This is a genomic window from Paenibacillus sp. 2RAB27, assembly GCF_052115445.1.
GTDB lineage: Bacteria > Bacillota > Bacilli > Paenibacillales > NBRC-103111 > Paenibacillus_E.
This window is the reverse complement of record NZ_JBFRGR010000011.1, coordinates 115,343-173,013: the sequence shown is the minus strand read 5'-3', so window position 1 is coordinate 173,013 and position 57,671 is coordinate 115,343. Positions and strand designations below refer to the sequence as shown.

Below are 57,671 nucleotides of genomic sequence, written 5' to 3'. Positions count from 1 at the left end.
TTCTTGAATCATATCTACTTTAGTCGGATTTTCAAGCTAGCCGTGGGCATCAATTATATCGACTATTTAACGCAATTACGTATTCAAAAAGCGATTGAATTGTTGGAAACTCGCCAATATAAGATTCATGAAATTACCGAGAAAGTTGGGTATCTTAACAGCAAATACTTTGCTCGCCTGTTCAAACAAACAACGGGCGTCAGTCCTAAGGATTACATTCGACAACAAAGCTTGCGTTCAGAAGGTGCTGCACATGAAAACAAACCGTAATCTACTTCAAGCTGTCCGAATGTATAAGTTTCAAAGCCTATTTATCAAGAGTTTAATCTTGATATTTCTGCTAGTGATCGTTCCTTTCACAGGATTAAGCATCGTGATGTATGTACAGATGAATAAAGCCATCGAGACAGAAATAAGCGGCGTTAATATGAATGCCCTTTACCGTGTAAAGGACAGCATTGACACGATTTTCAAACAGATGGACCATGTTTCTCTAGAAATGATTTATCAAGATGACGTTGGGTCCTTTATGTTATCTCCTTCTGACACCAACGATCTTTCTGCCAAAATGCAATCCATTCATGACAAGATTTCGATGTACACGCGATCCTTTAAATATATGGATTCCATATACGTGTTTTCGGAAAAAAATACCTATATGCTCTCCAATCGTTTTGACTCTCCCTTAACTGAATTTGATGACAAAACTTGGTATAAAAACGTCTATCAGAAAATGGACAGCAATCGCACATTTATGGATCTGCGTAAACGAAATGATACGTATCCATTCTACATTTCCTTTACGCGACCTGCTTATCTCTATGAGAATAAAATTGGCGCTGTTACTGCGAATATTGACATTGAAGAACTTCGTAAATTTCTAAATCAAGCCGATAAGCAGTTAGAAAATACGTACATCGTTGGTGGAGATGTCGTCGTTTACAGTCATAATCGGAATGAATTCATGTCCAAAATCAGTGACATTGATCTTCTGAATCGTGCGGAAATCCTTACTGAAATTACATCTCCTACATCATCGATTAAAACGATTCATAAACAGAAATATATTGTTTCTGTCCTTCCTTCTGAGGATAAAAATTTAACTTATATTTCATTGCTGCCGCTCAATAATTATGAGCAAAAGATGAAKGATCTCCGTACTTTTTTATATGTGTTTTCTGCCATCGGCGTTATCATCGTCTTGGTCGTTTCTATTTTGATCTCCATTAAAACGTTTTCTCCTGTTAACCAGATCATGTCGATGATTGAAGACCAGGAGAAGTTAGAGCCTCTCATGGACTCCAATGAGAAAAGTAAATGGAACGAAGTACGAACCATCACCAGTTCGATCTTTCGAACACTCGACGCCAAGAAAGGGCTCGAACAGGAGCTTCAGCTCCGTATGCATTCGTTACGAAAAGCCCAAACGATCGCTCTGCAAAATCAGACGACGCCGCATTTCTTATATAACACCTTGGAAACGATTAAATACCTAGCCATCGAATTAACCAAAGGTCACAATCAAGTATCCAAAATGGTTACAGCCCTTTCAGATCTGCTGCGACGTAGTCTGGATACCGATCAGCCATTGACTGATATTGGTGATGAAATCCAGCATGCAAAGCAATATGTGGACATTATGCAAGCCCGATATCCGAATAAATTCGATGTCGTCTGGCAAGTCCAGGAAAGTCTACTTTCTTGCCAAATCTTAAAGATTTCCATTCAACCGCTATTGGAAAATGCGTTTCAGCACGGGATTATTCCTACTCGGAATCCAGGACAGATTATCATTACAGGACTGCGTACATCGGACGGGATTGTCATTACCGTTTCTGATAATGGGAAAGGAATGCCAGAAGATAAACTCGTTAGTCTTCAACAAAAGCTAGCCAGCGGGGTTAATTTGGAGGAAAAGCATATTGGTTTAAAAAACTTAAATCAGCGTATTAAATTACTGTTCGGTGACGCTTACGGGGTGTTCATTACACCAAATCTGCACAGAGGTTTAGCCGTGTTTATCGTGATTCCTGAAAAAAATGTCAGCCAAGACATCGAATAAATCAATGAAAACAGCCGGTTTAAGAGTCGCTTGACTCCTAACCGGCTGTTTTTATAGCAATCGCTCCATTTTACGCCAAATCTGCTGGCCCTCTATCGCTTCTTCCCATAGGTCAAAATGAGGGTACATCACCTCGTGCCAATTCGTCGGTGATTGCTTCGTGGTCAGCAAGCCTTGACGAGTGATCGAGCTAATCCTGCTTGGTAACTCATGATAGGAGAATATCAGCCGGTTATACATACCAATCATGTACGTCTGATTAAAGCTGTTGGGTGACTCTTCTTGCTTCTGGTAATGATAATAGATATAGCTCGGCACCATCTCTGGCTTTAATCTCGCTATCGAACCTACACGCTCATCCATCGAATGATTGCCGCGCCAATCTTCGTCCGGTATGCCATCATGAAACACGTCGATCATGGGAATTGTCAATCGATGCAATGTCTCATTGGTGCTGACACTTGTGTCGGGCTCTTTGGGCCACTTCTCCAGATAGCGTTCGAAAGAAACGGGCCAATCCCACAGTGAAACGCTGTGACTATCTACTGCCTCGGCGTAGACGCAAACATATAAATCGCAAGCAAACACAGCTACTTGCTCTAGACCTGCAGCAACCCACTTATCACGAAGTACAGCTTCGCTTTCCTTCACGATTTGCTTGAACTGGTTAGCCGTTCCTCTACGCGTTTGTGAATAGAACAATACTCGTTGCATGCCCTTCACTCCCCTACATGCCCAAATAGAAAGCCTTCGCATTGTGCATTCGCACATTCGCACGCTCTTGGTCGCTCCAATGATCCGGCAGCAGCTGTTCGAATAATTGAACAACCTCTTCATACGTACCTGCCATTAAAGCAACCGGCCAGTCACTGCCAAACAGGATACGATTTGGACCGAATTGCTCTGCCGTGTGATGTATATACGGCGCTAAGCGCTCTGGATTCATGCCCTCTGCGGGAGTGATCATGCCGGACCATTTACAATATACATGAGGGAACTCGGATAACTTATTGATATAGTCTGACCAGATTTTTATTTCACCACTACCAATAGGGGGACCACCTAAATGATTAATAACGGCTTTTAAGTTTGGTACTTGATTAAGAATTTTCAATACTGCTGGGCATTGTTCAGTACTAATAAGCAGGTCGACTTTAAAGTCATCTACCTCCAACAACTGGAGATTCACTATCATTTGATCTGACACTTGATCTTTGTATGTCTCGAAGATAGCTCGGTCCAACCTGATCCCAACAAATAGCGGGTTGTTACGTAAGCGTTTATAATCGTCAGCAAAAGAATCCGCACATGGATCAAGATAGCCCACTACACCGAGGATCCGCTCATCTTGGCTTGCCAGTTCAAGCAGAAATTCCGTCTCTGCAACTGTCGGCGCTGCCTGAACCGCTATGAATCCATGTAATTCGTCCGCATGCTTAGCCCCAACAGCGTCAGCTAGATCGGATGGCATGTAATTCTGGTACAGAATTGGATTACTAGGCTTCAGCCAGTGATAATCGCCACGCTCCAACTGCCAGAAATGGACATGCGTATCGAGGTAAATTATCATACAATTCGACCTCTGATCATCTTCCCTGTCATATCGTCCAATTCTGAACTCCATGGCGTCTCATAGGTAGGCTGATTCACGTATCGTTTCATGTGCAGCTTGAGTTGAATGCCMGCACCTGGAGCTAAGCTTACAGGCAACCACTTGCCATCTACGGCACCTTCGCCAACTTTATCGCCGCTCTGATTATAGCTTTCCATGTACGTAAATTGATGTTCACCAAAACTGCCCGCTTGTACAACTACTTCATGTTCTTTAAATGAAGATAAGTTCACCAGTGTTAGTGTGACAAACTCGTCGCCTAACGCTTCAACCAATGCACCGATATCCTCTGGAAGACCGCAACGCTTACGTTTGGCATCGAAGTAACGTACACGAGCATGCTGCAAACCACCGTGGGAGATGTGCATGGGAGCGCCAAGCATCATTTGAAGCAACCCTTCAAAGTAAACCGGCGAATATTCCTGCCATTGATGAATGCTGTACGGATGATCCCAGTCCCAGCTAGTTGGATCGCCCTCGGGTGAGCGCAGCTTTTCTAACTGTATGGTGATCAACTCTAGATTTTGCTTCAATATTTGCTCCGGATAATCTGGGAATTGCCCTCTCATATATAAATACCAAGGCRCTGTGTTCGCAATATAATGTTTCGTTTCCTTACGCGTTACTGGATTTCTTCCCGAGATGGTAGGCATGTCAATGTTGCGGAAATGATCCTCGTATGGAATTCGGTCTACACGTGCTGCATCTTCCTCCGCCATCGAAATCGTCCATAAGTAAATAGGATACGTCGGAACTTGAATTCGATAGTCCGTCCAACCAGCATCAAAATGTTTATTCGGCACATGCCATTTCCCATTGATTTCTTTCCCTAATTCCCAATTTAGATCCAATTGCGAACGTGCCAAATCTAACTTACTACGATCACCTGAAAGAAGTACGGCATTCATGCCCGCATTTGTCAGTGGCTCGATAATAGACATAAATCCGTGCGGCCAGCGGTATCCATAGTATCCGCCCCACCATTTGCCATCATTGTACTCACCGATCGTATCGCTTAATCCAACGTTATCCGGAATCAGCCCACCGTTACGCTTCGTGCGTTCTTCCCAAGCTGCCAAATAATCCAACACCCACTGGCGATAAGATTCATCACCTGTATACATAAAGGCATTGGTCATGAGTCCAGTCGAGTTCAAATTAAGCGGGACATCGCCTTTCGCTTTACGCTCATTCATTCGGCTTATAATCTCGCGATAGATGTCATCGTCGGACCACTTGCACTTTCCGCTTGCGAAGTCCACTCCGGGAATATCCTCGAATGGAGCTAAGTAATCGTCGAGTACACCGCGGTGCGTGACCCAGTCTTCTTCCGTCATTTCAAACCGTGGTCCCTTGCTACCTGTAATTGGCGAACGCATCAGCTTCCGCTCCGCATCAAAGTTAGGGACTTCAGGGTCTCTACCCATATAGAGCTCAGCAAACTTCACCGCTCTCTGACGATTCTTCAGTAGAAGTGGATCGGATAACCCAAGGAAATAAAAATATAAATAGCCTTCGCCATGATGCATCCAATCATAATAAGCGTCGAATTCATTATGAATTTGACCATATTCCGTCCATTGCCACGTAATGGCATCCCACATAAGACGGGATAATCGCAGAATTTCTTCATTGCCGCCGAGCGTGTACAACAAAGATAAATTCATAAACGCTTCATAGGGGTCATCGGATCCATCCATCCCTGGCCAGTCTTCTCGCCAAACAATGGTGCCATCCTCCCGCGTATAGCGTCGGACATATTCAACTGCTGCCTCATTTAAGGTATCGATTAATTTCCGTTCCATTAGTGCCCAAGTTGGCGGACTCCACGCATCGGCTGCATGGATTGTACTCGTCGTGGCATTGGAGCTATTCTTCTGTGACATGGATCTTTCCTCCTACCAAAATGTATCGTGTACGCCGCGCAGCTTGCAGACCGCTTCTGCAAAGAAGTAATCGCCGTAGATCATCGGAACGTTAACGTGTGTTTTCTTAGGGCGATTGGCTGTGCCCATGCGAAGAATAGCTTCCTCGCTCGGGTCATCCCAAGTTGTGTATCTCTCGTTTAATTTGAAAATCAATTTCTCAGCCGAGCAGCGATAGAACTCCGACTCACGCTCAGGAACCAACAGACTCAACTCCAACATCCCACTGGCTGCACAAGCTGTGGCACTAGAGTCCATCGCCATATCTTCTTCCCAAGGCGCTCGGAAATCCCATGGCGGCAACCCATCCTCGGGTACATTCGCCAGGAAGAAATGTGCGGCACGTTTAGCTGCATCGATATATCGCTGATCCCCTGTGTAGCGAGCACTCAGCGCCATGCCGTATAGAGACCACGCGGTGCCGCGTGACCATGCCGAATCCGGTGAATAACCCTGCCCACCAAGCGCTTCTTGTCTTTCCMCCGTTTCGGGATCGAAACACACAATATGGTGAGTAGACCCGTCTGGACGAAGAAATTCACGCAAAGTCGTGTCCGCATGAAGAACAGCGACATGCCGAAACCGCGGATCCCCCGTCACTTCACTTGCCCAATAGAGCAGCGGCAGGTTCATCATGCAGTCAATTATCGCCCAACCCGTACGCTCCGGTTGATTCCAAGCGCGAATGAACTGTCCCTTCGCGTTGTAACGTCCGACCAGATGACTGGCTGCCGTTAATGCGCGTCGCTTCGACGTTTCACTGCCAAGCAACTTGTACTTTGCCACGGAGGATAAGCTCCACATAAATCCTACATCATGGTGCAGCGGATAAAAGTCAGCAAGCACAGGGTCCATTAAGGTTTCAATCTGGTCTGCTGTATCTTTGAGTTGATCTTCCTTCGACTCACGATAAACTAACCAGAGTAAACCTGGCCAGAACCCGTTCGTCCACCAATCCGCATCTTCACTGTTATACTTGCCATCGTAGGATATATATGGGAAATCAGCGCCGATTGAAACGTTCATATGCTCTACTTTACCTATAATTCTATGCCATAACTCGTCTATCCATGGTGCATTCGTCATCTGAAATTAACCCCTTTTACCAAGATAATGGCTGACCTGGAAATAAAGCGAGCAGCCGATCCAATTCATGTTGCGGCAAACCAACCCCATCACAATAGCTGGCATTGAGTACAAGCGAGCGTATTGAAGTCGTTCCCGTCAAGGTAACCGTAATATCTGGACTAGAAAGGCTGAATCGCATAGCAGGCTCAATAAGCCCTTTGGGTTCCGACTTCCTCAGGAAGTCTAACTGTCTTATGCGGCGCTCCGCTTCTAAAAACATCGGTGCATCTTGCTTGATAAATGGCGCTGGCGACTCAGCAAGAAGCCCCATTCCTAGAACACTTCCGTTAATAACGGATACACCATATTCCTTCGCTGTCGGAAGAAGCTCATCCATAGCCGTATAGTCGATTAGCATATAGCGACTGAACGTTTGAATCGAATCGATATGCCCAGACCGAATAAAAGGAAGTAACAACGACGGATTGAAAGCATTAACCCCAATCGCTCGCACCTTCCCCTGTTCTTTCAGTTTGAGAAAAGCAGGAACGGTTTCATTCATTCCAATCTCTGAGTTCAGTTCCGAAAGCTCATGCATTTGAATGAGATCTACATAATCCGTGCCAAGACGTTTCAGACTTTCTTCCACGGAAAGAATCGTATTCTCATAGGTATAGGGCACTCCGCGCATAACAGCTTTGGTAGCAAGGACGACTTGATCCCTTTTCCCTTTGAGTGCCAACCCAATGCGTCGTTCACTTTCTCCTCTGCCATATAGCGGTGCTGTATCGATGAAGTTGATCCCGAGTTCCAAGGCTCGATCGATCACCTCTGTCACTTGCTCGTCAGTAACAGGTCCGTAATCCCCGCCAAGCGGAGCACCTCCAAGCCCGAGCTTAGAAACTCGAATTCCGGTTTTTCCAAAATTTGTATACTCCATAGATTCACTTCCTTTGTCTCTTTTTTTATATTGCGTTAGAGATTTTTCTACTTTATTTTCTGATATTTTAATACTACGGAACTGTGTAAAGCATGCATAGGGAGTCAATTTAAAGATTAGTATGATAAATTGTTGTACACGGGTACTTTGGGTCACCAAAAACAATTAAAGTAACTTATTTAAACTTTACCAACACGTTGCATGACCTCATTATATAAAATCCGACTCGTTCAAAGTTGTTCTTACTTGCTTGAAATTGTTGTTTTCTTGTCATATTTGAAAGCGGTGTGATACACTAGTTTTATTCGGATCAACCACGTCATCTGGAGGACAAGAACATGCTAAACCTGTTTGAAGATGTGGCATTACAAGAAATCCCCTATCGCTTCAGCTATCGTAAAATGACGTCAGATGTATATCAAGGTTTCTACCATTGTCATCAGGGGATGGAATTACTATATGTACATCAAGGCAGAGGCCAAATTGTTGTAAATCGCAAAGTACACCCGTTAAATTCAGGAACCTTCCTCTATCTTCAGCCATTTCAGCTACATACCATTCAAGTTGACGTACTCCCCGATGCTCCTTTTGAACGTACCATTGTTACAATAGAACCCTCCATATTTGAATATTATTTTACGGCTATTCCTCACTTACATATGTACTTTCAGCATCTCTGGAAAAATGAAATCCAGGAGCAGGTGCTTCAGCATCTTGATCAGTCAAGCTTTCTGAGTCAACTATTTCAGCATTATCAAACCGTTTTCACCAACGATCCGGAGCAAAATCAACATAATTTCGCCTTACTTTTCCTGCAGACTTTTCAATTTCTCTATACAAAAGGATTGGGCAAGTCTTTGGAAAATGACTTACTTCCCCAAAGACAGCTTCGCTATTCTGAAAAGATCATGAATTGGCTGGAGTCGCATTATTCGGAAGAAATTTCACTTGATAGGCTAGCTGAGCATTTGCATATCTCCAAATATTATGTGTCGCGCGTCTTTAAACAAGAAACTGCTTCAAGTTTATCGGACTATGTTCTCGCGAGACGAATTAGACAAGCCTGCTTGTTGTTGCATAGTAGTAACAAAGGAATTGAGCAGATCAGCATAGAGGTGGGCATGCACAATTTCCCTTATTTCTGCCAAGCTTTCAAAAAACTCATTGGCACGACACCCCTGCAATATAGGAAAAAGCGCTGAATCTTTGTCCCCTTAATTATGAATACTTTCTCTCAACTCTTCCAAATAATCGTTCATCCCAATAACCCGACTTTCCAATCGCGACTTCTCGGCGGCAAACGCCGTCAGATGACTTTGAACAGAGGTCCGTGCGCCAGTAAGTCCGGCTTCCTCTCCATCTCGGCTCACGAGTCGAATGAAATCTCGCATGATGCCGTGATCGCCACCACCATGCCCTTCCAACGGAGCGTTTATCTCAATTGCTTCAGTCACACCTGTAATAAAATTGCTTACTTCGATGACGTTTTTCTCCATATCGGCTCTGATCTGACCTCGTGTTCCCATCAGTTTCATCGATCTGCCTCCTTCTTTGGTGAAGGCACACATCGTAAAAGCGACGGTAACCTCGTTCGCGAACTCCAAATTAACGACCTGATGATCGACCACATTGTTATCACAATGATAGACGCATCTGCCATATGGCCCATTTTTCAAAGCTTGAAGGACACCTTCTTTACTGTCATCGTTACTGACAACTTTTCGCAGCACAGAACCAACCCAGTCCTCTCTTTCCAAGTACATTTTAGGCGCATAATAAGGACATTCGTTCTGAACGGGGCAACCATCCAAACAGTACAAGGGTGCTCCTTCCGGGGCACTTTCTGAGCGAAAATGCGTTAACGCGCCAAAAGACGACACCTTCGTACACGCGGCATCCGCTAACCACAGTAAAATATCCATGTCATGACAGCTCTTCGCTAAAATCATGGGACTGGAAGTTTCGGAGTTTCGCCAGTTTCCTCTTACAAAACTGTGTGCTTGATGTCGGTGCTCCACATTTTCCGTATGCTGGATAGAAATGAGTCTGCCGATCGCTCCCTCTACGAGCAATTGCTTAAGCTTTTTATAGAACTCGGTATACCTAAGCACATGGCAAATGGAGAACACTCGTTTATACTTTATGGCGTATTCCCCCATTTGAACACATTCCGTCGGGCTTGGTGACATCGGCTTTTCGAGTAGAACATGATACCCTTTCTCCAATGCCCGTATAGCCGGCTCAAAATGCATTTGGTCTTGCGTGCAAATTAATACTGCATCAGCGAGTTTCGGCGCTTCAAGCAGCAGCTCCCAGCTTTCGAATACATAGGCATCATCAATATTGTGAGCCTGCTGGAACCGCGTTCTTCTTACGAGGTCATTCTCTGCGACTGCTACAAAATTCACTTCCTCTGGGTAGTCGAGAGCATAGGAAGCGTAGGCATCGGCGCCTCTTTGTCCCGCTCCAATTAATACCGCTGTCATCGTTGCCATGTTAATATTCTCTCCTTTGAATGAAAAGTCGACTTTAATGTCCTGATCATAGTTCTTGTTTAAAAGAGCGGCCATAAAAAGCATGTATGCTCTTCATGGCCGCTCACCTCATTAACTTATGATTTGGACCAAGCTTTAACTACCTCTTAATTTTTGCCTGATTGATCATGCGGCACTGTGACGGTTACGGAAGTAACCGTTTTGTTGCCCGCTTTGTCAGTTGCCGTGTACGTGATGGTATAGATGCGCGACTTCTCCGCCCGCAAACTAAAGGAAGTAGCGGCAGTACCGAAATTGGCCTGAATGTCGCTAGAGTCACTATTCGGTTGATTGCTCGTGATGGACGTTAACACCACGGATTCAACACCCGAGGTAGCATCGCTAGCATTCAGTGTGGCATTGATCGTAACCATTTTATGATTTGCCGGCCAAATGGACGTTTTATCTAGGTGGACGTTAATCACTGGAGTTGTACGATCAGTCTTAACGCTAATGGATTTGACACCTTCTACATTCCCCGCTTTATCCATCGAGCGATATTGCACTTCATAAATTCCATTACCAAGTACAATCGGCGAAGCATATGGAACGAAGCCGTTTGTCGATTGCGTGCCGTAAGTACTTTGCACAACAGTCAGCGCATATTCAGTTAAAGCAACGCCAGAATTTTCATCCGATGCCTGAAGTGAAACGGCTACATCCGACGTATACCAACCATCTGATCCTGCAATCCCTGTTACTGTTGCAGCGGTAACGGGTGGAGAGGTATCAGCCCTGTTAAATTGTGCCGTTATTGTAACGTCCTGCGACGGCATTTGGAAAGTGTAAGTACCGTCACCGTTTGCCGTCACTGGATATACGGCATTATCCGCGCCTGTAACTTTCAAAGTGTTTTCGTCAAACTGATAACCTGAATATGCCTGTGTGTAAATAGTCACAGTATCGCTGCTGTGCGCCCTTGAGTAGTTAAGACTTGTATTGGTGGCGATATCACCATTTGAAGATTGCACAACATTAATATTGTTTGTTACATACAGTGTTATAGGATTTCCAATAGGAGTGAAGCTAGTGTTTTTGGAAACCTGTTGCAAAGTCCATTGCTGATTCGGAACAACCTCAGTCAGTTTCCAAATCATGCCATTAGACCAAGATTTCCTCATATTATCCTGCACCGCAGACGTAAAATTGCCGCCAACAACAAACGCACCATGGTTGATCGCATTGTTCCACAGCTTGATTTCTTTTGCCATGTAAGTCAACGATTTAAATGTGTTTGCATTAACATACCAACCAGTTCCAGCATTCCAACCGGCCTTCATAGCAAGGTTCATCAGTAGGTTAGGCTCGTTGCCAGCTCCATGACCACCGCTAGTGTATGTCCAGCCAAGCATTTCTGGGAAAAAGTTTTGACCATAAAATTCCAAATAATTGGCAATTTGATTGACATTTGTATTGGATTCTCCCCAACTGATTCTGGACGCCACATCMCATAAATTTGAGCCCATATCACTATGCTCTGTAATAAATCCGTCTTTGTTGCCGGCTGCATGTATACGATTATAAACTGCGATAGGAAATTCGCCGAATTGAAGTGGACCGTAAGTTGTCATTTTGGTTGCCTCTAAGGCATCATAAGACATGGCATGGACACCTACATTATTAAATATGTTTGCCATACGACTCGTCATCTGCGTATTCAATTCCATATCTGCAATATATCTGTCGTAATAGAAATAAAGCAGCTTAGCATCATCTCCAATATCATGGCTACTTACCGTAGTAGCTTGATAACCGCGCACAACGCCTGTTAATTGCCATTCGTTGTTGCTTACTTGTGTGCAACTGCCAAACGCAATCATTTCATTGTCGATAAGAACGCTGTTTGAACCTGCTGCGCTGACAGCAGCCGGTGAGAATTCCTTGCCGTTATTGATATATACGATAGTGTCAGTACTCGACATTGGTCTTGTCAGTTGTGCAATACCCGCGCTTGCGAGACCAGCCTTAGCAAGGGGTCTGATATATGTCGCGTCACTCGGGGAAATCTCGTTCGACAAAGTATGAACGCCCACCTTAATGCCGTAGCTTGCAGCGGTGTCTACCATCTGTTTTGCCGCTGCATCGGAACCGCCGAAGTTGCCGTTAAACTGGAACCCGCCGTCTGTAACCCATGGACCTGAAGCGCCGTATTGCCCATAGATGTAATTAATACCTGCGTCGAGGGCCATTTGGGAGTCATTGACAATGTTATTAGACATATTGTCGGTAAATACTAGGAAATCCTGCGCTGTTTCCAGAGATGTCTTTTGCCACTTACCGTTAATCGTCGGGTGTGGCAAACCTTCATTGACCTCTATATTGGATAAAACGTTTAAAATATTAGGAGTTCTTGTTCCGAACAAGGCAATAGAGGAGCCTATCATGCTCGCATCGCCTGCGTAATCACCCGTCAGTGCGGGAATAGTGCGTGAAGGTGAATCAGCATTCCATGCCTGAACCTTACGCTCGGTTGGCTTCGTATAATCCCATGTGTAGGACTGCAAAGCACTGCCCCATGTGCTGAAAGATGCCGAAACATTGTTGAAACCTCTGGTATTGAGGGGATGTGCGAATCCGTTAACGTTCGGAAGATTCGATGGGTAGCTTAAATTGTTATATTCAACCGGCCAACCACCGATGGTCTTGCTATTCAAGTCATGAATACCGATGCCGAAGTTGTTGTTGTATGCAACACCTGCAACCTGACCGCCTGACGTTATACCGGTCTTAATAGGACCCCATAATACGGCCTGAGCCGACCATCCCAGCGGTAATGTTAAATCTGTCAGCGTAAATTTGGTATAGCCGCCATTTGTATCCATATGTACGGTTGCCTTTCCCTTTACAGAGGCAAAATCCAAGGTTAAGATCCCGTTTTCTTTAGCATAATGTACCGCTGTTGGATATTGAGGAGCATAGTTAACAATCAGGGACATAAGATACGACGCCTTGCTGTCCGAACCGGTTGTAACATAGTCGGTACCGTCAAGCGTGTTGATTAGTTTAGTAACCTGACCTGCGCTGTTAAGCACGATATTCAACAATCCTGCTGGAATTACATAAGCATCCGCTGTAGGCACAGGTACCCATATCGCTTCCATCGTTGCATTATTTGTAATCGGAGTAGCAAAATCATAGGGCACGCCGTTAAGTTCCCATCCTGCCAAAATCATACCCTCTTTTGTCAGACCTCCGGGAGGGGTCACCGTACTTCCTTTCGTGACATTTACAGTAATGGGTCCCGCACTCTCGCTGTAAGAAAATGTAACGGTGTATACCGGAACGGTTTTCCAATTCGCCACAAGCTTCATTTCACCTATTACAGGCTGAGAAAAATCCCACACCGTTCCACCCGCAGTATCCACTGTCCATCGATCAAAAACCTGACCCCCTAATGGGGAAACAGGGTCGTTGGGCTTTGTTAATACGGTGCCGTTGCTTACTTTTACAGTAGTTGAAGGATTAACACCGTCATTATAGTCATAGGTGACAGTATTCATATAGTAAGCCTGCAGCTGAACCATCTGCGGAAGATTATTGTTGGAGATTGTGCCGGTTTCACCGCCAGCCCACCATCTGATGTAACGTGCAGTTGTCGGCGCAAAGTTAATCTGATGACCGCCAGCATTCGTATCCTCCTGATATTCTGCGTCATTTCCTGCTGGAACACCTGTGATGGTACCATTTACAAGAGTGCCGTTTGCAAATGTCTGGTTTGAGTCACTTGGATCCTGATGAGCGACATCGTTGACATCCTGATTGAATACGTTGACCCAGTTGATGCCGTCTTCCGAAAGCTGAACAATTTGGTTATGATATGTTCGTAATCCTACTGCCGGGTGATTAGCGTAATAATTCCAAATTTTAATGACATTCATTGTTTTGGCTGTTCCTAAATCGATACGAAGATATACATCGGAAGTATTGCCGGGAGCGAGAGAGTTATTAGCGCCTGGCGCAACCCATAAATTGGTATTTAAGGTGCCACTTGTTATGTTTTGGAGTGAAAATGGAGCGCCCCCCCACCAAACACCGGCGCTTTGACCAGTTGAATCATGAGTGGATCCTGTTACTGTTGCCTGATAGGCAAGATTTCCCGGAGGGGTACTTGGTGCCGACGCTGCCGCAACATAGGTTGGAAGCGAAACTGTTATGAAATAACATAAGGTTAGAATCATTGATATAAGTTTTAACTTGGTTTGCATAGTCCATAAACACTCCCTATCCTTTAACTTTCGAAGTTTTATTGCTTTTTCCGAAGTTCTTGGGTGATGGTGATGGATTGATAAACCATATAAAAAGCGATGAAACATCGCATGTAAGAGGAACTTTTCATGTATTCACTACAAGTAGGATTTCATGAAAAGTTCCCCAAATACAAACGTTCCGAACTACCTTGCTTCAATTACTTGTTTGTCGCTTTCCAAGCATCCAATTGTTTTTGCTTCTCAGCAATAATTTTGTCGCCGCCTGCACTTTTGAGTTTTTCAAGAAATGTTGGCAAATACTTGCTAGGATCTACCGAGCCGGAAGCAAGCGCGTTGTACAACTCCGCGATGACTGCATCGGTGTTGGCCTTCTCAGCCTTCACTGGCGTAAAGTCAAAGACAAAGCCCAGTGCATTGGAAGGAGTTGCATTTTTATTTAGATCTACCCACATTTGTGTAAACTTCTGATCGTTACCTTTTGGGTCGCCTTCCGATAAATAAGAGAGCGCCATGTTGCCAAATTCCCAAGGAGCAAACATTTGGTAACCGCCTTCTTTGATCGTTTCTATGCGGGTATCAGAAATTTTCTTGTAATGCTTACCCTCAACGCCCCAGACAAGAGTGTTGTAAATTTCTTTGTCCGTGTTTAACAGATTGAGGAACATCATCGCTCTTTCTTTGTTAGGTGAATTGGCGGATATAGCCGTCATTGTCGCTGCAGCTTTGTCGGTCGTAAGCAGCGGTTTCACGAACTGGAAGTCGTAAGATTGTGTATCCGGATTAAAGCCAGACATTCTACCTGTTGCCTCCATGCCTGCTGCTGCAAAGGCTACGGAGTCAATATCGATCTGGCCCAACTGTAAGGCGTTCTTTCCAGCTTTACGGTCTGCTGTGGTATCCTTGAGAGTCGCTGCGTCTTTTCGCAAATATCCTTTGGAGTACCAGTCTCTCATCATCGTGAGATAGTCTTTGAATTCTGGCGTTTCATACTGATTGACTACCTTGCTACCGTCTTTTAAATAAAGATCACCTGGAGTTTTCGAATCTCCTAAACTTTCAAGACCAAACATCGGAGGAGCAGTCGTGAACGCATCGGTAAACTCCCAAGGAATAAGGTTAGGCTCGCTCTTCTTAACTGTTTCCAGGAATGGTGTTAAGTCAGATAACTTGGTTACAGACTTCCAATCCAGTTTGTACTTATCCGCTACTGTTTTCTGTATGGTGTAACCGTACCCAGCGGTTGACTGTTGGAAGACAGGAACACCATAAATTTTCCCTTTCACTTTAACGGCATTCCAGAACATATCTGGAATACCTTTCTTCATGTCAGGGTATTTGGCAATCAAATCATCTAACGGTGCATAAGCCCCATTCGCTACATTTTGAAAGTAATTGTTAAAGCCTGCCGCTGTCCATACGAGATCGTAGGGTTCACCAGAAGCCATGGTAACTTTCATTTTTTCTTCATATGCTCCCCAATCAATAAGTTTCAGTTTAACTGTGGCATTGATTTTGGGCTTGATGAGTTTATTCACGGCATCTTCGACAGTCTGTAAATCCTTCTGAGGTCCATTCGGGAAATAATACGTAAGTTCAACTGGCGCTAATGGAGTTGCTGTTGGTTGGGCTGTTTGAGCCGCAGCCGTACTTGGGGCGGGAGTCGCAGAAGGCGATGGCTCAGCCTTTGGCGTACTACACCCAGCTAGTGCAACAGAGAAACCGATACTCAGCATAACAAGCGAACGTTTCATTTTCATTGATTTGTTCATTGTTTGACCTCCATATTTTGTTTTTATATGCTTAACGGACTGATGCCCAGTGAAGCCGGTGAATCAAGATTTCACAGCGCCTAATGTAAGGCCTTTGACGAAATATTTCTGCAAATAAGGGTAAGCGAGAATAATGGGCCCCACGGATAAAACGCAGGTTGCCATCCTAGCCGTCTCGTCCGGTTGTACAGCTGCGGCTTTCTGAGTCAAAGCATTTCCTTGAAGAAATGCGATGTTGTTCATGATAGACTGTAGAAGAAACTGCAGCGTATACAGTTTGCCGTTCTCAATGAATAAAGCTGCAGTAAACCAATCGTTCCAAAAGAAGACGGCTGTGAATAAACCAATCGTTGCGAGAACTGGTGTTGATAAGGGGATAACTAGCTTCATAAAGGTATGAAACTCGCCTGATCCATCAATTCTTGCAGATTCTATAATGGATTCCGGAATGGTGTATGTAAAAAAATTCCTCATGATCAGCACATTGACCGATGAAACCAAATAGGGAACGAAAAGTACAAATATCGTGTCCTTCAGATGAAGGTATTTCGAGAGTAGAATGTACCAAGGTACTAATCCTCCGCTGAACAATAGGCAGAATACGACCATGAAGGATACAATGCTTCTGTACTTCACTTCTTTTCTTGAAAGACTATACGCAAACAAGGACGAAATGATTAGGTGCAGCAGAGTACCGACGAGAGTTACGATGATGGTCACGAGGTAGGCTCTCAAAATAGGAGAATTCCCATTTAAAATGTAGGCATATGCGTTTAAACTAAATTTCAAGGGAATCACATGATAGCCAGACTGAAATATGGACTGCTCGTCGGACAGAGACACGGAAAGTACAATGAGCAAAGGTATCACGCATATCGCGCAATACACCATAAAAATAGCGTTTAGCATAATGTTTGGAAACGTAAGTCGTTTAATCATCTTGTCATCCTCCTAGAACAATGCACTATCACGATCATAAAGTCTTATCAAAAAGTTCGACACAAGGACTAAGACAAACCCAACACAGGCTTGGTACAGTCCAACGGCGGAAGACATTCCGAAATCGCTCATGCTTTTCAGAGATCTGTAAACGTAAGTATCGATGACGTTCGTGGCACTGAACAAAACCCCTGACTCCTTCGGCAGGTTATAAAACAATCCCCAATCGCCAAAAGCGGCGTAAAAAATTTTCCCCGCCTGCAGCAGCAGTAAAGTAATCGTGATCGGGGCCAACATCGGAATCGTTATTTTAATGGCTTGCTGAAATTTGTTGGCGCCATCCATTTTCGCAGCTTCATAGTACTCGGAAGATATCCCAGCAATTCCTGCTGCGAAAATAACCGAGAAGTAGCCAACATTCTTCCAGACATAGCTCGCTGGTAAGATAAACCACCAGTAGAACGGTTCGGAATACCACTGGATAGGTTCGACATTAAATTGTGCCAGTACAGTATTGATAATCCCTTTGTCCATACTTAGGAAAGTGAAAAGCAAATATTCAGCTACAACCCAAGATAAGAGAAATGGAAGCAGTAAAATGCTTTTGTAAGCACTTGCAAGATAACGATTACCTATTTCATTGATGAGAATCGCAATCACAAGCGATAAACCAATACCGAGTATAATGAAGATTAGGTTGTAGGCAATCGTATTGAAGGTGATTTGAAAAATTGCATCGGATTGAAAGAGAAACTTAAAATTCTCAAAACCTACCCAGTTACTCTTAAAGATCCMTTTAATGGGGTTATATTGTTCAAACGCAATGACAACCCCTAACATCGGTAGATAAAACATGACAATGATGTAAATCAGTCCGGGTAGCATCATGAGATAAAAAATTTTGTTTTTAATTAGTTCGCTAATGACGGGTATGACGGGCGCTCGCTTATTCATGGTTGGTTTCGATTCCACAAGCATTCTCCTTTGCGTGACGGCTATGAATTTGATGTCCCCATCATAAATCGAAAATAAACGACCTGAATACGAGAAAAAAATAGTTTAACACCGATTTTTAAATGAATTAGGACTACAAAAAAAGTCAAATCTCTGAAAAATGAATCAAAATGGCAAAAGTTTATGCAAAAAAGAGCATTCACCGAAATACATGGTGAATGCTCTTAGTAAACTTAACCAGTTTATTTTATCCATCATATTTAATCATCGCTTTCCAAGCATCCAATTGATTTTGCTTCTCAGCAATAATTTTATCGGAACCTGCCTTTTTCATCTTATCCAGGAATTGTGGCAAGTACTTCTCAGGATCTACGGAACCGCTCGCGATCGCAAAATAAAGTTCATCGATGACAGCGTCAACATTAGCCTTCTCTGCTTTAACCGGTGTAAAGTCAAATACGAATCCCAGTACATTTGAAGGTGTTGCGTTTTTGTTGAGAGCTACCCACATTTGCGTAAACTTCTGATCGTTTCCTTTGGGATCACCCTCTGTCAAATAGGATAACGACATATTACCGAACTCATAAGGAGCAAACATTTGGTAGCCGCCTTCTTTGATTGTTTCGATGCGGTTTTCAGAAACTTTCTTGTAATGCTTACCTTCAACGCCCCAGACCAGTGTATTGTAAATTTCTTTGTCCGTATTTAACAGATTGAGGAACATCATCGCTCTTTCTTTGTTTGGTGAATTCGCAGAGATAGCCGTCATTGTTGCTGCAGCTTTATCGGTTGTAAGAAGTGGCTTCACAAACTGAAAGTCGTAAGACTGTGTAGCCGTGTTGTAAACAGACATTCTACCTGTAGCATCCATGCCAGCTGAAGCTAAGGCCACGGAGTCAATATCGATCTGACCCAATTGAAGGGCGTTCTTTCCAGCCTTACGATCTGCTGAGGTTTCTTTTAAGATCGCTGCGTCTTTCCGCAAATATCCTTTGGTGTACCAGTCTCTCATCATTCTAATATAGTCTTTAAATTCTTGAGTTTCATACTGATTAACTACCTTGCTACCATCTTTTATGTACAAATCACCTGGCGTCTTTGAATCGCCTAAACTCTCTAGACCAAACATAGGAGGAGCAACCGTGAAAGCATCGCTAAACTCCCAAGGTATAAGATTGGGCTCGTTCTTTTTGACCGTTTCAAGAAAAGGCGTCAGGTCTGATAACTTGGTGACAGACTTCCAATCCAGGTTGTACTTATCCGCTAGAGCTTTCTGTATGACATAGCCGTACCCAGCAGTTGCCTGTTGGAAGACAGGCACTGCATAGATATGCCCTTTTACTTTTACTGCATTCCAGAACATATCTGGAATACCTTTCTTCATATCAGGATAGTTGGCAATCATATCATCCAACGGTGCATAAGCGCCATTTGCCACATTTTTAAAGTAATTGTTAAAGCCCGCCCCTGTCCATACGAGATCATAAGGTTCGCCAGAGGCCATAGTGACTTTCATTTTTTCTTCGTAAACGCCCCAATCAATTAGTTTCAAGCGAACGGTGGCGTTAATTTTTGGCTTGATGAGCTTATTCACGGCATCTTCTACAGACTGCAAATCCTTCTGAGGCCCATTTGGGAAATAATACGTAAGTTCAACTGGCGCTAATTGGTTTGTTGTAAGTTGAGCAGTTTGAGTTTCCGCCGTACTAGGCGCAGGGGGAGAACTCGTTAGTTCAGACTCTTGCGTGCTGCATCCAGTAAGTGCAACAAAAATACCAATACTCAGCAAAACAAACAAACGCTCCATTTTCTTTGATTTGTTCATTGTTGACCTCCACGGGTAGGTATTTCGATAAGAATGGATCTTCGATAACTGATCAAATCTCTAAAAAATGAACGAATATGGGAAAATAAGACTTTTAATTTGAGTTTCTATAGGGGATATAATAAAATTGATTTGCATCGTACTTCCTTCGATAGAGGTGGCAGCATGTACAAAAAATTGTTAATTACTTTTGTTGCGAGTATCACTGCCTTGATTATAATTCTTTCCTCGCTGTTGTACTACAACTACACTTCTTCTTCGATTGAGACCGTAAAAGAGATGAAAGGAAATATCTTATCTAATATCAGCTACAGTTCTGTTTATATGGATAATATTTCAAAAAAGTTTTGCCAATCCTTAATGCTTAACAATTCCATTATGTCTTTCGCATACAGCAAGGAACAGGATATTCTAACTATCAGCGGTGCTATGAAAACATTGAATAATTTAACGATCCCCAACAGCTATATTTACTCTGCCTATATATACAATAAACAAATTGATACCTTCCTCACTACAAACACCTTCTATGATAGCCATGAATTTTTTGATAAAGAAATCGTTGAGATGTTAAAAAGTCCTCAAGTTGCCAAATCGCCAAGTTTATATCCAATTCCAAGAAAAATCCCAGTAACAAATGATTCAAATCTACGCGATAAGAATGTATACACCTATCTTTTGTTTGATACAAATAATAACAAAGGTGACTTCGACAGTGCAATCGTATTGAACGTGGATGCGGACTGGCTAAGACTGACTATTTCATCCTTAGATAACAAAATGGGAAAAGACGGAAATGAAATCTTCATCTTGGATGATAAGGGCGATATCGTAAGCCACTACTCACCAGAAATGTTCAAACAGAATATTTCAGATCAGAGTTATATTCGTGATGTTCTTCAAACAGCAGCACCATCAGGTACCTTCTTTCAACAGCTGCATCATAAAAAATACGTGATTTCCTATGTTTCTTCGGATGAGTTGAAATGGAAATTTATAAGCTTAACGCCTTATGATACCTATTTTTCGAGTGTCAAAAAGAATGGTTTCCTTACACTTGCCTTTTGTCTAATCGTTCTTGTAATGGGACTATTATTCGCCTTTCTGGCATCTAAGAAGCTTTACCATCCTATTGGAACGCTGACGAAAGGGATTAAACAAAAGCTGGGCCAAGATGGCAAACCTGAGAAAAACATCGATGAGGTTAGCTTTCTCTCAACTGCTTTCAATGGCATGCTCAATAAAACCATCCTGTTGGAAAATATGAAACGAAATTCAGCACCCCTTCTTAAAAGTGATTTTCTGAAAAATTTAGTCATGGGCCAGACCTATCTGCCTCTTGAAAAAATATTGACCAAAGAAAGCGAACTTCAAATCGATCTAAATCTTGAGAAYAACCTGTTCTTGTTTATGTTAAAAATTGACTTTTATAAAGATTTCGTCGACCAGCATAATGAAAAAGATCGTTCTTTATATAAAATTGGGATTTCAAATATTGCCAAGGAAATTACCCACGAGTATTACAGAAATGAAGTTATCGAGACTGGATTCGATCATTTCACCATTTTGGCTGACATTGGAGAACTTACGGAGGAATCGGATTCGTACATAGACATCTTCCATGATATCGTGACTAGAATCCAATTCTGTGTCGAGAAATATTTGAACATTTCATTAACTGGAACGCTTGGCTATGTGATTGATTCACCAGATCAAATCAAATATGCATATGAAAAAACGCTTAACTTGTCCATGTATCGTATAATATTAGGCCATTATAGTATTATTACATCAGAGATATTAAATGACTTGGATGACAGTTCTTTCCAGTTTCCCGCCTCTAAAGAAAAACAGCTCATTGATTCCCTGAAGCTAGGGAACAGTGAAGCTGCAAAAGTAGCATATAATGACATTATTAAAGCCATGGAACATTCATCTTACGACACGATCTTAACATCTGTTATCTATTTGTTTTTCTCCATTTACAATTCTCTCAATCGGATCGTCGAAGGCTCACAATCTACATTTAATGCGATCTCGATCGATTTTTTCAACAAGGTAGCAGGCTTTGAAACCTTAGAAGAAATTGAACGTACATTTTTCAATTTATTTGATGATATTATTCTTTTAAAAGATGGTACCAAAGATAAGAAAAAGAATATGATCGTTGACACTGTAATCGATATGATCCACGCTAACTATCCTGATAAAAATCTTACATTAACAAGCTGCGCTGAAGCGTTGTCTATATCCTCCGTATATCTTGGCAAGCTGTTTAAGAATGCAACCGGTAAATCTGTTGCTGAATTCATTACTACAGTTCGCATGGAGAATATCAAGGATTTACTGGGACAAACACAAATGCCCATTAATGAAATTTTGGAAAAATGCGGCATAGAAAAATCAAACTACTTTTATACCAGCTTTAAAAAGTACTTCGGTGTATCACTTACTGAATATAGATTACAAAATGTTAAGGTACGTAGTGAGAAGGAGATTTTATAAGACCTTACGTTACATGAATGAAGACCTTGTCATCTTCAATCTTTACCGGATATGTTTTTAGGCTAACACATACCGGCTTACGCTTCGCTTCACCCGTCGTATAGTCAAACCGCCCATTATGCTTAGGACATTCAATCGTGCTTCCCATGACAAGCCCACCAGCTAAATGAAACTTCTCATGGGTGCAGAATCCATCAGTCGCATAATAGTCACTTTTGTCTGACCGATAAATAGCAAACGAACGATCGTGATAATCGAATCGAATAACATCTTCTTCTTCAATATCATCGACTTCGCAAGCTTCAATCCAACCCTCTATATTATGCATATGTACCTCCATATAATTAATAGTGCTGTATTAACCTCTTTCAGTGCCACCCCAAGATTTGGGCTTGCTGCTGGTTCTAAGTGGTAATTCATGTTCCAGTAAAGGAAATTAATGAAACTATTTAAATATATGGTTCGCGTTTCAGCTACACTTTGCGGACATTTAGACTCCTCATAAAATCCACTTCCGCGTGGTGCCGCTAGTTGAACTTACACTGCTTAAGCTGGAATATCCAGCTTCAGAGTGGCTCAACTACTCGAACTCACACTCTGACGCTGGAATATCCAGCTTCAGAGTGGCTTAGCTACTCGAACTCACACCCTGACGCTGGAATATCCAGCTTCAGAGTGGCCAACTACTCGAACTCACACCACTGAAGCTGGAATATCCAGCTTCAGAGTGGCTCAACTACTCCAACTCACACTCTGACGCTGGAATATCCAGCTTCAGAGTGGCTCAACTACTCCAACTCACACCACTGACGCTGGAATATCCAGCTTCAGAGTGGCCAACTACTCCAACTCACACCACTGACGCTGGAATATCCAGCTTCAGAGTGGCCAACTACTCCAACTCACACTCTGACGCTGGAATATCCAGCTTCAGTGTGGCCAACTGCTCGAACTCACACTCTGACGCTGGAATATCCATCTTCAGAGTGGCTCAACTACTCGAACTCACACTCTGACGCTGGAATATCCAGCTTCAGAGTGGCCAACTACTCGAACTCACACTCTGACGCTGGAATATCCATCTTCAGAGTGGCTCAACTACTCGAACTCACACCACTGAAGCTGGAATATCCAGCTTCAGAGAAGGGCCGGGTTAGTTCGACAGTCGTTGTGAGGTTCGATTCCTGCAACTTATTACTGAAGAATTTGCTTGATATCGCATAACCTTCTTGCCATCTTTGGATGCAGGAAGGATTAATCCTTTAATAACGAGTAATTTTAGATATTTAGCGGAAGTTTCTCTGTTGATTCGTAGCGCCCTAGCTACTGAAATTGGAGTGACCATACCTTCATTGCTTTCAACCCATTTCCAAACAGCATATTCTATGGGATGTAAATGGAGTAGATTAGATGTATCTTCCAACCMCCACTTCGCTACTGCCTGCATCAGTGTTTGTTGACATCTACGTGGATTGTTTTTAATATCATCCAACGAAAAACGGAAAATTTTCCAATCGTCCAAGACGAGGTCATTATGACGATGTAGATTGTCGTCGTATCGATTACGATCAATGTTGCGAAAATGGGTCCCGAAGGGGTCAATCTCAATGCATATGAGCACGGCGTTGACGATGAACGCAAAATCCAAGTATCGCCAGCCATCCTTAAAATCTCGGATCTCATATTCGGCGAACAGTCGTCGAAAGCTAAGGAAAGCTGGCCACCAGACTTCCTTGAGGAACAAGGTTTCAGCGTACCGTTTATCGCTAAGCAGCCTCCGTTTTCTTTCTCCTGAGCTTCCATTTATTTGCTCTTCCATAAATCTTGCGTAAGCACGACCGAATGACTCGTCAGATTTCAGCAGCTCCTTTATCGGCTCCATTTTCTTCTGCCTCCTGGAAATAAAATAGCCGCCTGTCAGGTTCTAGGAACCAGTAACAGGCGGCGCGTACTTCACGACCTGCTTTGATTATACCACAATAACCAACCCACTATATGGTAATAATCTGAAAATGGATTAGGGAAAGACTTACGAAACTGACCTTTTCACCCCGACTGAGATACCGACGAAAGATTTCGATCAGTTGCCCTCTGACGCTCAGCAAACTCACGGCACCTAGGAACGACATAAGAATGGTCTTTCCGCATCTTCCAGATTGCCGCCCAAGTCTCACGAACAGCGGCCGTGAAGCTCGGGGCAGCAGCTGGGCAGTCAAGTTTGATCTCCTCATGCAAAGCAGGCAAATTATAATAGGGAACCAAAGGAAACATATGATGTTCAATATGATAATTCATATTCGTGTACAGAAACCGAAGAATACGGTTTGTATAGAACGTCCTTGCACAAAGCCTGTGATCGAGCGTGTCTTCATATAGACCCACATGCTGCGTTGAGACCAGCAAGCCGTTCAACAAAGCGCCATAGAACGATGGCAGCCCAACGAACATGAGTGGTAGAATGCTCCCTAGATAAAAGCTCAAAGAGATAATAACGGCATAAATAATAATAAATACACGTGCTTCCAAGAATAATTTTCGTTGTTCGCTGATCGGGACTAATTCCTTCTCCTCGGCACTTAGGAGTCCGATTGCATGTTTGAACAGATAGGTCCAGGTACTGTAAATAAATGATTCTCGTAAAATATTTCGAAGCACACGCTGCAACTTCGGAGGACGCGGTTCCATAATTTCCGGATCGCTGCCCACGATGATCGTATCCGTGTGGTGGCGAGTATGCGTCCAGCGAAAGTTTGTCGCTTGAATCAAAATCAGAAACGAAGTGAACTGATACAAGGCTTCGTTCATCCACACCGTTCGAAACATCGTGCCATGGCTGGATTCATGCCATTTGGATACGGCAGGTACCGTATAGATGGTTCCGTATACGATGAAGGCGGGTATTGCCCACCACGTACCCCAAGACAGATAAGCTACATAACCAAGGACGATCGTAATAGCTATCCATAGCAAGGTGTCCCGAATTGCCGGACCGTTCTTGCGGGTCATGAGCTCCTTCATTCGTTTTCGTGGAACAGGACATTGATACCATTCCCCTGAAACAAGCCCTTTCTCGATCGCTTTTTGCCGTTCTGGCCCTAGAATACTATAGTCCCGTTGTCTGGTGTTTCCCATATGATCTCTCCTCGTCACTCTGTATTTTTCTTCGATTCTGAATATGCTAAGCGTACCAGATGGGTTGACACTTGACTTCCCAGAACATATTAAATAGGATCAGACACATAGGAGCAATTCGAACATAGGGAAGGCAGGGCTGATAATGACTAAGATCCACTCGTCTAGTTCGATGCGATGGGTTTTCCCTCTGCATGCTGATAATTCTGAGAAATTGGAAAGCGCAACCACCAATAGAATCCTTCCAGAATTGGAAGTCGTTGGATACCAAAAATATGCAGAAGCCTATCCCATTCCCATACACTGTCATCATCACGCATATGAATTCGTCTATTTGCACAGCGGGAGTGCTACATGGGAAATCAATGGTATCTCTTACCCTATGAATGCTGGACAATGGTTTTACACCCGTCCTGGAGAGCTTCATAAAGCTCGCTTCAATCACTTGGAACCTAGCCGGATCTGGTGGATGATCGTGCAGGATCCAGAGGCCACCTCGAACTGGTTCCGCTTAGAAGGCTCTGATCGCGAGTTGGCTGCTTCACGCTTACAGCAACTTCCACGAGTATTTCGCGCAGGTCATCGCGTGCACGAACAATTCGTTCGCTTAAAGGCAACATTAGAAACAGAGAGCCCTGATCAAGCATTTTTTGCCCGACATCAGGTTTTAGATATCATCATGGGACTTCTGCAGCCTACTTCCTCCAAGTCAATAGAGCCCGGAGTCAAGGATAGTGTGATCCGCTCTGTTCATCTAATAACGCAAGCGCCTAATCATCGATATTCCGTTGCGGAGCTGGCACATGCATCTCAGATGAGCGAATCTCATTTCTATAAAGTGTTTCACGACATATTCGGACAGTCTCCTGCTGCATATATGGAACGCGTAAGAATGGAACGTGCTTGCTCTCTTCTGCAAACAAACGTCTCCATTACGGAAATTGCTTTTGAACTAGGCTTTAAGACTAGTCAACACTTCACGACCGTATTTCGGAAACATATCGGCAGTTCTCCAAGCGAGTGGCGTAAAACGGGACTCTAAATTTACACCTGTAACATTTCAATGTCGAGCGCTCGAGATAGAAAAAGAACTTGAAGCGAAGGTGCCGCTCAAGTCCTATTTAACCCTAACAAAAAAAAGACTGCATTCACCCAAGGAGGAATAGGTGCTTGTAGTCTTTTGTGTTTACTTGCAAATACGATCAACTTAGCGTCTGAAGTTTCCTGCCGAACCAGAAAGTTGTTGTTCTGCGATTTGCACTAAACGCTTCGTAATGTTGCCACCAATGGAGCCAGCATCGCGTGATGCAAGATTGCCATTGTACGCTTGAAGCTGAATCCCTAACTCTTGTGCTACCTCATACTTCAGTTGATCCATTGCTGCTTTTGCTTGTGGAACTGCCAATGTGTTGTTAGCCATAATTGTTATTCACTCCTTTTCTTGGTGTGATATTATCATGTGGAGTTTAAAAAATATTATACATGCATGGGTAAATTTTTTTCTTATCATCAGAAAGGCGCTCTTATATTTGAATCCCCTTATGTTCCAATGTTTCACGCAAAGCATTAGCCATAATGTCATAGCCAAGAACATGAGGGTGAAGCCCATCGTCTGCAAGCTCCTCGCGCAATTGGATGCCATCTTCTGTGACCATCCGCGAATGGTAATCGACAAAAATAGCCCCTTGTTCGTTCGCTATTTTTTGAAGTTGCTCGTTTACACTGCGTATTGTCTTGTTTCGTATCTGATTGTTTCCCGATTGCGGCAAATTCGTTGGAAGAATGGAACAGATCACTGGCTTAATATCGTGATTTTTCGCTTTCTTAACCATTTCCTGTATATCATTTACCAAACCAGTCATAATTTGTTCCGCTGTCTTCCTTTGCTCCGTTGTAGCGCCATCCAGTGCCCAAAAATTATTCACGCCAATTTTGATCACCACATGCTTCGGCATCAATTGAATCACATCAGCATCAAATCGTCTTCGTACATGGCTGCTGATGTCTCCACCAATTCCTCGATTCACAATAAAACGACTGMCGCGGCCAAAATAAGCATTCAACTCCCACATGTGCGTAATCGAATCGCCGATAAATACAAAATCAACAGGTACTTCATGGGCAATTAATACCTCATTGCCACAATCAAATTCTCCTCTGCGGCTATCCGCTGCAGCAGCTGTGCCAAAGTACCCCGGTTTTACTGTTTCTACACGCTTAGTCGTCATTTCTTATTTTCTCCCCTTATTCTTAAGCTTCATCAACGCTTCGACATAATAATAATCACCATAAATAAGTGGCGTATCTACATAAATATGTGCTGCGAAATATCCGGTCGCATGTAGCAACAGCCCTTCTTCATCTGCTTCATGAGCCGTATAGTTCTCATACAACGAACGCAGAATAATCTCCGCCAATCGTTGATATTCCCTGCCATCCGCTTCCGGTAACAACGATGCTAGTTCCAACAGACCTGAGGCAGCTATAGCCGCTGCCGAGGAATCTCTCGGCATGTCTTCCGCTTCAGCAGGCAGTCGGAAATCCCAATAAGGTACAAAGTCCCCTGGCAAATGATCGAGAAAAAAACGTGCCACCTTTTTGGCTGCAAGTAGGTAAGTCTCCTTGCCCGTATAAGCAAAACTAAGAGCAAACCCATACAATGCCCATGCTGCTCCTCTTGACCAGGCCGAATCCGCGGCATATCCTTGTCCAGCAATCGCCGCCATTCGCTCCCCTGTTTCCGGATCAAAGCTCACGATATGGTGAACAGATCCATCTGCAAGTACAAACTCCCGAAGCACAGTATCCGCATGAATTTCCGCGATAAGACGATACCGAGGATCTGCGATTTCTCGCGAAGCCCAGTAGAGGAGTGGCAGATTCATCATACAGTCGATAATAGCCCAGCCACTATGATCCTCCCCGCCCCATTTCGGCCACGCACGGATAAACCCACCAGCTGGATTAAATCTTCCGGCTAACAGACTGGCAGCCATGAGCCCGTGGCGCTTGGCTTCCTCATCTTGCATGAGCATATATTGATTGACGCTGCTTAAACCAAACATAAATCCAACATCATGATGCAAGGAATCAAATTCCCATAGCGACTGACTGATTTCTCGCTCACATTGTACAGCCAAATCCTTTAATCGTTCATTTTGTGTTTCTTGATAAACCAACCAAAGCATTCCTGGCCAAAATCCCGAAACCCAATCGTGGGGAGAGCTCTTCGTGTAACGTCCATCTTTTGAGCCATTCGGAAATGAAGCTCCAATAGAATAGCTGTTTCTATCGATTTTTTTGACCACCTGCTGCCATGCTTCTTCTATCCAATTCGCCTTATTATTCATCCGCTACCTTCCTTCTGCCAACTTCTACATCATTCATTATGGCATCCGAAAAAAGAGAATAACATGATTGAAATTAAAGATCATGAACTTTCATTAATCATGTTTGACCAACTTCTTATTGTTTTCGATAGATCTCAGGTGTAACTCCGTAATATTGTTTGAATCGCCTAATAAAATGCTGCGGGCTCTGGTAACCGATTTTTTCTGTAATTTCATAGATCTTGCAAGATGTATTTTCCAACAAATTCTTAGCTTCTTCCATACGTACTCGAAGAATATATTCGCTCAAATTCATACCTGTTATCTCTTTATATATTTTCGATAAATAAACAGCATGCAAATAAACCGCATCACTGATAGTTTGCAGGGTGACATCCTTCCCCAAGTTTTGCTGGATGTAGTGGTGAATTTTGTTAACCAGTTGCTGGTGATTCTCATCATTCATTAAAGGCACATCTTCCATCAGTGCCTCCATGATAATACCGCTCCATGTTTTTAATTGTTTGGCAGAATGAATCACATGGCTTTCTGAATGCGATGAAGTGCCTATTATATCTTCTAGGACGATCCCTTTTTTGTGTGCCAGATAAGTGAAGCAGCTTAATAAATGTAAATAGGCCTCTCGGATATGCGCTTGCGAGTCCGACTGACTTTGTTCAAGTTCATGAAATATCGCTATGAATTTCTCATTAATTTTTTCCATATTGCCCATATCCATGAGTTGAATCAACATCGGTACTTGATATAGCGTGCTCAATGGTACCAATTTTCGATTTTGAATGATATCCTGCTCCAAGACAAAAACTCCTTGTCGCTCTGCCGATTTCATGACGGTTGACCGTACAGACAAGAAGACGGAATGAATATCTTTTGGAAATTGTGCTTGATTCGAAATGAAAATAGAAATGTTTCCTTTTAAATATTGATCAACTTGTTCTACCAACCGTTTGGCCAAGGAATTTAACAAGTCTTGGTGAGACGGATGCCATGTATCTGTCTCAGAATTTTCTGTGGTTTTGGGCAGGAGTAATAGGGGGAGATTGGCTTGGGTAGCTTTACTTGACCACACATGAAAGTGAGGTGACAACAGTTCCTCCGCCATATTCCTTATGGCATATTCAAATAATTTCATATCGGAAGCATTGTAGGATTCGTAAAAATAGGGATCAAATTTAATGACGACTACTTTAATAGAATCTCCATAAGTCATAGGGATTTGGTACATACTGAGCTTTTCCGACAGTTGACTGTTTCCGATATTTGCGCCTTGTAAAATTTCAAACAGCAAATTCTCTTTCAACAATGGTAAATTCTGATGAAGGAGTGACGTTGCTTGCTCGTAAATTTGATGCTGCTGCAAATCATTTTGACGTTTGATGATTATTTTTTTCACCGAATCTAGTAACATTTCATCACGGACAGGCTTGATAAAATAGTCAACGGCATGCAGTTCGATCGCTTTTTTGGCATATTCAAATTCCGCATACCCTGTGAGCAATATGCAATCTATCTTCTTATTACGCTGATTGATGAATTGGATTAGCTCAAGTCCTGTGATGCCAGGCATACGAATGTCCGCTATCATAATGTCAATCGGGTGATCTTCTATGAGGGCTAGGGCGCTTTGCCCCCCATAAGCCTTGTGAACCGTGGTGATGCCTATTTCATTCCAGGGTAAAGTGGCAGCTAGCGTATCCACCTGATGTTTATGATCATCAACGATCAATAAAGAAAACATGCAATCTCTCACTCCCTCTCTACTTTTTTCCAATACAGCTCGAYTTTTAAGCCGCCCAATGTCGAGTGGTCTAGCAACATCCCAGAATTCTTGCCGAAGTAATAGTTAAAACGATGGTGAACATTCCATAATCCGGTTTGATCGCTTTCGTTATCCTCCATACTGATTTTCCTTTTAAGCGCTTGCAATTTTTCCGTTGATAATCCTGGCCCATTATCCTCCACGATGAGACGATATGAATTCGGGTCCTCCAATCCTACGATGGTAATCCAACCATTCTCTAAAATTTCTTCTAACCCATGTACAATCGCATTTTCAATAATCGGCTGAAAGATTAATTTAGGAATTTGGATCGTTTTCATGGATTCAGGAATCGAACACGTATATTGAAACTTATCCAATTGTTGATTCATGATATTCATATAGTTAACCGCTAACTCTATTTCGCTATGTAATGTCGTGACTAGTGTTTCATTCCGAGTCGTATATTTGTAATAATCCCCTAGATTATGCGCCATAGCGATGACGGATTGATTTTTATTCATTTTTGCCATATTGACGATATAGGCAAGACAATTGTAAAGAAAATGGGGATTGATTTGGGATTGAAGTTGCTTCATCGCAGCTTCTCTAGAGCGAATCTCTTCTATGTACACGCGTTTTATCAACTGATCGATTTCTAATCCCATACCATTAAAGGAATCAAACAACTGTTGAAATTCATTATTTCGCTTTCTCTTAATCTGATAAGCAAAATTCTTGTTCTTGATATGCTCTACCCCACGAATTAATATCCGAATGGGAACTTGAATATGAAAGTACAATAAGAAGGCAGCGATTGTGCCAAATAATAGGAGTAATAGCAAGATCATATAGAATAAATTCCGGCTGTGAACGACAGGCTGTAGGATCTCGTCAAGCGGTTCGATATCCACTAAACTCCAATCGACTTTGCTCGAAGCAAGTGTATACAGAAGATATTTCTTCCCATCTATGGATACAATATCATGAAACTTTGACTTGCTCGTGTATTGATCCAAGGGATAGTCTTGCATGAGTTGCTGAATTCTTTGCGTATTGGCTGTACTGCTATAAACCACTTGATCTTTGGTATGATAGAAAAAGGCATCGCTGTGACCTGCCAGCTTAAAACTATCCAGCAAATTGGTAATATTCTGAGTAAAGAAATCCACGCGAATGATCAGCTCAGAATTTTTGATATCTGCTGGATTCTCATGAAAAGGTGATACAAAAAAACGGGAAAAGGCATCCATTTGGACACCGTTTACACCTACTTTATTCAGTCGCCAATTGGGGGTGTAGCTTTTTAAAATCTCATCTTCATCGAACACCGTAGTGGTATCCGTGGACAAGAACAATTGACTTCTCGGAAAATAGATGGAGATAATATTCATAATGTTATTCGTAATGCTAAACAAACTGAGCTTGCTTTGAACATCTTGAATCACATTCAACCGATCATACCCGGATGTAGGCAAATTTCCAAATGCTACACTCTTGATCTCAGGATCTTTGGTTGCCAACGCCGCAAAAAGCATGTTCTGGTCCAATAAGATCTCGATTTGACCCAGAAAATTAGCTAATTTCTCTTCATTTCTAGTATTGATTTGCTTCTCTATGACATGGATGGTCTGTTGATAGGAATAGGCATAGAGGCCTAATATTGGGAGTAAAATCATTACAATAAGTAGGATAACTTTCGTAATCAGGTTCATTGGGTTCCCCATCCCGCTAAGATTACTTACTACTCTATCATAGTATTATTTCCTATTCTTTGACAGATCCCAAAGTCATTCCTTTCACAAAATATCTTTGCAAAAATGGATAGACGAGCAAGATGGGAAAAATCCCGATGAACATCAGTGCCGATTTAAGGGAACGTTCCGATAATTCCTCCAAATCAGACGGGTTTAGACCAATCTTGGTATAGTCAAATCCGGCAATTAAGGCTTGAAGAAATGTAGCCAGGGGGAATTGATCGGCTTTATTCATATAGATCATGCCATCGAACCAGGAATTCCAATGAAACACCATAGTAAATAAGGAAAGTGTTGCTATAGAAGGTAATGAGATCGGGAAAAATATGGTGAACAGAACACGGAAATGTCCAGCGCCGTCTATCATTGCTGCTTCTTCCAGTTCCTTGGGGATTCCTCGAAAGAAATTCATCATCAGCACTACATTGAATACATTCACTGCGACGGGGATGATCAAAGCCCATATCGAGTTGGTAAGTCCTGTCTTTTGTACAACAAGATAAGTCGGGATTAATCCGCCATGAAACAGCATGGTAAATACAAAAAACCAAGCGTACAAGGTTCTCCCTTTAAAATACCTATCATCCTTGGACATCGAATAAGCAGCCAGCATCGTAAGAAACATCGTTAGCAACGTACCCAATACCGTCCTCAGTACACTCACTTTAAAGGCAATCAAGAAATTATTGCTATTTAACGCCGTTTTATAGGCATCCAGATTAAAGCCGATCGGCCAGAATTTGACCAAATAAGATGTCGTTGCATAGTCCGAACTTAAGGATACAGCTAACACATGGATCAACGGCAATATGCATAAAAAAGCCATCATCGCCAAGAAAAAACTATTGGTGAATTGAAACATTTTGTTTGAAAACGATAGTTTGAACATCGCATATATCCTCTCAGAATATCTTGTAATTTGCATATTTKGACGCTAGTTTATACGTAGTGGCAATTAGAATAAACCCAATGATCGATTTAAAAAATCCTACTGCAGTTGCTAGACTAAATGAGCCTTGTTGAAGACCTACACGATAAACATACGTATCAATAATATCTCCTTTGGGATATACCAATGGATTGTACATGTTAAATACTTGATCAAACCCCGCGTTTAGAATATTCCCCAGTGATAATGTAGCAATGACGATGGCGATAGGAATGACCGCTGGAATCGTAATATGAACCGCTTTTTGCCAATTATTAGCTCCATCAATGTCAGCAGCTTCATACATATTCGGGTTGATTCCCGCCATAGCTGCCAAGTAGATAATGGTCCCAAAACCAAACTCTTTCCAGACATCACTTGTGACTAACATGGTTCGAAACCAATTCCCGCTCTGCAGGAATGCGATTTTCTCCAAACCTAACCATCCAAGAAATTGATTGATCAAGCCATTCGTAGACAGCATATCGGTTAAAATCCCGCCAAGAATTACCCAGTTAATAAAGTGTGGTAAATAAATAAGGGATTGAATTGTTCTTTTAAATAAAACAAGACGTACTTCATTAAGAAATAAGGCAAAACTAAAAGGAACAATGGAACCCGCTATAATTTTAAATATTGCGATAAACAACGTATTCCAGATAACCTGCAAAGCAACAGGATCATGGAACATAAATTTAAAATGCTTTAACCCAACAAACGGAGACTTGAAAACCCCTAGCCAAGGTTTGAAATCCTCAAAGCCAATCATAAACCCAACCATTGGAATGTAATTGAAGATGATTAGTAGAATAACGGATGGTAATAGAAATACATGCAACGGCCACGTTTTTCTTAGATTCAAATAGCTTCTCATTCAAATAATCTCCTATCAACTTTCAATATTGCGAAAAAATGCTTATTTTGAAAAAACTAAATACGGAGAACATAGTGAACGAACGTTTGTACTCCGTATTTCCTTTCCCTTATAAGTCAGTTCCTTACTTCTGTTTGGCAACAGCTTCATTAATCTCTTTGGTAATTTGTGTACCACCTTGCTCATGCCATTGCTTAAGGAATGTATCAAAATAATCCGGTTTCTGTTTCCCATGAATAATCTGCAAGTAAGCTTGATCTTCCAACGTATTCAGCTGCTCCCATTTCTCTTTCATTGTTGGGGTATTCGCACCATAGAATCCGTTTTTCACATCTTTGTCCATTTGCAGGTAACCTACGGAAAAACCATCGATTGCCAATTTGTCATTGCTTGCAGCTAATTTTTGTTCAAATACATTATCCAATTTACCCGCTGCAACACGCTGGTAGATGCTTGGACCTTCCATTACATTCGTTGGTGCCGTTCCATTTGAAGGGAAAATTAAATATCGGCTAAGATTGACAATTCCATCCGGAACCGTTTTCCAATCTGGCTTTCCATCCTTCATTACGTAATCGTATCCTTCCCCTTGCCCTACCGCGAATGGACACGAAGCATCTTCGATCAGGCAACCATACATGGTGTCATAATATTTAAAAATGGCTTCCATATTATTAAATCCCTTACGAAATACATAAGTACCGTAGGATGGCTGTGATTCCTGCCGTCCAACCTCACCCGTAATTCCGGATGGAATCGGATAGGGTTTGACATTAAGCGTTTGATTCTTGCTCTTCGCTTCCGATACTGCAGTTCCAATTGGCCAAGCGCCTGCCCAGCCCGCGGCAATGGCAATCCCCGCTTTCCCTGAAGTAAAATCGGCCATAGCTTTTGCTGCATCCATGGTTCCAAAATCCGGATTAAAATAACCTTTGCTATACCATAGATTTAATTTGGCTAGACCTGCTTTAACAGTTGGTCTGTTGGCACCGTATTCCAGTTTGCCGTCTGGCCCTTTAAGCCACATATAGGGCTGATCCTGCCCGAAAATAAACTCGGTATTGGTCATGTAATTATTAGTTGGTTTGTGGTAACCAGTGTTTGCGCCAAATGCCATACCGAATGTATCTTTCTTGCCATTTCCATCCGGATCTTGATTCGTAAACGCATCTAACAATTTTTCAAATTCTTCAATAGTGGTTGGGGCTTTCATTTGCAGCTTATCCAGCCAATCCTGACGAATCCACATGATATTCTCGCCAACCACGCCATTTGAGACATCCGGCAAACCAATTACTTTGCCGTTTCTTTTAGCTGTGGCCCAAACTGCCGGGTTTTTTTCGTATAAATTTTTTAATCTAGGTGATGCATATTTCTCAAATGCTTCGTCAATCGTTTGAATTTTACCGGAATCAATCAATTCCTCCAGCAGGCTTCCCCCTGTATAAAGGACATCCGGCAGCGTTTCTCCGCTTGCCATCGCCAAGCGTACCTTCGTCTCGAATGCCGCTGTATCTGTCACTACCCATTGAAATTTAGTTACAATTCCCAAGTTCTCACTTAACCATCGAGTGACCGGATTATTCTCTGGCGTATCTCCAAAGCGGAGTTTATCTGAAGGTCTCAACGTAATTGCGGCGGATATTGTAACCGGAGGATCAAATTTGGTACGGGCATTCGATTGCGGAGACTGATTATTTCCTGTCGCAATTGGACTAGCTGTATTCGACGGACTGGTACTTACCGATGCCTCGTTATCTCCCACTGTGCACCCGGCAATCATGCTCATGCAAAGGGTGATACCTGTTAATATGGCTACTGTTCTACGATACCTTTTCATGTGAACCCCCCTAGGGAATGTATCTTACACTATTTATTATTGCATTCGTCACAACTGAATGAAATGATCGATAATAAAGATTATGAACTTTGATTAGTCATTCCTACAATGAGAAAAGCTTTCCTTTAGCCGCTGGGCTTTGGAAAGCTTTATTACTCATAGAGACCTTGCTCTTCGTTATAGTTTACTCGTAAATTCAGCCCTACCAATTGCCGGAGAGTAATAGGTCAGGTCGTTCTTAAATACGATCTTTAAGTACTTGGTGCCTCCAGGTAATTGTTGATCATAGCTAACCTTATGATAATTCGTTCCTACACCTGGCACTACTGTTCTGTTCGGAGTCACTAAGGTATAGGTAACATTGTCAGGCGATGAATACATATCAAAATCATTTATCGGTTCATTGTAGGCAAACCAAGTGTCTAGCGCGAATGAATCCATATTCATGCTGCCAAATGCTTTATAAACCACATTTTCTTGTAAAGTGTTAAGTCTTGACAATCTAGAAGTATCTCCGCCATATTTCGCCGCATTGGAACCACTTAAAATCAATTTAGAGGTACGAGAGAAAATTTTCGTATAATCATTAAGATCATCAACGATAGTGACACTGCTGGTAGGTGGAATCGGGGCATTGGTATCATATTGAATGGACAATTTATGCGATCTGCCGTCCTTGGCCTCCGTATTCACTTCAAATTTAATTGTAGGGCTTAATTGCAAAATCGTAATACTTGCGTCTTTTTGAATTAATGTAGCTCCTGTTTTTGTGATTTCATACGTTATCTTGTTCTGAAGATGTGTAGGGTCTGATGCAGCAATATCCAATACTCCCGCCTGATCCCTTACCATAATGGAGGAAGGATTGTAGGCAATAATACCAGCAGCAATATCCGGTGACCAGAAATTAGCGCCTGTGAGGCCAAGGCCATTTTCTTTGACCATTTGAACACTCGGATTGTTAGCAATAATCGATATATCTGGGTTGTTGCTGTACGCAGCGGTTTGTTGTGCCGTCTTGCCTGGCAGCATCACATAAGCGTAGTCTTTATTAACAGGGTTAGTACCGTGATCATACCAGAGCGTAAGGTATTTTTTGTTGATCACATCTGTCGAGCCTCCTGAAAACATTTGTCCCCAGGTGCCTTGTCGAGATTCACGAATGCCTTTAATCGCTGCGGGTTGCGGGAAGTAATATCCTCCTGTGCCTTCCATATACAAAGTGGATACATTACTCATGTTATCTGTCCATCCCATTCCTGAAGGCTTCGTTACGCCATTTACAACAAGCTGCTCATCACCTTTGTAAGTTGTAATTGAGTGAACAGGGGTTAATACTGTCCCTAGAGCATTTGGCGCATAGAATTGAATCTCTGAAAGCCGATTGCCTAGATCAACATTATTCCCATGGAAAATGATTTTCGCGTATCTGGCAGTCGAATCGATTAAATCATACGCTTTTACTTCAGATGTCAACGCACTTTGACCGCCATATACGGTTGTCCACACTGTATTATCCAATGAGGTCTGAATTTCAAATGAATATTGTCGGATACTGCCGATAAAGAAGGCAATTCCTGCGTATCCAACCGTAACATTACTACCAAAATCATATTTCATCGAATAGCCATCGCCTACAGATGACCAACGTGTAAAGATATCATTGTCATTGGTTTCAAGATTGTTCGTTGTTGACAATGCTTGCAAAGGGACGACCGAAGGTGAAATAATTAAATTTTGTGGATTTGGGGCATAGATTTGCACCTCTTGGATGTGGTTATATGCGTTAGTGGTATTACCATGACCAACAATCTTAACGTACCGTGCATATACATCTGGAAAATCAAACACTTGAATGGCCGATGCGTTAACCCCTACTGTTGAGCTGCCGCTGTATACTGTCGTCCACACCGTATTATTGCTGGACACTTGGATATCGAACATGCTGGCTCTGGCTGCCTGACTTAAGAAATTAATACCAACATACCCAACAGGCTGTACTTTGCTTAGATCATATTGAATCCACTGACCATCACCTACGGAAGTCCATCTACTACTTAAGTTATTGTCTAACGTATTCTCTGGTATGTTGCCATCATTGCCGCTATCGGTGACCTGGCTTACCATCAATCGCATGGGTTCGCCGCCCGTTGGCGTTGCTACCGGAGAACTTGTATCGATCCCATGGGGAATCGTCTCTTTATTAAGACTTCTATTCTCAATGGTTGTTTCGATAACTCTGCCATCTGTACTATTAATTCCACTCCCAAGGGCGACGATTTCATCATCGAAAGTGAACCAAGACTTCTTGGCTTTCAGCGTGCTTCCAGCAGCTTGCAAATCCATGCCAACCGCTGCGTATTGATTAAGCAGCTCTGTTCCTCCTGTCCATGTACTAGGACTTAGGTAGTTTGCATTGGATCCGTCCGCTCTTACCCTCGTATCAACCGTTGTACCTGGCAATCGGTACTTGTTGACCGTAGGCCAATAGTCGATATATTGGCGCAGATCATTATTGTATAAATACGTCATCCCTTCGCCTGTATACCAGCCCTTTACATTTTGATTAATGCCATTTTCATAATTGGCGATACGATTCGAAGACATACTGACACCAAATCCATATCCGGATTCTGGCTTCAAACTGATTGCTCTGTCCATACCAGCAAATACTTTCGTTAATGCAAGTTCTCCTCTTGGGACAATGTTGGTGTCATTCATCACAGCCTTTGCCAGCTGAAGAATGCTCAAATTTGCATCCTTAAAGATACTGGCTGTAGGATCTTGTTGAATCCAATATTTGACCATGGCCTTCATTCTCTGCGCATCCGTAGGGGGGGCGATCTGCGCCAATCGTAAAATGCCTCCCATTACCTTATTACCGATAACTCGGCCTTGCGTGGAACTACTTGCAATTTCTCTGCCCCTCACCATGTCCATCACAAAGCCTTTATAGACGACTGGCTCATAGCTGTCATAGATCCACTTAAATACATTAGAATAGTTCGCATAGGTATATTCCCATTGCGAACCGTTCAGCAAATAGAGAAGATTTGACAGATCCGGCAAGAGATTGGCCCCGTAACCGCCCGTGTAGGCGATAGTACCATGCTGCAAGAATGAACCATCTTCGTAAAATCCATCGCCTTTAACAACGTAGTCCATGACTTGATTTAATGCATCTCTTGAAGCCTCCAGCTTGGCACTTGATTTCATAATGATACCTTGCCCTGCAACAATCAGGGCTTTCCAAACACGATTAGCACCATAGGCTGGATTAGGTGCAGCATATTGAATTGCAGTTGGATCCGTGTTGTAATAAGAAATCACATTCATATAGTTGGTGAGTATTCCTGGATTTGTCGTAATCAAATCATCATACATTAAAATTAAGATATCTTTGATCTGAATCGGTGATTGAATCTCCAAATCAAACCATGTCCCCGTTATCTCTGGCCCAAAAAGCGTTTCGTTGTACCGATTGGTATATAACCAATCAAGCGCACCAATGATATCAGCTTTTAACGCCGTATTGCCGTAAAGACTGGATCCAATTGTTTTATAAGCAACTGCCATATCTTTGAGTAGAACAAACATAGCTGTCGTGTATGTTACAAAATTTTGCGAGTTTACTGGATCAGAAGTGTTGTAGGCGGACCACAAGTACGTTCTGTTAGCCGCTTTATTCATTGTGCTCCAACTGGTCTGGGCGATCATGCTGAGTTTTTTGGCTACATCTGGATCAGCCGTATTGTTTCCAGTGCCTCCAGTAAGTGTATCCGCCCATTTTACTCTCAAATCATCATACGTATCACTTGCATTTACATGGCTAATTCCAATTTGTGAGAAACAGGAACATAACAGACTCAAAATCATGAGCAAACCTAGTTTTTGCTTTAGCCTTTTCAACATCGCAAAACCACCTTCACTTTCGTATGAATTAATTACTAGATCTTCAATTTTCTACCTATTCACTCCCCTTTCGGGACTACTATAGCATCCATAACTAGGTGAATAATATGAACGTTTCTAAAGAACATGAACTTTAATTAACCATGTTCCTTTTAAAATGATTATCTCTCAAAATGAAAACAAATAAYGACCTGCAATCGCTTCAATCGCAAGTCGTTATTTGTTTGTGTGGTACGAATACTTTACGGCCTTACAGACATCGAGTAAGGCAGATGCTTATGCTCTACCTGCGTCTCTTTCGGTGTGTCCGACATACCAAATTTGATTACAGCACCGTTCATAAGCTGATAATGAGCAAAAAATAAAGGCAGATGCGACTCATTGTTAACCTGTACACTTTGCACATAAGGATGATCGGCTGCGTTATGCTCGGCTTCAATTACAATCTGTTTGCCGCTCTCCAAATGGATTGTCATACGCCCGAACATTGGACTCCCTATCACATATTCAGGCACACCAGGACATAATGGATACATCCCCATGCAGGCAAAAATATACCAAGCACACAGGCTCCCATTGTCTTCATCACCTGGCAATCCATCGGGTGCAGAGCTAAACAGTTCCTCTGCCGTTTTCCTAACCCAGAATTGCGTCCCAGCTGGTGACCCAGCCGCCGCAAACAAATAAGGAATATGAAAACTAGGCTGATTGCTAATCGCAAATTGTCCGAAGTTAATCGAAGCCATTTCCGACATTTCATGGATTTCAAAACCGTAGCTGCCCACCTTAAATTTAGGTGAAGTTGTCATTAACTCGTTCATGCGAGCTAAGAAAACGTCTTTCCCTCCCATGACCTCGGCTAATCCAACGATATCGTGTTGAACAGCCCAGCTGCACTGCCAGGCCCCGCCTTCACAATAAGCTCCTCCCCACTCAATGGGATCAAATTCTTCAACCCAGCTGCCATCCGTCTTCCTCCCCCTCATAAAACCTACCGAAGGGTCTAGTAATTTGGCATAGTTGGTTGCCCTATCCATGAACAGCGTGTAATCCTCAGGTTTCCCGATACTCTTCGCAAGTTGAGCAATGCAAAAATCGCCATAGACATAATCCAACGTATTGCTGACACTTTCGTGAAATTGATCCGCTGGCAAATAACCATATTCTTGGTAAGCACGAAAGCCTTTCCTGCCAAGATGAGGATCCTCCGCTGCTCGACAGGCATGCTTTAGCAAGCCTTCATAAGCCGACTGTGCGTCAAAGCCTTCTATCCCTTTTACAAAAGCATCTGCAAAAACCGCATCAATTAAAGTCCCCGGCATGACACTGCGTTCGCCAGGTGAAGACCACTTCGGCATCCAACCGCCTTCCTTATAGGCGTTAACGTAAGATTCTAAGATTTCACCTAAACGGGTTGGAAACAGCATGCTAAACAACGGATATGAGGTACGATACGTATCCCAAAATCCATTATCACAATACATCGGTCCGCTCACAATTTGACCGTTATAGGGACTGTAATGAACCTTTTCCCCCTGTTCGTTAAATTCATGCCACACCCGGGGAAACAAGCAAACGCGGTACAAACAAGTATAAAAAGTGCTTAATTTGTCCTCATCTTGATCCTCCACCTGTATGCGATTTAGCGTCTCTTCCCACGCCTGCGCTGCTTCCACTCTAACCAAGTCAAAGGACTTAGAACCAATTTCCTGTGTAAGGTTGGTTATCGCTTGCTCGATACTTATAAATGAAGTGCCAATACGAAGATTAACTTCGCCTGATTGCGGTACGTTCAATCCAATAAAAGCGCCTATCCGATTCCCTGTTTCTTGTAAGCTTATGGACGGCCTACCATCCTGATCCCAGATTCCACACGCCTGCACATCCAAATCACAATCAAAATCCATCACGACATACATCGCATAATTCTCAGGAACGCCGCCCGAATTAGCACGGGTATAGCCTGTTAACCTTCTTCTTTCAGGGTCAATGGATACAGACGATTCGCCAGCAAACGGCGCTACAATCACTCGCGCGTCTTGCCGATCATCGAAAGTCATTCGCATACTTGCACAACGTTCTGTTGGGCTCAATTCCAATAACGTGTTGTAGCGTTGCAGCCTTATACGAAAATAATCGGGCTTGATAGACATATCCTCACTACGGAATGAGGATGATCGTTTAGCGACGGATAAGGCAAGCGGACCTGTTTGCGGCAGAATGGTCAGATGCCCGTAATCTTCAATCCATGGGCTTGGCTGGTGAGTCAGCCGTATCCCTTCAAAATGACGATGGGAAGGATGGAAGTACCAGCCTTTACCCGCTTCATCCGTCTGGGGGCTCCATGCTGCCATTCCGAAAGGTCGTGCAATGAAAGGAAGTGTATTCCCATTGGAAAAATGAAAGGTAGAAGCTGTCCCCTGTAAGGGATTCACATATTGCAAAACATTCATAATCGTAACAACCTTCCTTTCGGATATTTTCTTCATTGTAATCAGTACGTCATCTCACTACTTATCAAAATTATGAAAAATATCTCATTTTTTAAGGTTTTAGATTATGATAGCAATATCCGATTCTTATTTAAGGGCGTGATTACATGATTCCTTTTAACTTACCTGGAGACCCCGAACTGCACAATTCCTTTCCTTATACATTTAAAATTCACAAGCTAACCGCTGATATCCCGCCACATACACATAATTTCCTTGAATACACCTATTGCTTCTACGGCAGTGGAACAGAAATTATCAATGGGATTGAGCGACCTATTAAGCCGGGTACGTTCACCCTCTTACTTCCGCATCAGGTGCATCAAATCAGAATAACGCGAGGTCAAGAGCTGCATCTCTATATTGGGGCCATTGGACTGCAAGCCATATATGGTTCCGATGATGTTGCTGCCTCTTTCAGCGACATCCTACTTCGTGCGGGTACGGAAGGAGATCCTTCCTACCAATTGGAGAATGAACTTTCCAGGCAGCTTCTTCCTATATTCGAGAGGATGCATCAGGAAATCCTTAGCAGTAAACCCTTGAGTCAGCTCATGTTCAAGACAAAATTAACCGAAGCCTTGATCTTATTGGAGCGCAGCTGTTTTACGAAGAGAGACAACGATACCTATAAACCGCCTAATAAAAAGGGGAAAATGTGGGAGATCATTCTCTATGTCTACCAACATTTCCGCGATGATATTAAGCTGGAAACGTTGGCAGAGCGCTTCTATTTAAGCGTTCCGCATATCAGCACTTCATTCAAATCTAGCATCGGAGAAAATTTTCATATTTTCCTAGAGAAAATAAGAATATCGCACGCATGCAGCCTGCTCATTTCCGGCAATGAGCCCGTCACCTCCGTCTGCTTCGAAGTAGGCTTTACATCCTATGCCACCTTTTCACGCGTATTTAAAGAGCGGCTTAACATGACTCCATCAGCTTATAGGAAGCTTAATAGTGGTTCGTAGATTAAGAATTATTAAAGAAGTATTAAAAAAAGAATAACCCCATACTAATGCGGACACATACCAAAAACCTGCTGATAATGCTTATCAGCAGGTCCTGCACACTTTTCATTTCTATTCCTTTTATTCCAGTTGAAATCCGATTCGATACTGACCAACTACAGCCCCTAAGCTATTGCGAATTTCATCTGGACACAACTTACGGAGACGCGCAATTGTAGTCTCATCCTGGTATCCGATTTGAGTAAGAATGTTGGCCACGACATACGCCCACTTATCTTCACTTCCATCTGCAACCTTTAAAGCAAAAGCCAATCTCTCTCGTTTCAGAGCAAAACAGTAGATGCCTTTGGCTCCGCCTTTCGCAACAATATTAGCATCATTCAACAACGCTGGACAGATGAGCCCTGTTCCGGATACCCAATCCGGACAGCCATTCATGGCTGCGGTCAAGTCGCGCACAGCAGCGGAAGTGGCCACATCCTCAATCAGCTCGGGATGTGCGAGCTTCAGAAACGCTTGCGCCGCATGGTACAAGGGCATCGCATAGACAGGAAGTCCGCAGCCGTCTATACCAAGCTGTATGCGATCCCCCTGGAGGCCCGCCATATCACCTATGATCGCTCGCAGCTCCTGCTGCAGCGGATGGTCATCCTTTTCATATCCATGAAGCGCGTATTCTTCTGCCTGACATACGGCAAGCATGCCAATGTGCTTCCCTGAACAGTTATGATAGAGCTTCCTCTCCAGATGACCATCATGAAGCATTCGATAATGGCTTGCCGTATGCAAGGGAAAGGATGCCCCGCAAACCAATAGCCCTTCATGTAAACCAAGCTTAACAAGCAACTTTTCTAACGTATTCACATGAAACGACTGACCTCGATGCGAAGCTGTCAGAATAGCCTGTTCCTCCAAGGTTAGATCATATTTCAAATGAAGCTGTCTACGAAAAAAGGGAATCGCCTGGAAAGGCTTTGCCGCCGATCGTAAATACGTGACATGATGGGGATCGCCTACCTGATATCGGATATTACCTTGCAGGTCGATCCCAACCACATGTCCCCAACATTCGCATTCCACTAATTGTCCACGCCATTCTTCCACAAGCAATGCTGCCTTCGTCATCCGTAGCTTCGTACCTCCCTACGCCTCATGCCACAACCGCCTTGCATTGTCCATCGCGATCTTCGAAGCTGCCCTGCATTCCTCCATACCTTCAAATTCAATGGTAAGATAACCGTTGTATCCCGAATCCTTAATGAGCTTCATGATTCGCCGCATGTCGATATCTCCTTGACCGACGATCGCGCCTCTTAGATAGTTGCCATTCGCGGTTGTAAACCAAGCGCCTTCGCCGGGATGCTCATCGTACGGTCTGAAATAAAAATCCTTCACATGGATCAGTGAAGCATAGGGCAAATTTTTACGTACACCAATAAGCGGCTGCTCATCGACACACATGAAATTGCCGATATCCAGTGTCGTCTTAAAGTTAGGGCGATTAACCTCCGTTAAAACGCGCTGTACACGATCACTTGCCTGTACGCTGAAGCCGTGGTTTTCAATGGTCGTGGTGATCCCGTACTGCGCCGCATAATCAGCAATGAGACGACTTCCTCTTACCATCGCGTGTAAATTCGCTTCGAACCATTGAATCGTCATCTTGTCAGTCGGTAAGGCAAAAGCTGTTACATCATGCCGTATATGTGTCATACCTAGCCTATTCACCAAATCAACATGCTGCTTGACTCGTACGATCTCCGCTTCGAAAGCTTCTTCCGTCTCCTGGACGAAGTTGGCCGGCATCGAATAATTGGATAGTTCGATGCCAACTTCCTTAGCTTTAGATCGGACTGCGGCTGCTAGTTCAGGCTGGTCAATTAGTGTAAAACCGTAGGGGACGATTTCCATATGTTCGCCGCCATGATCTGAAATCCACTGAATAACGTCTAGGACTGTCATTTCCCCTGTTTTTAATGCACCCAGTAAGCTATATGTGCTAAGACCGATTTTCAACGCTTATTCACCTCTGCCACTTATTCGATTTCCAGCGCGATCACTGTATCCATATCATCTGGTAGTTCGGCGCCGGTCAAATGAATGAATGCCCCGCTTTCAGTATCCGAATAATGTTCTGCCATCCATGGTGTAGAAACCTTCAGTTCTGAGCCGTCTGCGAGGAGCCTCGCCTTCTTGATTTTCCCCTTAAGCCCCTGGAAATAAATAGGTCCGATGCCTCGATCAAATACATGGGCATATAACATATTCCCGTTCTGTGTATAGCGTCCCCATTCAGGCTTTGGTAGCGAGGAAKCTCCGCAGCCATAAATGCTTTCGCCATTACGCCGCATCCATTCACCAACCGAGGTCAAAATTCGAGTGGACTCCGTTGGAATTTCTCCTCTTGCATCTGGTCCGACATTTAGAAGCATATTGCCATTCTTACTGATGCATTCGACTAAAGCTCGAACGACCTGTTTCGGTGATTTGTAGGCATAATCCTTCGCATGATAGCCCCAATTGTCGTTGAGAGTAATACAGGCCTCCCATGGTACATTTAATCCGTTTTCGTCAACAATCCCGCCGGGAGGAACGATTTGCTCAGGAGAATAGAAGTCTCCGGCGTATACTTCCGGTTCTGACTTTTTAATATCTCCACCAAGCCGATTGTCAATAATAATGTCTGGTTGCAGCGAGCGAATCAGGTTAACCAGCTCCGTTGCCCTCCACTTCTCACCTGTCATATCATCGTAGGAGAAATCGAACCACATGATATCTATTTTTCCATAATTTGTAAGTAATTCTTTCACTTGTGCATGCAAATAATCCACATAACGCTCGAATTGGATGGATCGGTTTGCATAAGCTTCATTGTCTCTCATCGGATGAATGCGATCCCCATAGGCCGGATAATCATCGTGATGCCAATCAATCAGTGAATAATAAAAGCCAACCTTCAATCCTTCATCGCGAAAGGCTTCTACATATTCCTTGATCAAATCTCGCTGCGCAGGTGTGTTCGTCGCTTTATAGTCCGTAAACTCGCTGTCAAATAAACAGAAGCCATCATGATGCTTCGTCGTTAGGACAGCGTATTGCTGTCCCGCCGCTTTCGCTGCCTTAGCCCAAGCCCGCGGGTCATAGCGGTCCGGTCGAAACTCTCGGAAGTACGGTTCGTACGCCTMATTACTCAGTTTCTCGACACTTCGGACCCACTCCCCCCTAGCAGGGATTGCATACAATCCCCAGTGAATAAACATGCCGAACCTTGCTTCCCGGAACCAATCTGTTCGCTCCCAACGCTTGTTCATGTTTTCCCTCCATTTTCGCGAATCGTTTCCTGCCATCACTTTTTATACACTTTATCGTAAGCATCCTGATAGATTTTGATGAATTGATCCATGCCGGAATCTTTAAGACCTTTCACATAAGCATCCCAATCTTTGTCAATGCTTTTGGCTCCCATGATGAACTGCAGCATAGACTGTTTAACGTAATCCGTAATAATCGGCTTCAATTGCTTCACTTGATTAGCCTGATCGTTCGTTAAGAAAATATCCGTCGGAAACTCTTCTTTCGGTTGGTGTCCCTCATACAATTCTTTGGTAGCCTTGTACAGACGGGTTTCCAAACCATCCATCGTATAGATGTCTTGGCTCGCTGCATAGGCAGTTTCTCGATATTCAGAGGAACGAAGTCCTGGTCCCATTTGATTCCAATGGTCGTTCTGCACCTGACCTACACCATAGGTCGTTTCTTTCACCTTGAACTTAGCAGCGGTTCCGCGTGTGTTCTTATCATTCGGATCCGCTTTCACCCAGTTGCGGCCTTCTTCCCCGAAGTTGGACAATGTCGTGCCCTCATCCGAGTAGAGATAATCGGCTAGACGAATTGCGGCTTCCGGATTTTTATTTTTATTCGTCACGGCAAACACCGAGTTTCCAATGCCAATGTAGTGAGCCGCGAACGACGCTCCATCTGGACCCGTAAGTGGCGCAATCGGATCATAGTCTTTGTGGCGCGTTGCCGTTGGCGAGGCATCTGTGAATTCGCCGAACCAGCCTGCAGGAATCGCACCAGCTATCGCAACACCAGGACTATTCCCTTTTTGGGAAAGAGCATCCGATTTCTGAGTAAAGGCTTCCTTATCAATCAAACCTTCCGCATACAGTTTGTTTAAGAATTGCAGACCTTTTTTGAACCCTGGTTGGTCGACTGAGGTTGCCAGCTTGCCGCCGTTCATCATGAAATAATTGTTGTCCGCATTGAAATATACGAACGCATTCATGACGAATGACTCAATATCCGTATGCCAACCCGTTGGTGAGCCCGTGAATGCAATTTCGTCTGCTTTGCCATTCCCATTCGGATCCTTTTCCTTAAATGCTTTTAACATGTTATAGAAATCGTCGGTCGTCTTCGGTGCGCTAAGGCCCAGTTTTTGCAACCATTTCGTATTCACCCACATTTTGGCAGAAAACTGACAGTGGTAGCACTCATTCACGGAAGGTATCGCATAAATGTTGCCGTCCGGCGCTGTAATCGCCTTCTGTAAGTACGGAATATCTGTGAACGCTTTCTTAATATTCGGCGCGTATTGATCAATCAACTTGTTTAATGGGAGAAGGACGCCTTGTTGACCATACAACAGCTGCTCCTCTTTCGTTAAATTACCTTGCATGAAAATATCGGGATAGTCGCCACTTGCTAGCAGTAACTGCTTTTTCTCATTCAATGCCGCTGTTTCTCCCGGCACTAGCTGCCAGTTCAAATGAATATTCGTCTTACCTTCCAAATATTTGGTGAACCAATTCGTATTCAAATCGGCAATATTCGCAGATTGCGGCGCGAAAGCACTCATTGTAATTTTATTTTTGGCAATCGGAAAGCCAGTTGCATTAACGCCTTTTCCGCCATCGGAGCTTGCAGCCCCTGTTGGACTAGCGCTACCTTGTGGATCATCATTGGACGTGCAGCCCACTACAGGCAACGTTATAAATAAAATCAGGACCGCCGATAACCAAGTTTTTCTGGTTCCTTTATTTACCATGCGTAAACCCTCCTTGTTATTCATAGCTATTCAATTTCCATGTGGACACAGCCTTAACAAGCTTCCGGGCATCCCTCCCCTCATTGTGTACCTAGTTTCAACCTTTCAGTGAACCAATCAAAAGCCCTTTCACAAAATGCCTTTGTACAAACGGATATAACATGAGAACAGGGGCGCTCGCCACGACGATCAGTGAATATTTAAGAAGTTCTTTTAACCCTTGCCGATCCGCAAGTTCTTTGACATCCTTAATCATCGTTGGATCAATAGAGTTCAAGATCAGTATATTTCGTAAAATAAGCTGCAACGGATACAATTTAGCCGATTTCAAGAAAATCAACGCTTCAAAATAAGAGTTCCAATAGCCAATGGCATACATTAGCACGAGAACGGCAATGATCGGTTTGGACAACGGGATGACAATGCGGAGTAGAAACTTAAAATCGCTGCATCCATCTAAATGTGCGGCCTCCGTTAATTCCGAAGGAATTGAGGTTTGAAAAAACGTCCTTGCAAGAATAACCTGCCATACCGAAATGGCACCTGGAATAATCATTGCCCATCTCGTGTCGAGCAACCCCATTCCTTTAACAGTTAAATAATAGGGAATCAAGCCCCCGTTGAACAGCATTGTAAAAATAAACAGTGCGGTGATGACGTTGCGTCCATAAAAATTTTTGCGCGAAAGCGGGTAAGCCGCTGTTATCGTCAACGTCACGCTAAGCAGTGTCCCAAAGAATAGATAGAACAAAGAATTCCCATAGCCCGTCAGGATTTGCGGATTCTGAAATACGGCTTTGTACCCTCGAAGGGTTGGCTCAACAGGGAACAACCACACCTTGCCTGAGATCACAGCTGACGAGGAGCTGAATGATGAACTAACGATATAAATGAGCGGGTAGGCCACAATGATTAAGCAAATAATCAGAAACACATAGACAAAGAACAAATACATTCTGTCGACACTATTTTCAAGAATGCGTGTAGGTGCCTTACTCGCTTTGAGCAGCACGGTTTGCTCGGAATTCACCATCTCATTTACCTCCTACCACAAGCTTGTCTCCGAATTTTTCCTTGCCACATAGTTGACCACAATGAGCAGTAATAAATTGACAACCGAATTAAAAAGTCCAACAGCTGCAGAGAAACTGAAGTTCGCTCCGACCAAGCCCATTTTGTAAACATACGTAGATATGACCTCCGACGCTCCAACATTAATCGCATTTTGCATCAGGTACACCTTTTCGAATCCAACGTTCATAATTTGACCAGCATTCAGAATAAGTAAGATAACCGCCGTCGGCATGAGGCTCGGCAAGTCGATATTTATCATCCGTTGAAACCGTGATGCACCGTCTACTTTCGCCGCCTCATACAAATGAGKGTCTACCCCTGCCAGAGCGGCAATGTAAATGACCGAGGCATAACCTGTAAACTGCCAGACATCGGAAAGTACATAAACAGTTTTGAAATAAGCCGGCTTAGACATGATATTTTCCGCTGGAAATCCAAACTTATCCGCTAAGAGGTGAACGAAGCCAAGTTGTGGAGAAAGGAACAGCATAATGATCGAAACCATGATAACCGTAGAAATGAAGTAAGGCGCGAAGGTGACTAGTTGTACGGTTCTTTTAAAAATGCCATTTTTCAGTTCATTCAACGCCAAAGCAAGTATGATTGGTGCCGGAAAGCCGACAAGGAGAGAGTAAAGGCTGAGCAGCGCTGTATTTTTGATCACCCTCCAAAAAATGGGCAGATGGAAAAAGTCCACAAAATGCTTGAAACCGATCCAATCACTTCCCCATATTCCTTTCGTGACCATAAAGTTTTTAAACGCGATTTGTACGCCGACCATCGGTATGTATTTAAAAATGATCAAATAAACAAGTGACGGCAGAATAATCAGATAGAGTTGCCAGTTTTTCTTTACCATTTTAAGTGCTATACTCATGGTACTCCTCCTCGATGCAATGACGATTCACTTTGTATTAAGCGCTTACAAATCCAATAATAACGGAGTACAGCTCATAATTATAGTGATCATTTTTAAGCAGGTAGTGTCCGTTTATAAGGTGGTGTGCTCCGTGAAACTGAAGCCTGCTTTCAGTTATCAGAATTTGTCGATTGTTAAAAAAATGGCAATAGGCTACATCTTTATCATCTTCATTCCGATTATTTCATTCGGCCTGTTTCTTTATAATCAGAACTACAATAGCTTTCTCGAAGAATATGCGCAAGGCAGACAAAAAATTGTGAATCAAGTTCTTAATAACGTCAATTTAAGTACGGTACAGATCGAATCTGCGTATCAGTTATTCCAAAACAATTCGAACACGATTGCCTATTTAAGTGGGAACTACCGGAGCGATTTTGAGCAAGTTTCCAATTTTTTGACCTATATCAGACCCTTGTTTTCGTATATTTTGTCATCTAATCAAATGATTGATGGAATGACCATCTACATGGAGCAGCAAAACGGTATGATTTTCAGACCCGAAATGGCAAGGATGGACGAGTTCAAGTTGGACGAGAGCATTAAGAAGCTTCCGCTAGGTATCGGTAAATGGATAACGTTTACGAATGGCTCCAATCCAGACATCAATCTTCATTATTTTCATAAAATTGGAAATCGGAATTTTGAGCAAGATATCGGACTTCTCGATATCAAGGTAACTTCTAATTTCATAAAACCTTTATTGGAATCGCTTAATTTAAACAGCAAAAGTAATTTTTATGTACTTGATCAAGATAATAAGGTCATTTCCCATATTCAAAAAATTCCCTTATCCAAAGATTCAGAGATGTCCTTATTGAACCAAGCCTTTCAACTTAATGCCAAATACGCGTATCACACGTTTAATGGTAATAAAATGCTGATTGAATCCTTTTATTCTGACAGCTTGAAACTGCAGTTTGTGATGATGGAGCAAGTAGACACCGTCTTTATTGGGATCAAAAAAAACAAGTATATTCTCGTAGTGATTGTCGCTCTCCTGTTACTACTTCTCTCCGGCATCTACTATCTGATCGCCAGTTCGATAACGAAACGCATTCTGAAGCTTTCCAAGCATATGCGGCAAGTTGACGAAAACCATTTCCCTATCTATCGCGGGGAAATTAATAAAGACGAAGTCGGACATCTGACTTCCTCTTATAATGCGATGATCAGGCGCATGGATGAGTTGGTTAATACCGTCCATCGTTCGGAAATGCTGCGAAAGGAATCGGCCTATCTCATGATGCAGGCACAAATCAAGCCTCATTTTCTATACAATACACTCGAATCGATTCGCATGATCGCAGAAGCCAACGATGACCCCGAAGCAGCTGAGATGTCTTATACACTAGGTAAGCTTTTCCGCTACAGTCTATCTGGAACGAAAAATGAGACTTCGCTCCGAGAAGAAGTGGACAATGTCAAAGACTATATTAAAATTCAACAAATTAGATTAGCTGACCGTCTGAAAGTGACGTTTGAGATCGACGCGGCTATCGATAACTTCCAATGTCCCCACTATATGCTGCAGCCGATCATTGAAAATAGTATTGTTCACGGGATTGCGAATGTAAGAAAACAAGGATCACTTTCGATCCGGATTTGGGAAGATTCTGCGTTCATGTTCATTAGCGTTGTTGATACGGGTATTGGGATTGAGGAAGAACGGCTTGTACTCCTCCAAGGCGTGTTAAACGGCACCATGGATGTCCATCGTTTGCAGAAAAGTGGCGGAGGTCTCGGGATTATGAATGTAAACGAACGAGTGAAAATGTTTTTTGGCGAACGTTCCGGTATTCAACTGGAGAGTAAGTTTCATGAAGGGACGACATGTATACTCAAGTTAGCTAAGGGGGCAACACCATGAAGCTGATGGTAGTCGATGATGAACCTATCATCTTAAATGGTATTATCCGTATGATTGAGAAAGCGCATACACCTTTTATCGAGATCATCGGCGCTGCTGACGGCATTGATGCCATGCATAAACTAGCGACTTTTCAACCTGATTTGATCCTTACAGATATTCATATGCCTGAAATGGATGGACTCACTCTGATAAAGGAAATACAATCTTTGAACCTTTGCAGCCGGTTTGTTATCTTAACTGGCTATGACGATTTTGCTTATGCCAGACAAGCACTTCGCTACCAAGTCATCGACTATTTGTTGAAACCGATTAACAAGGAAGAACTCATCAACGTTCTAGATCGAATCGGGAGTAGCATTCAGGATGAACAAAAGCAAATCAGCGAGTATGACCTACTTCTGCTCAAAGAACATATCCTATTCGATACGCAGTTTGATGATTTGCCGTTTAAACCTGAACAGTTGCAATCCCTGTTTCCCCATCCTTATACGACGATAATCGTGATCCAAACAATCAATCATATACCGCTTTTGACAACCGAAAGCCTCTCAGGTATGGGTACAGCACATATTTTCCAGAAATTGTACACATTCCAATCTCGCTTCTTGCAGCAAATTATCATAATTACGAATAGTGTGCATGTCCCAACAAATGAAGATTTACAGCTTGCATGTGGCGAGTTGTTCGGTACCGAGAGAAAGCAAGGCAGCGGAATTTGCATTGGGGTTAGCATACGGAAGAATGATAATGAGCGTATACGTGATCTGTATATTGAGGCTATGGCTGCGATGTTATTCAATCGATATTTTTCCTCGAGCACCATAACCATCTATAAACCGGAGTCGGAATACATACACCAAAACTTTGATAAACTTGTACAATACATTGAACGTTCAATTGACGAACAGCTTTCAATAGAGCAGATCGAGAAGGATGTACAATCCATACTTCCTCATTTCCCAGGCAATACAGTAAGTACTAACAAGCTTCGCAAGCAGATTCTTATCTGTATTAGTGTTTACTTGCAAAGTGTTGGCCTAACACCTGAAGCCATCTGGGGTGAACATGCAGCATCTATGCTTTTTTCTTCGAACAACACGTCACATGCAGATATCCATATCTCGGAGATCATTGCGCAGCTCATTCAATATATTCGCACCTCCAACCACCACCAGCCGAACATTCATACAATTGATAAAATCGTCGCTTTCGTGGAACAAAATTACAAGATGGATTTATCGCTCGATGCGGTTGCCGATCATGTGCAAATGCACCCTAATTACATCAGTATGTTGTTCCGGAAAGAGATGGGACTGACCTTCCTTCACTACTTGCATACCTTTCGACTTACCAAAGCGAAACAAATTATGCAAGATAATCCAGAATTGCCGATCAACACGATTGCAGAGCAAGTTGGTTACGAAAATCCACGGCATTTTTTCAAAGTATTTAAAAAATTCGAGAACATTACGCCTGGACAATTCAGGCTTGAAAATCCCTCTTTTTGAAGTTCCATACAACGAAAAAAGCCAGAAACTCTAAGGTTACTGGCTTTTAACGTGAAACTAGGAATCCAATTCCTCATAATCAAAGAAGTCAAAGTCTGCATGCAGTAGAGTACCACGTAAATCCTGTGCGCAAAGCCCAACGAAAGCGCCAGTAAAAGATAATTTACGCTGGTAGCTGTCAGCAAGATTGCCGGCGTACAACGTCGGACCAATAGGTTGCCACGACTGACCGTCTAAACGATAAGAGAATTGAATCTTATCAAAATTCATCGCTGCTTTGAGATAAACGTGCTCCCCTTGAGGAATCGGCACATAAGCATCCAGTTCATCATATTGACCCTGATCGCTTACGATAATTGCCAAATGTTTGCCAAACTGTTCATCATGGGAAATGCGCAAATAGTAATGATCGGATTCATCATAATAAAGAACCAGACCCGCCATTTGTGTAAAAGCTTCAGGCTCATACGCTACGCATGTCACCATTTCACATTGGAAGCTTTGAATTCTTCTTGCCACGAGGCTTTGGTTATGCAAGGAGGTTAGCGACTCTCTTCCCTTCAGTCGTAAGAAGCCCGGGCGCTCCGTTAAGCTTAGCCATGACTCGTCAGCCGGGACGCGCAATGTGTGCCAATGCACACTGAGCTTCGTTGCGTCAAAATCATCGCGAATCGGGTCCGATGCAAACGGATGCGGCGTAAGCTCTGTCTCAGGAATATGCAGCTGTGGCTGCTTTCCGCCTGCGGCCAGCCGAAGCCATCCATCTGGCGTCCACGCGACTTTTTGCAACGACGTTTCTCGCCCTAATGGACTGAGCTTGTTGCCGTCTTGAAGAGGACGCGAACAAATGAATACCATGTACCAGTCACCCAACTGCGTTTCCACCAAAGAACCGTGACCCGCATTCTGTAATGGATGCTCGGGGGTATTCATTGTAGTAATAATCGGGTAGTCCGGATCAACTTCATAAGGACCGTCTATGGAAGTCGCTCGCATGAGAGTTGCGGCGTGCATCGGCCCCGTTCCCCCTTCAGCCACTAGCAAATAGTAGTAGCCATCCTTTATGTACACCATCGGCCCTTCCGTAACACCCAAATCTGTCCCTTGAGTAATCAGCTTAATCTCGCCAATCAGTTTGCCTTCAGCCGGACAGAATTCCTGCATGATGATACCGGCGAATCTACTTTTGTTTTTACGAAAATCCCATTGCATATTAAACAGATACTTGCGACCATCCGTGTCGTGGAACAAAAAGTGATCGAAACCGCTGGAGTTCAGATAGATCGGTTCAGACCAAGGTCCTTCAATCGAGGGTGCCGTCACGATATAATTGTGCAGATCTTTATAAACGCCTTTTCGACCAACCACATTCGTAAAGCACAAGTAAAACGTACCCTCGTAGTAGCTTAAGGAAGGTGCCCAAATACCACCCGAACTTGGCACCCCGCGCAGATCAAGCTGGCTCACCCGATCCAACGGGCGCGTTAAGGGTCTCCAGTTCATCAAATCTTTGGAATGATGAATGAGAACGCCAGGGAACCATTCAAACGTAGATGTGGCGATATAGTAATCATCCTCAACCCGAATGATCGATGCATCCGGATTGAAGCCGCGTAGAATCGGATTTTGAATCATGCGATAGTACTCCCTTCATTTTAACACTTTACCAGAGATACAAATCGTTCCCTTTAAGCTTGAAAATCGCTTCCATGAAATAGTAATCCCCATAAATAATTGCGTGATGATGGTTTGCCGTATGATAGGAACCTGAACCGTATTGAACAAGACTATCACTACCCTTTGTCCAATCGATTCGTGGATCTAGGGATTTAAGCAGCTTCAACGCAGCCCCCAGATACAGATCCTTTTCGTGCTCACCCACTACTTTAGCAATTTCGAGTAGACCGCACGCCGCAATAGCCGCAGCTGTATCATCTTCACGCTTCGGTTCTTTCGGCTGACGGAAATCAACCGGAATCACACCATCAGCAGGAATGTTTGCGATAAAATAGTTCGCAATCCGTTTCGCGGTTTGCAGATATTCATCCTTTTGCGTATGAATATAGCTCATCATATATCCATACAGTGCCCAAGTTTGTCCTCTTGTCCAAGAGGAACCTTCCTCATATCCTTGACCGCCATACGTCCTTACCACTCCGCCTTCAAAAGGATCGAATTCCACGATATGATTCACAGAACCATCCGGGCGAACGAATGCTGTCATCCCCGTATCGGCATGCTTCATCGCGATTTGCTTAAACCGTGGATCACCTGTTTCTTCTGAAGCCCAGTACAACAACGGAATATTGAACATGCAGTCGATAATGGCCCAACCTCTTGTATCGGAGCCCTCTAAATCATTCCAAGCGCGGATGAAACCGCCTGCCAAATTAAAACGACCTGCAAGAAGATTAGCTGCGTGCAGCGCTCTTTTGCGCGATTCTTGATTCTGCGTCACTTTATAGTTCGCAACACTGGTTGGCAGCCACATGAATCCAACATCATGATGCAAGCCATAAAATTCATCAAAACAACGATCTAATTCTTTTTCGGAAAATTCCGCGATTTCTTTATATTTCTCGTTACCGGTTTCATGATACATCAACCACATCATGCCGCCCCAGAAACCATTCGTCCACCAATTAATCTCATCCGTGACAGTGCCTGTTGGATTATCTACAATACGATTATCATGTGTTCCATTAATGGTTGTGAACGGAATTTTGAGTCTGGACTTCTCGCTGACCCAGCCCATTTTTGTTGTAATTTTATCAATGACTTCGTTCAACCATGCTTGATCTTGGCCTGTAAACATGTGTTTCTGCCCACTTTCCTTCATTTAATATCAACCCTTTGTCGCTCCTGCTGCGACTCCTTTGATGAAATACTTTTGCAAGGCGATAAATGCAATTAGAACAGGCACGATCGACATGGCCGTACCCGCAAATACCATATCCCACCGGGAAGCATACTCACCTACAAAACCAAATATCTCAACAATCATGGTTTTGGGCTTATCCGATGGAAGAACTAGACTTGGCATTAAGAAATCATTCCAAATACCGAGCCCTTGAAGCACTACCATACTAGCTGTACATGGTCCTAACAGAGGGAATACAATGCGCCAAAATATCCCGTATTTGGAACAGCCGTCGATCTCTGCTGCTTCTTCAATCTCACGAGGAATTCCTTTTAAGAAACTGGTGTATAACAGACATCCGAAACCAACTGAACCAGATATATAGATGAGAATAGGGGACCCCATACTTCCATATAGACMTAGTAATTTCATCTCCTTAAACAAAGGAATCATGTACACTTGGAAAGGAATCATCATACCCGCTAAAAAGTAAACATAAACAAGATAAGTCCACATCTTATTCGCTCTCTCGATCGCATATGCTGCCATTGGGATGATACCAATCATCCCGATTATGGAAAAAAAAGTTAATAGAATACTATTCAACATGGCACGAGGAAAATCAGTCTTTGTTAATAAATACTTAAAGCTCTCTACGTAGATGCTGGTTGGAAATGCGATCGCGTCCCGCAATATCTCGCCATTGCTTTTGAACGCTGAGATCAGTGTAAAATAAATAGGAAAAAAGAAAATGACTGCGATGATGAACGTTACTGCAAAGAGGAGCACATCTAAGCCTTTTATTTTTTTGTCTGCTTGCATGTTACATCTGAACCTCCCTATTGCGAAGTACTTTAATTTGAATAACCGATACAATAAGGATCAGTATGAATAGAACAAGTGAAAGTGCCGTTCCGTAACCCTGTCTCAGTTCACCAAAGCCTACTTTATAAATGATGTAAGTCAATGTCTCTGTCGAGAATCCAGGACCACCATCGGTCATAACGGCAATTTGATCAAATATTTTCAAA

The 57,671-nt window shown here is 43.1% G+C and carries 42 protein-coding genes (2 of these 42 running past the window's edge); 8 read left to right on the top strand and 34 right to left on the bottom strand.

The window, feature by feature from the left end:
• Together AB4114_RS17465 and AB4114_RS17460 are read left to right on the top strand one after the other, a co-directional pair.
• Window positions 1-270, top strand: the end of a protein-coding gene (locus AB4114_RS17465) for a response regulator transcription factor (protein ID WP_441989600.1). The gene continues 1,332 nt to the left of window position 1, outside the view; only the last 270 of its 1,602 coding nucleotides appear in the window; the start codon falls outside the window, past its left edge; the stop codon is at window positions 268-270.
• Window positions 254-2,062 (top strand): sensor histidine kinase, encoded by a 1,809-nt coding sequence (locus AB4114_RS17460; RefSeq protein ID WP_441989599.1) that lies wholly within the window; start codon window positions 254-256, stop codon window positions 2,060-2,062. The genes AB4114_RS17465 and AB4114_RS17460 overlap by 17 nt, the downstream gene beginning before the upstream one ends.
• 51 nt (window positions 2,063-2,113) lie before the next feature.
• Here the strand turns inward: AB4114_RS17460 and AB4114_RS17455 are convergent, their stop codons facing one another.
• Genes AB4114_RS17455 through AB4114_RS17435 form a run of 5 tightly spaced genes read right to left on the bottom strand, consistent with a single transcriptional unit; the run spans window position 2,114 to window position 7,607 of the window.
• The gene (locus AB4114_RS17455) at window positions 2,114-2,776 is read right to left on the bottom strand and encodes a hypothetical protein (RefSeq protein ID WP_441989598.1); all 663 of its coding nucleotides are present in this window, start codon (window positions 2,774-2,776) and stop codon (window positions 2,114-2,116) included.
• Between the two features lie 13 nt (window positions 2,777-2,789).
• Entirely contained in the window at window positions 2,790-3,632 is an 843-nt protein-coding gene (locus tag AB4114_RS17450) for an amidohydrolase family protein (protein WP_441989597.1), read from the bottom strand.
• Window positions 3,629-5,560 (bottom strand): hypothetical protein, encoded by a 1,932-nt coding sequence (locus AB4114_RS17445; protein ID WP_441989596.1) that lies wholly within the window; start codon window positions 5,558-5,560, stop codon window positions 3,629-3,631. Before AB4114_RS17445 ends, AB4114_RS17450 begins: the two co-directional genes overlap by 4 nt.
• Before the next feature lie 12 nt (window positions 5,561-5,572).
• A complete protein-coding gene (locus tag AB4114_RS17440) occupies window positions 5,573-6,685 on the bottom strand; it encodes a glycoside hydrolase family 88 protein (protein ID WP_441989595.1) in 1,113 nt (370 codons plus the stop codon).
• Window positions 6,686-6,701: 16 nt separating this feature from the next.
• Window positions 6,702-7,607, bottom strand: coding sequence for an aldo/keto reductase (locus AB4114_RS17435; RefSeq protein WP_441989594.1), 906 nt, complete (start codon window positions 7,605-7,607; stop codon window positions 6,702-6,704).
• A 338-nt stretch (window positions 7,608-7,945) separates the two neighbouring features.
• Here AB4114_RS17435 and AB4114_RS17430 point away from each other — a divergent pair, with 338 nt between their 5' ends.
• The gene (locus AB4114_RS17430) at window positions 7,946-8,809 is read left to right on the top strand and encodes a helix-turn-helix domain-containing protein (protein WP_441989593.1); all 864 of its coding nucleotides are present in this window, start codon (window positions 7,946-7,948) and stop codon (window positions 8,807-8,809) included.
• Window positions 8,810-8,821: 12 nt separating this feature from the next.
• Here the strand turns inward: AB4114_RS17430 and AB4114_RS17425 are convergent, their stop codons facing one another.
• The 6 genes from AB4114_RS17425 to AB4114_RS17400 form a co-directional block, all read right to left on the bottom strand.
• Window positions 8,822-10,102, bottom strand: a complete 1,281-nt coding sequence (locus AB4114_RS17425; RefSeq protein WP_441989592.1) for a Gfo/Idh/MocA family protein — start codon at window positions 10,100-10,102, stop codon at window positions 8,822-8,824.
• Between the two features lie 146 nt (window positions 10,103-10,248).
• Complete coding sequence (locus AB4114_RS17420; RefSeq protein WP_441989591.1) at window positions 10,249-14,346, bottom strand: OmpL47-type beta-barrel domain-containing protein; 4,098 nt, start codon at window positions 14,344-14,346, stop codon at window positions 10,249-10,251.
• Window positions 14,347-14,546: 200 nt separating this feature from the next.
• Complete coding sequence (locus tag AB4114_RS17415; RefSeq protein ID WP_441989590.1) at window positions 14,547-16,118, bottom strand: ABC transporter substrate-binding protein; 1,572 nt, start codon at window positions 16,116-16,118, stop codon at window positions 14,547-14,549.
• 63 nt (window positions 16,119-16,181) lie between these two features.
• Window positions 16,182-17,057, bottom strand: a complete 876-nt coding sequence (locus AB4114_RS17410) for a carbohydrate ABC transporter permease (RefSeq protein WP_441989589.1) — start codon at window positions 17,055-17,057, stop codon at window positions 16,182-16,184.
• 12 nt (window positions 17,058-17,069) lie between these two features.
• The gene (locus AB4114_RS17405; RefSeq protein ID WP_441989626.1) at window positions 17,070-18,011 is read right to left on the bottom strand and encodes an ABC transporter permease; all 942 of its coding nucleotides are present in this window, start codon (window positions 18,009-18,011) and stop codon (window positions 17,070-17,072) included.
• Between the two features lie 247 nt (window positions 18,012-18,258).
• A complete protein-coding gene (locus tag AB4114_RS17400) occupies window positions 18,259-19,836 on the bottom strand; it encodes an ABC transporter substrate-binding protein (RefSeq protein ID WP_441989588.1) in 1,578 nt (525 codons plus the stop codon).
• Between the two features lie 165 nt (window positions 19,837-20,001).
• On the opposite strand from AB4114_RS17400, the gene AB4114_RS17395 reads away from it, so the two are divergent.
• Complete coding sequence (locus tag AB4114_RS17395) at window positions 20,002-22,341, top strand: helix-turn-helix domain-containing protein (protein WP_441989587.1); 2,340 nt, start codon at window positions 20,002-20,004, stop codon at window positions 22,339-22,341.
• Window positions 22,342-22,345: 4 nt separating this feature from the next.
• Here the strand turns inward: AB4114_RS17395 and AB4114_RS17390 are convergent, their stop codons facing one another.
• The 3 genes from AB4114_RS17390 to AB4114_RS17380 form a co-directional block, all read right to left on the bottom strand.
• The gene (locus AB4114_RS17390; RefSeq protein ID WP_441989586.1) at window positions 22,346-22,669 is read right to left on the bottom strand and encodes a MocE family 2Fe-2S type ferredoxin; all 324 of its coding nucleotides are present in this window, start codon (window positions 22,667-22,669) and stop codon (window positions 22,346-22,348) included.
• 825 nt (window positions 22,670-23,494) lie between these two features.
• Complete coding sequence (locus tag AB4114_RS17385; protein ID WP_441989585.1) at window positions 23,495-24,223, bottom strand: DNA-binding response regulator; 729 nt, start codon at window positions 24,221-24,223, stop codon at window positions 23,495-23,497.
• A 164-nt stretch (window positions 24,224-24,387) separates the two neighbouring features.
• Window positions 24,388-25,473 (bottom strand): fatty acid desaturase, encoded by a 1,086-nt coding sequence (locus AB4114_RS17380; RefSeq protein WP_441989584.1) that lies wholly within the window; start codon window positions 25,471-25,473, stop codon window positions 24,388-24,390.
• A 145-nt stretch (window positions 25,474-25,618) separates the two neighbouring features.
• Here AB4114_RS17380 and AB4114_RS17375 point away from each other — a divergent pair, with 145 nt between their 5' ends.
• On the top strand, window positions 25,619-26,515 hold the full coding sequence (locus AB4114_RS17375; protein ID WP_441989583.1) for a helix-turn-helix domain-containing protein: 897 nt from the start codon (window positions 25,619-25,621) through the stop codon (window positions 26,513-26,515).
• Window positions 26,516-26,680: 165 nt separating this feature from the next.
• Here the strand turns inward: AB4114_RS17375 and AB4114_RS17370 are convergent, their stop codons facing one another.
• The 10 genes from AB4114_RS17370 to AB4114_RS17325 form a co-directional block, all read right to left on the bottom strand.
• Entirely contained in the window at window positions 26,681-26,893 is a 213-nt protein-coding gene (locus AB4114_RS17370; protein ID WP_441989582.1) for a small, acid-soluble spore protein, alpha/beta type, read from the bottom strand.
• 103 nt (window positions 26,894-26,996) lie between these two features.
• The gene (locus tag AB4114_RS17365) at window positions 26,997-27,701 is read right to left on the bottom strand and encodes a GDSL-type esterase/lipase family protein (protein WP_441989581.1); all 705 of its coding nucleotides are present in this window, start codon (window positions 27,699-27,701) and stop codon (window positions 26,997-26,999) included.
• 3 nt (window positions 27,702-27,704) lie between these two features.
• Window positions 27,705-28,823, bottom strand: coding sequence for a glycoside hydrolase family 88 protein (locus AB4114_RS17360; RefSeq protein ID WP_441989580.1), 1,119 nt, complete (start codon window positions 28,821-28,823; stop codon window positions 27,705-27,707).
• Between the two features lie 115 nt (window positions 28,824-28,938).
• Window positions 28,939-30,561, bottom strand: coding sequence for a response regulator transcription factor (locus AB4114_RS17355; RefSeq protein WP_441989579.1), 1,623 nt, complete (start codon window positions 30,559-30,561; stop codon window positions 28,939-28,941).
• A gap of 8 nt (window positions 30,562-30,569) precedes the next feature.
• A complete protein-coding gene (locus AB4114_RS17350; RefSeq protein ID WP_441989578.1) occupies window positions 30,570-32,297 on the bottom strand; it encodes a sensor histidine kinase in 1,728 nt (575 codons plus the stop codon).
• Window positions 32,298-32,349: 52 nt separating this feature from the next.
• Window positions 32,350-33,228 carry a carbohydrate ABC transporter permease gene (locus tag AB4114_RS17345; protein WP_441989577.1) on the bottom strand — a complete coding sequence of 293 codons (879 nt, stop codon included), beginning with the start codon at window positions 33,226-33,228 and terminating at the stop codon, window positions 32,350-32,352.
• A 13-nt stretch (window positions 33,229-33,241) separates the two neighbouring features.
• Complete coding sequence (locus AB4114_RS17340; protein WP_441989576.1) at window positions 33,242-34,141, bottom strand: ABC transporter permease; 900 nt, start codon at window positions 34,139-34,141, stop codon at window positions 33,242-33,244.
• A gap of 124 nt (window positions 34,142-34,265) precedes the next feature.
• Entirely contained in the window at window positions 34,266-35,981 is a 1,716-nt protein-coding gene (locus AB4114_RS17335; RefSeq protein WP_441989575.1) for an extracellular solute-binding protein, read from the bottom strand.
• A gap of 177 nt (window positions 35,982-36,158) precedes the next feature.
• On the bottom strand, window positions 36,159-39,893 hold the full coding sequence (locus tag AB4114_RS17330; RefSeq protein WP_441989574.1) for a polysaccharide lyase family 8 super-sandwich domain-containing protein: 3,735 nt from the start codon (window positions 39,891-39,893) through the stop codon (window positions 36,159-36,161).
• Window positions 39,894-40,135: 242 nt separating this feature from the next.
• Complete coding sequence (locus AB4114_RS17325) at window positions 40,136-42,382, bottom strand: GH92 family glycosyl hydrolase (RefSeq protein ID WP_441989573.1); 2,247 nt, start codon at window positions 42,380-42,382, stop codon at window positions 40,136-40,138.
• Window positions 42,383-42,492: 110 nt separating this feature from the next.
• Here AB4114_RS17325 and AB4114_RS17320 point away from each other — a divergent pair, with 110 nt between their 5' ends.
• A complete protein-coding gene (locus AB4114_RS17320) occupies window positions 42,493-43,356 on the top strand; it encodes an AraC family transcriptional regulator (RefSeq protein ID WP_441989572.1) in 864 nt (287 codons plus the stop codon).
• 120 nt (window positions 43,357-43,476) lie between these two features.
• Here the strand turns inward: AB4114_RS17320 and AB4114_RS17315 are convergent, their stop codons facing one another.
• The 6 genes from AB4114_RS17315 to AB4114_RS17290 all read right to left on the bottom strand — a co-directional run bounded on the left by AB4114_RS17315 (window position 43,477) and on the right by AB4114_RS17290 (window position 50,357).
• Window positions 43,477-44,481 (bottom strand): asparaginase, encoded by a 1,005-nt coding sequence (locus AB4114_RS17315; RefSeq protein ID WP_441989571.1) that lies wholly within the window; start codon window positions 44,479-44,481, stop codon window positions 43,477-43,479.
• 18 nt (window positions 44,482-44,499) lie between these two features.
• A complete protein-coding gene (locus AB4114_RS17310) occupies window positions 44,500-45,372 on the bottom strand; it encodes a sugar phosphate isomerase/epimerase family protein (protein WP_441989570.1) in 873 nt (290 codons plus the stop codon).
• Between the two features lie 20 nt (window positions 45,373-45,392).
• Window positions 45,393-46,667: an alpha-L-fucosidase gene (locus tag AB4114_RS17305; RefSeq protein WP_441989569.1), complete on the bottom strand. Its 1,275-nt coding sequence runs from the start codon at window positions 46,665-46,667 to the stop codon at window positions 45,393-45,395.
• Between the two features lie 35 nt (window positions 46,668-46,702).
• Window positions 46,703-48,406 carry an ABC transporter substrate-binding protein gene (locus AB4114_RS17300; protein WP_441989568.1) on the bottom strand — a complete coding sequence of 568 codons (1,704 nt, stop codon included), beginning with the start codon at window positions 48,404-48,406 and terminating at the stop codon, window positions 46,703-46,705.
• A gap of 97 nt (window positions 48,407-48,503) precedes the next feature.
• A complete protein-coding gene (locus AB4114_RS17295; protein WP_441989567.1) occupies window positions 48,504-49,439 on the bottom strand; it encodes a carbohydrate ABC transporter permease in 936 nt (311 codons plus the stop codon).
• Window positions 49,440-49,451: 12 nt separating this feature from the next.
• Window positions 49,452-50,357 (bottom strand): ABC transporter permease, encoded by a 906-nt coding sequence (locus AB4114_RS17290; RefSeq protein WP_441989566.1) that lies wholly within the window; start codon window positions 50,355-50,357, stop codon window positions 49,452-49,454.
• A gap of 133 nt (window positions 50,358-50,490) precedes the next feature.
• Here AB4114_RS17290 and AB4114_RS17285 point away from each other — a divergent pair, with 133 nt between their 5' ends.
• A complete protein-coding gene (locus AB4114_RS17285) occupies window positions 50,491-52,269 on the top strand; it encodes a histidine kinase (RefSeq protein ID WP_441989565.1) in 1,779 nt (592 codons plus the stop codon).
• Window positions 52,266-53,780 carry a response regulator transcription factor gene (locus tag AB4114_RS17280; RefSeq protein ID WP_441989564.1) on the top strand — a complete coding sequence of 505 codons (1,515 nt, stop codon included), beginning with the start codon at window positions 52,266-52,268 and terminating at the stop codon, window positions 53,778-53,780. The genes AB4114_RS17285 and AB4114_RS17280 overlap by 4 nt, the downstream gene beginning before the upstream one ends.
• Before the next feature lie 57 nt (window positions 53,781-53,837).
• Here AB4114_RS17280 and AB4114_RS17275 read toward each other — a convergent pair whose 3' ends face one another.
• The 4 genes in view from AB4114_RS17275 to AB4114_RS17260 are tightly spaced (at most 28 nt apart) and all read right to left on the bottom strand, a layout consistent with a single transcriptional unit that may run on beyond the window.
• A complete protein-coding gene (locus AB4114_RS17275) occupies window positions 53,838-55,415 on the bottom strand; it encodes a glycoside hydrolase family 43 protein (protein WP_441989563.1) in 1,578 nt (525 codons plus the stop codon).
• Window positions 55,416-55,443: 28 nt separating this feature from the next.
• The gene (locus AB4114_RS17270; protein WP_441989562.1) at window positions 55,444-56,619 is read right to left on the bottom strand and encodes a glycoside hydrolase family 88 protein; all 1,176 of its coding nucleotides are present in this window, start codon (window positions 56,617-56,619) and stop codon (window positions 55,444-55,446) included.
• A gap of 6 nt (window positions 56,620-56,625) precedes the next feature.
• Window positions 56,626-57,462, bottom strand: coding sequence for a carbohydrate ABC transporter permease (locus AB4114_RS17265; RefSeq protein WP_441989561.1), 837 nt, complete (start codon window positions 57,460-57,462; stop codon window positions 56,626-56,628).
• A 1-nt stretch (window position 57,463) separates the two neighbouring features.
• A protein-coding gene (locus AB4114_RS17260; RefSeq protein ID WP_441989560.1) for a carbohydrate ABC transporter permease crosses the window boundary here: on the bottom strand, window positions 57,464-57,671 show its 3' portion. Its footprint extends 698 nt past the window's final position; the window shows 208 of its 906 coding nt (coding positions 699-906); its start codon lies off the right edge, out of view; it ends in the stop codon at window positions 57,464-57,466.

Excerpts from the sequence above, each read along its gene's own strand:
- AB4114_RS17335 (WP_441989575.1), bottom strand. The coding sequence starts at position 35,981 with ATGAAAAGGTATCGTAGAACAGTAGCCATATTAACAGGTATCACCCTT.
- AB4114_RS17390 (WP_441989586.1), bottom strand. The coding sequence starts at position 22,669 with ATGCATAATATAGAGGGTTGGATTGAAGCTTGCGAAGTCGATGATATT.
- AB4114_RS17415 (WP_441989590.1), bottom strand. The coding sequence starts at position 16,118 with ATGAACAAATCAATGAAAATGAAACGTTCGCTTGTTATGCTGAGTATC.
- AB4114_RS17345 (WP_441989577.1), bottom strand. The coding sequence starts at position 33,228 with ATGTTCAAACTATCGTTTTCAAACAAAATGTTTCAATTCACCAATAGT.
- AB4114_RS17370 (WP_441989582.1), bottom strand. The coding sequence starts at position 26,893 with ATGGCTAACAACACATTGGCAGTTCCACAAGCAAAAGCAGCAATGGAT.
- AB4114_RS17315 (WP_441989571.1), bottom strand. The coding sequence starts at position 44,481 with ATGACGAAGGCAGCATTGCTTGTGGAAGAATGGCGTGGACAATTAGTG.
- AB4114_RS17360 (WP_441989580.1), bottom strand. The coding sequence starts at position 28,823 with ATGAATAATAAGGCGAATTGGATAGAAGAAGCATGGCAGCAGGTGGTC.
- AB4114_RS17355 (WP_441989579.1), bottom strand. The coding sequence starts at position 30,561 with ATGTTTTCTTTATTGATCGTTGATGATCATAAACATCAGGTGGATACG.
- AB4114_RS17450 (WP_441989597.1), bottom strand. The coding sequence starts at position 3,632 with ATGATAATTTACCTCGATACGCATGTCCATTTCTGGCAGTTGGAGCGT.
- AB4114_RS17410 (WP_441989589.1), bottom strand. The coding sequence starts at position 17,057 with ATGATTAAACGACTTACGTTTCCAAACATTATGCTAAACGCTATTTTT.
- AB4114_RS17380 (WP_441989584.1), bottom strand. The coding sequence starts at position 25,473 with ATGGGAAACACCAGACAACGGGACTATAGTATTCTAGGGCCAGAACGG.
- AB4114_RS17295 (WP_441989567.1), bottom strand. The coding sequence starts at position 49,439 with ATGGTGAATTCCGAGCAAACCGTGCTGCTCAAAGCGAGTAAGGCACCT.
- AB4114_RS17400 (WP_441989588.1), bottom strand. The coding sequence starts at position 19,836 with ATGAACAAATCAAAGAAAATGGAGCGTTTGTTTGTTTTGCTGAGTATT.
- AB4114_RS17275 (WP_441989563.1), bottom strand. The coding sequence starts at position 55,415 with ATGATTCAAAATCCGATTCTACGCGGCTTCAATCCGGATGCATCGATC.
- AB4114_RS17270 (WP_441989562.1), bottom strand. The coding sequence starts at position 56,619 with ATGAAGGAAAGTGGGCAGAAACACATGTTTACAGGCCAAGATCAAGCA.
- AB4114_RS17430 (WP_441989593.1), top strand. The coding sequence starts at position 7,946 with ATGCTAAACCTGTTTGAAGATGTGGCATTACAAGAAATCCCCTATCGC.
- AB4114_RS17280 (WP_441989564.1), top strand. The coding sequence starts at position 52,266 with ATGAAGCTGATGGTAGTCGATGATGAACCTATCATCTTAAATGGTATT.
- AB4114_RS17325 (WP_441989573.1), bottom strand. The coding sequence starts at position 42,382 with ATGAAGAAAATATCCGAAAGGAAGGTTGTTACGATTATGAATGTTTTG.
- AB4114_RS17300 (WP_441989568.1), bottom strand. The coding sequence starts at position 48,406 with ATGGTAAATAAAGGAACCAGAAAAACTTGGTTATCGGCGGTCCTGATT.
- AB4114_RS17330 (WP_441989574.1), bottom strand. The coding sequence starts at position 39,893 with ATGTTGAAAAGGCTAAAGCAAAAACTAGGTTTGCTCATGATTTTGAGT.
- AB4114_RS17435 (WP_441989594.1), bottom strand. The coding sequence starts at position 7,607 with ATGGAGTATACAAATTTTGGAAAAACCGGAATTCGAGTTTCTAAGCTC.
- AB4114_RS17425 (WP_441989592.1), bottom strand. The coding sequence starts at position 10,102 with ATGGCAACGATGACAGCGGTATTAATTGGAGCGGGACAAAGAGGCGCC.
- AB4114_RS17375 (WP_441989583.1), top strand. The coding sequence starts at position 25,619 with ATGACTAAGATCCACTCGTCTAGTTCGATGCGATGGGTTTTCCCTCTG.
- AB4114_RS17455 (WP_441989598.1), bottom strand. The coding sequence starts at position 2,776 with ATGCAACGAGTATTGTTCTATTCACAAACGCGTAGAGGAACGGCTAAC.
- AB4114_RS17320 (WP_441989572.1), top strand. The coding sequence starts at position 42,493 with ATGATTCCTTTTAACTTACCTGGAGACCCCGAACTGCACAATTCCTTT.